Raw genomic sequence first — 54,466 nt, forward strand, 5'->3', positions numbered from 1 at the left:
AACCACGACCCACAACGAGGCACCAAATGCAGCTTGACAAATATAGAACCACGACCCACAACGAGGCACCAAATGCAGCTTGACAAATATAGAAGGGTCCCGCAATAGATGTCGAAAAATCGCGAAATTTCGCGATTTTTCGACATCTATTGCGGGTCAGATGCGCGTGCTAGGGCAGGTAGGCCGGTGATCCCGTTCCGGCGGCCAGGATCCGCTCCAGCACCTGCGGGGTGGTGAGGTTCTCCCCGAGCAGATTCGGCTTGCCGGCCCCGTGGTAGTCGGAGGACCCCGTCACCAGCAGTCCGCGCTTCGCGGCCAAGGCGCGCAGCCATTCGCGGCCTTCGGGAGGATTGTCCCGGTGGTCAACCTCCAAACCGAGCAGGCCGGCGTCGATCATGTCATCAAAGATTCCCGAGGCCACCACCCGGCCGCGGGCCGACGCGACGGGATGGGCGAACACCGGCACGCCGCCGGCGGCACGCACCAGGGCCACGGCCAGCACCGGGTCCGGGGCGTAGTGGCTGACGAAATAGCGTGAATGCGAGGTGAGGATGTTGGCAAACGCCTCACTGCGGTCCGCCACAATCCCGGCCGCCACCATGGCGTCGGCAATGTGCGGGCGGCCCACGGTGGCGCCGGGGGCGACATGGGCGCTCACATCGTCCCAGTTCAGCGGGTAGTCCTCCGCCAGTCGCTCCACCATGCGTTCGGCCCGGCTGAGGCGGGCGTCCTTGGCCTTTGTGATCTCTTCCAGCAGCCCCGGATGGGCGGGGTCGTGCAGGTAGGCCAGCAGGTGCACGCTGATGCCCTCGGCGGTCTTGCAGGAAATCTCCATGCCCGGCACCAGCCCCAGCCCGTGTTCGCGGGCCGCCGCGAGGGCCTCGGCCCAGCCCGCGGTGGAGTCGTGGTCGGTCAGCGCCAGCACGCCGAGCCCGGCAGCGGCCGCGGCGGCCACCAGCCCGGCCGGGGGCTGCGTGCCGTCGGAGATGTTTGAATGCGCATGCAGGTCGATCCTCACGCCTCAAGCCTACGACGCTTCCCCCTCCGCCGCCGCGCGCGGGGCACTTTGTCCCGCCGCGCGGCCGGTGAGAGACTTGAAGGGTGAACCAAACTGAGCAATCCTCCGTGCACCCAGACCCCACCACCTTGCAACCGCTCGAAGAGCGGGTGAACAACCGCTCGCACCGCCCCGATTCGGATGCGTTCCGCGCCTTCATGGCCGCCAACTGGGCCCCCGCCTCCACCGAGCTGCCCGCCCGGGCCGAGGTGGCCGACCACGCCGCACGCCGCCGTCGTGCCATCTCCGAGCAGTTCAAGGGCGAACGGCTGGTGATCCCGGCCGGTGCCCTAAAGGTCCGCTCCAACGATTGCGACTACCGCTTCCGCCCGCACTCCGCCTTCGCCCACCTCACCGGCCTCGGCGTGGATCATGAGCCGGACGCCGTCCTGGTCATGGAGCCCGTCGCCGACGGCGCGGGGGACGACGGCGGCCATCACCACGCGTCGCTGTACTTCCGTCCGCTGGCCGGCCGGGACACCAAGCAGTTCTACGCGGACTCCCGCAGCGGCGAGTTCTGGATCGGCCCGCGGCCCACACTGGCCGAGTTCAGGGCGCTGCTGGGCCTGGACACGGTGGACATCTCGGCGCTGGAAGTGGCGATCACCAAGAACGTCGGAGAGCCGTCCGTGGGCGGCGTCTCCGTCCGCCTGGTCCGCAAGGTCGACGAGAACATCGACGCGTTGGTGGACACGGCCCGGTACAACACGGCCGTCGACCCGGAGTCGGTGGACCTCAGCGCCTTGGATGCGTTGGATGCGAAGCTGGCCGAGGCCCTCTCCGAGCTGCGCCTGGTCAAGGACGCCTGGGAGGTCGAGCAAATGAAGATGGCCGTGGCCGCCACCGCCGCGGGCTTTGCGGACATCATCAAGGCCCTGCCGCGCGCCGTCTCGCACCGGCGCGGCGAGCGGGTGGTGGAGGGTGCGTTCTTTGCCCGCGCCCGCGAGGAGGGCAATGAGCTCGGCTATGACACCATCGCCGCCGCCGGCAACAACGCCACCATTTTGCACTGGACGCGCAACACCGGCACCGTCACGGCCGGCGAGCTGCTGCTGGTCGACGCCGGCGTGGAGGCGGATTCGCTGTACACGGCGGACGTCACCCGCACCATCCCCGTCAACGGCACGTACTCGCCGGTCCAGCGCACCATCTACCAGGCCGTCCTGGATGCCGCGGACGCCGCGTACGCCGTGGCGCAGCCGGGCCGCAAGTTCCGCGACGTACACAACGCCGCCATGGAGGTCCTGGCCGCCCGCCTCGAGGAGTGGGGGTTCCTGCCCGTTCCCGCCGCGGAGGCCCTCAGCGTGGACGGGCAGCAGCACCGCCGCTGGATGCCGCACGGCACCAGCCACCACCTGGGCCTGGACGTGCACGACTGCGCGCAGGCCCGCGCCGAACTGTACCTGGACGGCGTCATCACCGAAGGCATGATCTTCACCATCGAACCGGGTCTCTACTTCAAGGCCGAGGACCTGGCGATCCCGGCGGAGTTCCGCGGCCACGGCGTGCGGATCGAGGACGACATCCTGATCACGGCCGAGGGTCCCGTCAACCTGAGCGCGGCCCTGCCCCGCACCCCCGACGACGTCGAGGCCTGGATGGCCCGGCTCAGCGGCTAGGGTCCGGCCCGATCGCTATAAGGCGAGAGGGGCCCGGCGCCGGACGAAAAGCGTTACTGCTCCGCTTCCGGTTCGGCAGGAGCGGGGGTGTCCACGCGGATGCCGTACTGCGGACGGCCGTCGGGCAGGTCCGGGAACTGGCCGCGGCGCGGACCACTCAGGGGCGCCTGCCCGGGCCGGGTATGGTCGTCCTCGGCCGGCTCGGGCTGGGCCGGCGGCTGGCCGTAGGGATCATGCCACCCGTTGGGGCGCGCCGGCGGCTGGCCGTATCCCTGGGGGCCGGGACGCGGCGCCGTGGAGGTCATGGGCAGCTGGGCCAGCAATCGCCGGGCCTCCATGGCCACATCCGGGGTGACGATGACGTCGTAGCTTGAGGCCAGCACCTGGTTGGTGGAGGTGAAGTCGCGCTTGCCGCGCTGGGCGGCGTAGCCGATGATCGCAAACAACATCCAGAAGGCGGCGCCCATCAGCACCGCGGTGAACACGTTCAGGTACGGCCCGCCGGAGGTGCCGCTGGTGCCGTCGAAAAATGAGAGCAGGACGCCGATGAACAAGCCGAACCAGGCACCGGTCATGGCACCGGTCAACGCCACGCGCGGGTAGCTGAGCTTGCCGGTGACCCGCTCCACCATCTTCAGCTCGTTGCCCACGATCGAAACATGCTGGACGGGGAACTTTTCATCCGCCAGGTAGTCCACGGCCTTTTGCGCATCCAGGTATGAGGTGTAGGAACCGATCGTCTCACCGGTGGGCACAAGGCGTGCCGCATCCATGGGTCGGGTGCGTCCAAAAAGGTTTGCCATGGTCCCCATTCTTCACCATGTTCCTGCACATTGGCTGGAGTATCGCTGGCAGTGAACGGTAGGCCAGCCCGATGGAGCGGGCCGGCGGCACCGGGTGGGGTGCGATGACATGCGTGGCAAGGACGGGGTTCGGGCAATGGGACCCTTTGGAAGTAGCCTTTAGGGGTGAGCACACAACCCACGCGCATCTTTGTTGCGCGCCTCTTAGGTTTGGACGTCTTCGACCCCCTGGGCGACCGGCTGGGCCGTTTGCGCGACGTCGTGGTCCTGGGCGGCGGCCAGCGCACCGCCCCCCACGCCGTGGGCATTGTGGTTGAGGTCCCCGGGAAGAAGCGGGTGTTTGTGCCCATGACCCGGCTGACGTCGATGGACCAGGCCCAGATCATCTGCACCGGGCTGGTCAATTTGCGCCGCTTTGAACAGCGCGGCGCCGAACAACTCGTGGTGGGCAACATGTTTGACCGCCAAGTCACCCTGGTCGATGGCAGCGGCGGGGCCGTCATTGAGGACATCGCCATGGACCAGCAGCGCAACGGCGACTGGCTGGTCACCAAATTGTTCGTCCGCCGCGGCACCTCCACCTCCCGGCTGCGCGGCCTGCGCCGCGGCCACACCATGCTCATCGACTGGTCCGACGCCCAGCCCGCCTCGGAGGCCGAACCGCAGGGCGCCACCCATTTTGTGGCCACCCACGAGGACCTCAAGCCCGCCGACTTTGCCGACGCGCTCCAGGAGATGAGCGACAAACGACGGATCGAGGTGGCCAGCGAACTGCAGGACGAGCGCCTGGCCGACATCATGTCCGAGCTCCCGGAGGAGGACCAGGTGGCGCTGCTCTCGGCACTGGACAGTGAACGGGCCGCCGACGTCCTGGAGGAAATGGACCCGGATGACGCCGCGGACCTGCTGGCCGATCTTCCCACGGCCAAGGCCGAGGAGCTGCTGCTGCTCATGGAACCCGACGACGCCGAGGACGTCCGGCGCCTGCTGCAGTACGAGGAAGGCACAGCCGGCGCCCTCATGACCCCCGTCCCGGTGATCCTGCCGCCGGAGGCGACCGTCGCCGAGGCGCTCGCCCACGTGCGCAGCGAGGACCTCTCCCCCGCCCTGGCCTCGGCGATCTTCATCTGCCGCCCACCGCTGGAGACCCCCACCGGCCGGTTCCTGGGCGTGGTGCACATCCAGCAGCTGCTGCGCAGCGCCCCGCCGGAACAGCTGGGCACCCTGGTGGACAAGAACCTTGAGCCGGTCTCCGACCAGGACACCGTCAGCGTCGTCAGCCACACCATGGCCTCCTACAATCTAAACTCCCTCCCCGTGGTCAACCGGGAGGGCCGCCTGGTGGGTGCCGTGACGGTCGATGACCTGCTGGACCACCTGCTCCCGGACGACTGGCGCTCGCACGACGACGGGGCACCGATCAGGAAAATGGGAGGCCGCATTGGCTGAACGGCACCAGTCCAAGGGCGGCGGCCTTGACACTCCCCTGGAGTTGAAGTCCCGGCTGCTGCCGAACCTGACCAAGGATCCCGACGCGTTCGGCCGGTTCGCCGAGCGCTTTGCCCGCTACATGGGCACCGCCAACTTCCTGCTGTACATGACCATCTTCGTGATCGTGTGGATAGCGTTCAACGTGGTGGGCATCTTCGGCCTGAAATGGGATCCGTACCCGTTCATCCTGCTCAACCTGTTCTTCTCCACGCAGGCCTCCTACGCGGCGCCGCTGATCCTGCTCGCCCAGAACCGTCAGGACGACCGGGACCGGGTGCAGATTGAACAGGACCGCAGCCGCGACGAACGCAACCTGGCCGACACCGAGTACCTGACCCGGGAGGTCGCCGCGCTGCGCATCTCCTTGCGCGAGGTCGCCACCCGCGACTTTGTCCGCTCCGAGCTGCGCAGCCTCCTGGAGGAGCTCATCGCCATCTCCGACGACGACGTCGAACCCGCCCGGGAGCCCCGCGGCACCCAGCGCTCCCCCGCCACCAACGCCCTGAAGACGGTAACCACCAAACGCACCATCAACCCCTAAGGCACACCCCGCCATGTCTGCATTGTCCGAATCCTCCCTGCTCGCCGCGCTCGCCACCGTGATCGACCCCGAGCTGCGCCGGCCCATCACCGAGCTGGACATGGTGGAGTCCGTCGCCGCCGACGACGCCGGCCGGGTGCGCGCCGTCGTCCGGCTCACGATCGCCGGCTGCCCCCTGCGCGGGACCATCAGCAAGGATGCCACCGCGGCGTTGATGCGCCTCGAGGGCGTCACGGACGTGAGCGTGGAGCTCATGGTCATGACGGCCGAGCAGCGGGTGGCGCTGAAGGAGCGGCTCAAGGGCACCAACCCGCAGCGCGGCATCCCGTTCAATGACGAATCCTCGCTGACGCGCGTGTATGCGGTGGCCAGCGGCAAGGGCGGCGTGGGGAAGTCGTCGGTGACGGTGAACCTGGCCTGCGCCCTGGCCGCCAAGGGGTTGCGTGTGGGCATTGTGGACGCCGACGTTTACGGTTTTTCCGTGCCGGCGCTCATGGGCATCACCCAGGCTCCGACCCGGGTGGATGAGATGATCCTGCCGCCGGTGGCCTACGACGTCAAGGTGATCTCGATCGGCATGTTCGTCACGGGCAACCAGCCCGTGGCCTGGCGCGGGCCCATGCTGCACCGCGCGTTGGAACAATTCCTGACGGACGTGTACTTTGGCGATCTGGACGTGTTGTTCCTGGACCTGCCCCCGGGCACGGGCGACGTGGCCATCTCGGTGGCGCAACTGCTGCCCAAGGCGGAGATCCTGGTGATCACCACGCCCCAGGTCGCCGCCGCGGACGTCGCCGAACGGGCCGGGGCCATCGCCGTGCAGACCGGGCAAAAGGTCGCAGGGGTGGTGGAAAACATGTCGTTCTTGACGTTGCCCGACGGCAGCACCATGGAATTGTTCGGCTCCGGCGGCGGCCAGGTGCTGGCATCGCGGCTGAGCCAGACCGTCAACGCGCCGGTGGAACTCCTGGGCCACATCCCCATCGACGTGGCCCTGCGGGAGGGCGGGGACATTGGCGCCCCGATCGTGCTGGCCAACCCGGAGTCCCCGGCCGCCGCGGCGCTGCGGGACATTGCGGACAAGCTGGCCGTCCGCCCCCGCGGCCTGGCCGGCCTGCATCTGGGCGTCACGCCGCGCTAGCCATTGGTGGCCGGGAGCACCGCGAGCTCGGAATCCCCGCGAAATAGACCCCCGCCCGCGAAAACGCTGCTGGCCAGGGTCGCTCTCGCGGGCCAGGGTCTGCCTCGCGGCGGGCGTCAGGTGGCTTCGTGGTCAAACGGGGCGCGCTGGCCCTCCGCGAGGCGCACGAGCGGGGTTTCGGCCACGACCGGGGGTGCCTCGGGTGAGTCCTTGCCCAGCATGGACGCCAGGGCCGCCCCGGGCGCCGTCTTGAGCGAATCGAACGCGGCGACGTCCTCGTCATCGAGGAGGGCCTCGCGGATGATGCGGCGGGGGTCGTACTGGCGTGGATCGAGCTTCTTCCAGTCAATGGTGTCAATGTCCAGGCCCGCCTCTTCCCGGATGGTTTCCCGCGCGCCGGAGGCCATCCTGCGCACCTCGCGGATGAGGTTCTTCAACTTCTCCACATAGCCGGGCAGGCGCGTGGGGCCGATCACCAGAACCGCCACAATGGCGATCACAATCAGCTCGGGCGTATTGATACCAAACACGTTAGGAAGATTACCCTCTCAGGCCGCAAAGCAACGATTCGTCCACCCGCGCCAATTCAGTGCAGGCCGCCAATTCAGTGCAGGCCGGCAATGCGCGGCAGCGACAGGAGCGGCTTCTTGGGCGTCCGCGGCGCCTTGGTGCGGCCCGGGGCCAGGTCCGCCAGGGATTCGCGCAGCATGGCCCGGCCGCGGTGGATGCGCGAGCGCACCGTTCCGAGCTTGATGTCCAGGGCGTGCGCCACCTCGTCGTAGGAGAGGCCTTCCATGTCGCACAGCACGACGGCGGCACGGAAGTCCGGCGGCAGCGCCTCCAGGGCGGCCTGGATGTCCATGTCGAGGTTGTTGAATTCAAAGGTGCGTTCCGGGCCGGGATCGGCGCCCGGCAGCCGGGACTCGGCGTCCTCCGCCAACGCGTCAAAGCGGATCCGCTGCTTGCGCCGGGCCTGGTCAAGGAACAAGTTGGTGGTGATGCGGTGCAGCCAGCCGTCCAGGGTGCCGGGCTTGAAGTTGGCGAGGGAGCGGAAGACCCGGACGAACACTTCCTGGGTGAGGTCCTCGGCGTCGAACTTGTTGCCGGTGAGCCGGTAGGCGAGCCGGAAGACCTTGGCGGAATGGTTGGTGACCACGTCCTCCCATGACGGGGCGACCCAGCCGGCGTCCGGCCCGGGGTCCACAGGCACGGCTGCGAAGCTGGCGGCTGAACTCATGACTGCATCTCTCTTCTTCGGCAAGCGCTGCGGCACTCGGGAATTCCCGCCCGAGTCCCCATAGTGTGCCAAAGAAATCTGGCATTTGRCTGTATGAAGGGAGAAATTCAGCCCACGGCGCAGGCAGTAGGCTAGAGGCACTCACCGCAACAGTTTAGGAAAACACCACCCATGAGCGCCGACAAGTCCACCAGTTGGTCCTACGCGGAGGGCCTGCCCGTCGAAGATGGCGTGCTGCGCCGCGCCCGCGAACGGTCCCACGAGCTGGGGCTCTTTCCGGTCAGCCCCGGGGTGGCCGCGGCCCTGACCGTCCTGGCGGCGTCCTCGAAGGCGCTGACGGCCGTTGAGGTTGGGACCGGGGCCGGCGTTTCCGGGGTCGCACTGTTGCGCGGACTGGGGCCCCGGGCCGTGCTGACCACGATCGACCCGGATGTGGACCACCTTAAGGCCGCGCGCGAGGCGTTCATTGAATCCGGTTCCCCGGCCAACCGGACCCGCACCATTTCCGGGCGGGGCCAGGACGTCCTGCCGCGCCTGACCGACGCCGCCTATGACCTGGTGTTCATCGACGCCGACAAGCCCAGCTTTCCGGACTACGTCCAGCACGGCATCCGATTACTGAAGTCCGGCGGCCTGCTGGTGATCAACGACGCCCTCGACAAGGACAGGGTCTCCGATCCGGCCATTCGCGAGCCCGGCACCGTGGTGTTGCGCCGGGTGGGCAAGATGATCCGCGACCACGATTCCCTGGTCTCGGCCATGCTGCCCACCGGGGACGGGCTGTTGCTGGCGGTCAAGCGCTAAACCCGTCCTTAATCAAGAACCGTACTTAATCAAAAACTGTGGGACGGCCCGGGCCGCCCCACAGTAGTCAACTCTTGCTCACATCCGCCTGCCGCACGGCCCTATTCGGTTGCCCCCAGCAGGCAATCCTTCAGGCTGGTGGCCTCGGCCGCGTTCATTTCCACGACCAGTCGTCCGCCGCCTTCCAGTGGCAGGCGCATGATCAGGCTCCGCCCTTCCTTGGTCACTTCCATTGGACCGTCGCCGGTTCTCGGTTTCATGGCCGCCATCAGGACATCCCCTTTTCGTAGTACAAACGCCGTGCCCGTGGGGCATCCGGCGCAAAGCGTTCGTGTTGGTTCGCTCACATCCATTATTCCGCACATCAGGGGCGGGAGCTAATCGGGCGCCCCTCCCGCGCGTCGGCGGCGGCGCTGCGGGCCGGCGTTGACGGCAACGGTTCGCACTAGGGCGGATAGTCGCCGCCGCCGGGCAGCGGGGTCCACCGCCACAGCCAGACAACCCACACGATCTGCAGGGCCGTGAACATGACCACCACCGTCCACCGGTACGCGCGGGAATTGGAGCCGGCCGCCGCCGCGAGGGCCAGCGGGAACAGCGGCAGCAGCATCCGGAAGGTGCTGGTTTGCGGGTCCAGGACGGCCAGCAGGTACAGCAGGTACAACGCACACCAGACGCGCAGCTCGGTGCCGATCAGCCGCACGGCGTGCGAGTTCAGGGCCAGGGCCGCCAGCGCCGCCAGCAGCACCGGCAGCAACGGCCCCCACAGCGGCCCGACCAGCTGCACGCCCGCGTCAAACCAGGGCTTGAACAACACCAGGGTGCCGCCGCGCCACGACGTCTCCGTGTCCGTGTAGGCGCTCCGTTCCCCCGTGGCCGCCCAGGCAATGAACATCCATGCCAACGCCATCGCGCCGCTGACCAGCAGCAGCACCAGCGAACCGGCAGCCTCGCGCGGCGGAAACGGCGTGCGCCGCCGGCGCCGCCAGCGCAGCAGGATGTGGACGGCCACGACCCCGGCGAAGGGCACCCCCGCCGGCCGGGAGAGGCACAGCAGGATCACCACCGGAATGGCCCAGCCGTACCGGGAGGTGATGAGCAAATACAGTGCCGCCGCCAGCAGGAAGGTGCTCAGGGACTCCGCATAGGGGATCTGCAAAACCGGGGAAATCGGGAAGGTGGCAAAGAACGCCGCACCCCACAGCGCCGTCGCACCCGGGACAAAGCGGGCAAACAGCACGTAGATCATCAAGGTGGCGGCCAGCCCGGCCAGCGTGGCGACGGCGGGGGCCAGCACCACCCAGTCGAGGGTGGTCGCCGCGTGCAGGCCGCGCACCAGGAACGGGAACAGCGGGTAAAACGCCCAGGCGTTGGTTTGGGCGTTGCCGTTTCCGTCGCGGGGAATCGAGTGGGGATAGCCGCCGGAATAGATGCGCTGGTACCACTCCCCGTCCCACCGGTTGATGAAGTCCAGGTAGCCGGCCGGGCCGCTCCCCCACGGGGTCACGCCGTCGTGCCCGGCGGTGGCCAGGAGGATGGCGTAGGAGACCACCCGTGCGGCGAGGTAGACGAGGGTGACCTGCACCCACCACGGCGCCGATTTCAGCGGCGCGGCCGCCCTGCGCAGGAGCCACAGGAAATCGTCGTTGAGGGTGGGCCGGGCGGCCGGGGCCACTACCGCCCCTCCGCGGCGCGCAACGACTCCCCCACCCAGCAGCCGGGCTGGTGGTCGTTCGCCAGGCCGATCGCCTGCATCATCGCGTAGGCCGTGGTGGGGCCGATGAAGGCAAAACCGCGCTTCTTCAACTCCTTGGCCAGGGCGGCGGACTCCGCCGTCTTCGCCGGGACCGGCTCGCCCGCGGGCCGGGGCGCCGGCGCGTGCGCGTGCACCAGTTCGGTGAGCGTCACACCGTCGGGCAGGGCCAGCAGGGCGCGGGCGTTGCCGATGGTGGCCCTGATCTTCACCCGGTTGCGCACGATTGACGCGTCCGCCAGCAGGCGGTCGATGTCGTCGTCGTTGAAGGCCGCCACGGCGGTCGGTTCAAAGTTCGCGAACGCCGCCCGGAAGGCCTCACGCTTGCGCAGGATCGTGATCCAGCTCAGCCCCGACTGGAACGCCTCGAGGCTGAGCCGTTCGAACAAGTCGCGCTCCCCGGAGACCGGCCGGCCCCATTCCTGATCGTGATAGCGCTGGTATTGCTCGTCGGCCGCAAGCCCGGCCCACGCACACCGAGCCTTGCCATCAGAGCCCACGACGACGTCGCTCACGGCTGTTCCCCTCCGTTCGGTTGGGTCTGCGGTCCCGTGGGGGACGGCGGGGCGGTGCGGGCACGACCTTCGAGCTCGGTGATCCGCCGGTCCTTGGCGGCGAGTTCGTCACGCAGCCGGTCCAGCACCTCGTCAACCTGGTCCATGCGGTAGCCGCGCAGGCCCAGGGAGAAGCGCAGCCTGTCCACGTCGCCGGGCTCCGGCGCCGCCGGCAGCAGGACGGGCGGCAAATTGGCGACGGGAGCCGCCAGCCCGTCGCGGTAGATCGCCCCTTCCGGGCGCTTGAGCCCGACCACATACACGGCCACGGCCGCGGCCAGCATGACGGCCAAAAAGATCAGGAAATAGCTCACGCTTCCATGGTGCCAGATCCGCCCGGCAAACAGCGCCGCTGCCGCCGGCTGCGCGCCTACTTCCGGGCGGCAACCTCCAGCCCGGCTTCCCCGGCCATGACCATGGCAACGGCTTCCTCCGGCGTCTCGGCCAGCTGGACGATGCCCAGATCGCCCGGGGAAACCAGTCCTTCGGCCACCATGGTGTCCCGGACCCAGTCCAGCATCGGCCCCCAAAACGCGCCGTCCACCAGCACGATCGGGAATTGCGTGACCTTGCTGGTCTGCACCAGCACCATCGCCTCAAACAGTTCATCGAGGGTGCCCAGGCCCCCGGGCAGCACGATGAACCCCTGGGCGTATTTCACAAACATGGTCTTGCGGGCAAAGAAGTAGCGGAAGTCCACGCCGAGGCCAACCCATTCGTTCATGCCTTGTTCGAAGGGCAGCTCGATGCCCAACCCGATCGAGAGTCCGCCGGCTTCGGCGGCGCCGCGGTTGGCTGCCTCCATGGACCCGGGCCCGCCGCCGGTGATGACGGCAACGCCGGCCTCCACCAGCCGGCGTCCCACTTCAACGCCCATCTCGTAGTGCCGTGTTCCGGGCTTGGTGCGCGCGGAGCCGAACACGCTGATAGCCGGGCCAATTTCGGCCAGCGCATCGAAACCCTGCACGAATTCGCTTTGTATGCGCATGACCCGCCACGGGTCGGTGTGCGTGAAGCCGCTGCCGGCCGGGGTGTCCAGCAGCCTCGCGTCGGCGGTGGTCCCCTCCGGGGCGCCCTTTTCCCAGACACCAAAGCGCTTGGTGATGGAACGGGCGGGCCTGCTGGAACCGGTGGGTGCACTCATGCCACTAAGGGTACGTGACGGCGGAAGGGACGCGGTGCAAGGTATCTTTCCCGTTACGATCCTGATGAAAATGTGATCTGCGTTTACCAAGCAACCCGAAATTCGATACATTCGCTACATGACTAATTCCGCACAGGCGCCTGCCCTTGTCGAACTGAAGGCCGTCAACAAGCACTACGGCGCCCTCCACGTCCTGCAAGATATTAATCTGCAGGTCAAAAGGGGTGAGGTGGTGGTGGTGATCGGCCCGTCCGGTTCCGGGAAGTCCACGCTCTGCCGAACCATTAATCGCCTGGAGACCATTGACAATGGTTCCATCACCATTGAGGGCAAGGAACTTCCCAAGGAAGGCAAGCCGCTGGCCGCCCTCCGGGCCGACGTCGGCATGGTGTTCCAGTCGTTCAACCTGTTTGCCCACAAGACCATTTTGGAAAACGTGACGCTCGGACCCATCAAGGTCAAGGGCATCCCCAAGGAAGAGGCCGACAAGCAGGCCCAGGCGCTCCTGGATCGCGTCGGTGTCGGCCAGCAGGCGGCCAAGCTGCCGGCGCAGCTCTCCGGCGGCCAGCAGCAGCGCGTGGCCATTGCCCGCGCCCTGGCGATGAAGCCCAAGGTCATGCTCTTTGACGAGCCCACGTCCGCCCTTGACCCGGAAATGATCAACGAAGTCCTCGATGTCATGGTCGGACTTGCCAAGGAAGGGATGACCATGGTGGTTGTCACCCATGAGATGGGCTTTGCCCGCAAGGCGGCGGACAGGGTGGTCTTCATGGCCGATGGCCAGATCGTGGAGGAAGCAACGCCGAATGAGTTCTTCACCAACCCGCAAAGCGCACGCGCCAAGGACTTCCTTTCCAAGATCCTGACCAACTAGACCCATCGCGAACCAGCAGGTTCTCGTCTCACACCCACGGTTGGTTGACCAACCGTTTATGAAAGGTAACCCATGAAGAACTTTTTCAGCCGAAAGCGCCTCGGTGGTGCGGCGCTCATCGCTGCGGCCGCAATTGCCCTGACCGGTTGCGGTGGCGGCGCTGCCGCCCCCGGCAACACGGACAACCCCGCCTTTGAGGTGGCCAAGGATGTTGCCCTGACCGGCAGCCCCACCTTTGACAAGATCAAGTCCGCGGACAAGATCCGCATCGGCGTCAAGCAGGACCAGCCCGGCCTGGGCTTCATGGACGCCCAAACGGGGCAGTACAGCGGTTTTGACATCCAGATCGCCACCTGGATGGCGGCGTCCCTGGGCTACCCCCAGGACAAGATCGAGTTCAAGCCGATCCCCTCCGCCAACCGCGAGTCCGCGATCACCAACGGCGACATCGACTACTACGTGGGCACGTACTCCATCACGGACAAGCGCAAGGCCCTGATCGACTTTGCCGGCCCGTACTTCATCACCGGGCAGGGCCTGCTGGTGCAAAAGAGCAACGACACCATCAAGAGCGAAAAGGATTTGACCGGCAAGGACGTTTGCTCCGCCACCGGCTCGACGCCCATCCAGAACATCAAGGAAAACTTCCCCGGCGTCAAGACCACCGAGTTTGACCTGTACTCCAAGTGCGTCGAAGCGCTCAAGAGCGGTTCCGTCGACGCCGTGACCACCGACCAGGCGATCCTGCTCGGCTTCGCCTCCCAGTCCCCGGATGCCTTGAAGGTCGTGGGCGAGCCCTTCACCGTGGAGAAGTACGGAATTGGCGTGCCCAAGGGCGACACCGCCCTGCGCACCTTCTTCAACAAGACGCTGACCGACGGCGGTGCCACGTGGACCAAGATCTACGATGCCACGCTGGGCAAGTCCGGAACAAAGGTCGAGCAGCCCAAGGTTGATCAATACTAAGACGTTCCACGCAAGTGCAGGTGGTGCAGCCTCTTTTGGTCGCTGCACCGCYTGCACTTCCCGTCCCAATTGATTCACTGAAAGCGACAGTGCACTGTGGATACACTCATAAATAACGCAGACTTATTCATCACCGGGTTCAAGAACACGGGAATCCTGTTCATCTTTTCCGCATTTTTTGCCCTCATTCTCGGCACCATCGTTGCCGGCATGCGCGTCTCGCCCGCCCCGGCCATGCGCGCCGTGGGCACGTTTTACGTCAATACGGTGCGCAACTCGCCGCTGACGTTGATCCTGGCATTTTTTGCCTTGGGCTACCCGAAGCTGGGGCTGCCGCCCATCAGTTTCATGGTCGCCGCCACGGTCGGCCTGTCCCTGTACACGGCAACGTATGTTTCGGAGGCGATCCGCTCCGGCATCAACACGGTCGCCGTGGGGCAGTCGGAGGCCGCCCGCGCCATTGGGCTGCCGTTCATGTCGACGCTGACCTTGATCGTGCTGCCCCAGGCCTTCCGCTCCGTGGTTCCGCCGCTTTTTAGCGTGTTCATCGCCCTGCTGAAGAACACCACCGTGGCCGCCGGTTTCTCCGTCCTGGAGGCCGGCGCCATCCGCGCCAACCTCAGCGAGCGCGGGGAACCCATGCTCACCGGCCTGCTGTGGGTGGCCCTGGCCTTCATCATTGCGGTGCTGGCCATCATGACCCCGTTGCAGCGTTACCTCGAGAAGAAGTGGAGGGTGGCCCGATGAGCAGCGTTTTGTTTGACGTCCCCGGCCCCAAGGCCCGGGCCCGCTACGCCTACCTAAACGTGGTGACGCTGGTGGTGGTGCTGGGCATCATCGGCTTCATCCTGTACCGCTTCGCGGAGAGCGGGCAGTTCACGGCCGCCAAGTGGCAGGTGTTTTCCTTCCCCTACGTCCAAAAGCTGCTGGCCAACGCGGTGTCCGCGACGCTGAGCGCGTTTGCCGTGGCCGCCCTCGGCAGCCTGGTCCTGGGCATCCTGCTCGCCTTCGGCCGCCTGGCCGACATCAGGTGGGTGCGGATCCCGTGCTACTGGTTCACGGAGCTGTTCCGTGCCGTGCCGCTGCTGATCCTGATGATGATCATGTACTACGGCCTGCCCTCCGTCGGGGTCAAGGGCATCACGCCCTTCATCGCCGTCGTGGTTGGCCTGATCCTCTACAACGGCTCGGTGCTGGCCGAGGTCTTCCGCGCCGGCATAGAGTCGCTGCCGAAGGGGCAGCGGGAGGCCGGCCTGGCCGTCGGCATGACCAAGAGCCAGGTGCAGGTCATCATTCTGCTGCCGCAGGCGGTCCGCTCCATGCTGCCGGTGATCATCTCCCAGCTTGTGGTGATCCTCAAGGACACCGCGTTGGGCTTCCTGATCACCTACAACGAGATCCTGTACCTGGCCAACTACCTCGGCGGGCAGGGAAGCTACGGCTCCCCCGTCGTTCCGGCGCTCATGGTCGCCGGCGTCATTTACGTGGGCCTGTGCCTGATTTTGTCCGGTGTGGCCAAGTTGGTGGAGAGCAGGATGTCCAGCCGCGTCAAGGTCGTCAAGACCAAGATCGGGCTGATGGACTAGCGGCTCACCCCAGCCAGCGGGTGAGGGCGGCCAGGCACGCCCGGACGTCCTCACCCGAAACATGCTCATCATCGCTGTGCGCCAGCAGGGCGTCTCCCGGCCCGAAGTTCACGGCCGGGATCCCCATCTCACTCAACCGGGCCACATCCGTCCACCCGTACTTGGGCAGCGGCTCCCGCCCCACGGCCGCCACGAAGCTCGCGGCCGCCGGGGCGTGGAGCCCGGGACGCGCCCCGGCGGAGGAATCCGTGCACACCAGCTCAAAGCCGGCCAGCAGCTCCCGCACATGCGCTTCCGCCTGCGCCGGCGTCTTGTCCGGGGCAAAACGGTAGTTGATCTCCACCACGCACGCGTCCGGGATGACGTTGCCGGCCGTGCCGCCGTGAATTCTCACCGCGTTCATCGACTCCCTGTAGGCCAGCCCGTCCACCATGACCGTCGCCGGGTCGTAGGCCGCCAAACGGGCCAGCAGGGGTGCGGCGGCGTGGACGGCGTTCTCGCCCATCCAGGCACGGGCCGAATGCGCCGCCTTCCCGCGAAGGGTCGCCTCGAAGCGGATGGTGCCGTTGCACCCGCCTTCCACCGTGCCGTTCGTAGGCTCGAGCAGGATCCCGAAGTCTGCATCGAGCAGCTCCCGGTTCTCCCGCACCAACCGGCCCAGCCCGCTCTTGGCGGCCGCCACTTCCTCCTGGTCGTAGAAGATGAAGGTGACGTCCTTGGTGGGTGCGGGCAGCGTCGCGGCCAGGGCCAGCTGCACGGCCACCCCACCCTTCATGTCCGTCGTGCCGCGCCCGTACAGCACATCGCCGTCCCAGGTGCCGGGCACGGTGCCGCGCGATCCCGGCACGGTGGGCAGCGGCACCGTATCCAGGTGGCCGGCCAAAATGACGCGCTCCGCGCGGCCGAGCGAGGTGCGGGCGACAATGGCGTCCCCGTTGCGGGTCACCGCCAGGTGGTCCAGCCCCCGCAGCGCCGCTTCGACGGCGTCGGCCAGGGCCGTTTCATGGCCGGAGACGCTTTCAATGTCGATGAGGCAGGCGGTCAGCTGCGCGACGTCCTGCGTGAGGTCCAGTGTTGGGGTGCCGGCGGGGGCGTGGAGGTAGGTCACCCTCGAAGTTTACCGGCGCCGGACGAAACACCGACGGCACCGGCCGGTTTTTCCGGACGATCCCCGCCTCGATAGACTTGGGCCATGACGCAACCTCCGGCAACCCCCGCCACTCCCAGCACCGCCCCCGACCGCACCGCCCACGGATTTGGCCTGGCGACGATCGCGGACGACGGCACCGTGCTGGACGTGTGGTTCCCGGAACCCGCGCTGGGCATGGCGGTGGACTCGCTGGGAGCCGCACCGGAGGCCGGGGACGAACTCGCCGCCCTGGCGCAGGCCGGCACGGACCCGGACCGGGGCGTGCACCAGCGGGTGGTCTTTGCCCAGATCGACCTGGACCGGGCCCCCGCGGACTCCGTGGACGCCTACCTGCGCCTGCATCTGCTCTCCCACCGTCTGGCGGCGCCCAACAGCATCAACCTTGACGGGGTCTTCGCCAAGCTGGCCAACGTGGTGTGGACCAACTTCGGCCCGGCCCCCGTGGAGGGGTTTGAGCTGACCCGCGCCAGGTTGCGCCGCCGCGGCGCCGTCACGGTGTACGCGGTGGACAAGTTCCCGCGCATGGTGGACTACGTGGTCCCCTCCGGCGTGCGGATCGCCGACGCCGACCGGGTCCGGCTGGGCGCGCACCTGGCCGACGGCACCACCGTCATGCATGAGGGTTTCGTGAACTTCAATGCCGGAACACTGGGCGCCTCCATGGTGGAGGGCCGCATTTCCGCCGGCGTGGTGGTGGGCACCGGCACGGACGTGGGCGGCGGCGCCTCCATCATGGGCATGCTCTCCGGCGGCGGCAAGGAGCGCATCACCCTGGGCGAGCGCGTCCTGCTGGGTGCCAACTCCGGGGTCGGCATCAGCATCGGTGACGATTGTGTGGTTGAGGCCGGCCTGTACGTCACCGCCGGCACCCGGGTGCGCGTCCGGGGACCGAAGAACGACGACGGCGAGGACACCACCATCATCGTCAAGGCCAGCGAGCTCTCCGGCACGCCCAACCTGTTGTTCCGCCGCAACTCCGGCACCGGCGAGGTGGAGGTTCTTCCCCGCAAGGGCTCCGCGGTTGCGCTCAATGACACGCTGCACAGCAATTAGGGCCCGGCCCGGGGCGCCGTCCGCCTGTCGCCATGCGCCGTAGGCGCGGGCGCGCCTTCACGGCCTGGCTGGCGGTCACGGCGCTGGTCGCCGCGGCCCTGGTGGGCGGCGGCGTTTGGGTGGCCGCCTACTTCCGCGACGCCCTGGCCCCCGGGCTCAGCGTGGGCTGCCGGGTGGTGGTGGACGGGCGCACCTCGTCCCTGGCTGATGACCAGGCCGAGAATGCCGCGCTGATCGCGGCGATCTCCGTTCGGCGCGGCATGCCGGCCCGGGCGGCGTCGATCGCGCTGGCAACGGCCCTGCAGGAGTCCAAGCTGCGCAATATCGACTATGGGGACCTCGATTCGCTGGGCCTGTTTCAACAGCGCCCGTCCCAGGAATGGGGCACCCCGGCGGAGATCATGGACCCGGTGTATGCCACCAACGCGTTTTACAATGTCCTGGCCGAGGTTTCCGGCTATGCGCAGATGTCCATCAACGACGCCGCCCAGCTGGTCCAGCGCTCCGCCTACCCCTACGCCTACGCCCGGCATGAGTCCGTGGCCAAGGCCTTTGCCTCCGCGTTGACGGGCCAGTCGCCGGAGGCGCTCAGCTGCACCCTGGAAGCCCCAGCCCGCACCGGGGACCCCGGCCAGGTCACGGCCGCCGCCGAAACCGCGTTTGGCGAGCTGGCGGTTTCCGCGGCCCCGGCGGGCGCGGAAGCGGCCGTTGTGCGCATCAAGGTGACGGAGGCGACCGGCTGGGCCGTCGCGCAGTGGGCGGTGGCAAACGCCAAGCAGTTCGCCGTCACGTCCGTCCACTATGCCGGGCGGCAGTGGACGCGAAGCGCGAACGACGCCGGCACGAACGTGGGCTGGCAGGGCTCGCCCACGCCGGGGCCGGCCGGGGAGGTCAGCATTGCGCTGGCCGGCGCTCCCTCCGCCCGCTAGGGGTCCTGGAGGACCCGGAGGATCTAGACGAGCAGTTCCACCACGGGCTGGACGTAGCTGAGGAAGTTTTGCTGGTCGTCGATCAGGTGCTGGCTCATGATCAGCCGGTCCGGTTCGATGAACCAGGCCCGCGGCTCGGCCAGCGGCATCTCCACGATGGACAAGGTGAAGTCCCGGGCGCTGCGCCCCAGTTCCATCTCCCGGTTCTGCACCAGGTCGGCGAGGATCTTGTGGCCGCCGAGCGTCTCCCGTTCAGCGGACAGCAGCGAGTAGGCTTTGCTTTGCTCCCGCGACCACGTCAGGGCGGCGCCGAAATGGGCCTGCACGACCCGTTGCAGGGCCGGCAGGCCGGCGAGTTCGGGAAATTCCGGCGGGGTGAGCGCCGGCTCCGGGCGGGGGTAGCTGGCCACCAGGCGGCTCCACCAGACTTCCCACTGGTCCCGCAGCGCTTCGGTGCCGCCCAGTTGCGCCGTCAACCGGCTGTGGTCCGCGGCCCGCACGTGCGGGTCCACGTGGGAGAGCGCCGGGCTGCCGGCCCCCACCAATCCGGCAACATCACGAATGTACAGTGCTATCAGCATGGGTCCGCACGTGTCCATGGTGATCCGCCAACCGGGGCCGCCCGTGTGATGCATATGTCTCGCCTCCAGCGGCCGCAATCCTGCGCGGCCATCCCTAGATCAAGATTACCCTCCTAGGGGGCTAAGGGCACCGGCGACGCCAGCAGGGAGGCCAGGTGCCGGTGCAGGGTGGCCCGGCCCTGCTCCGGGGCGGCCCAGGCCGGCTGGAGGACCAGACGCAGGCTCAGGCCGTCCAGGAGCGCGATCAGGCGTTCGGCCTCATCGACGGGGGCGGGGCGGCCGGCCGCCAGGGGGCTGTCCAGGAGTTGCAGGACCACCCGGCCCACCAGGGCGCCGGTGGCCCGGTAGTCGTCTCGTGCGGCGTCGGCGAGCCGTGGATCCGTCCTGGCGGCCAGCATGAACTCCATGTGCACCATGGCGTCGGTGCCGCGATCCCCGTCCAGCGGAAGCAATTCCGCCAGGACGCCCGCGCACGCCTCCACCAGCCCGGCCGCGTCGCCGGGCAGCGGGTTTTGTTCCAGGTTCTCGAGCTTGTCCAGCGCGCGCAGGTGGATGCGCTCGGAATTGACGCGGAACGCGAATTCCATCAGCTCAGCCTGGTTGTCAAAATAATGCCGCACCGAGCCCAGCGCCAGGCCGGCCTCCTGCGCCACGTTTCGTAGCGACGCCTGTGTCAGGCCACGCTTGTGGGTTACTCGGAATACGGCCTCGGCAACAAGTTCCCGGCGGTCATCGGCATCAACTATTTTCGGCACATCTCTTTTTAGCACAGATGCTCCACCGGGAGCGCTCCGATGTGGTGTGCTGTGTCGTGCTGTGTTAGTTTCCGGCGTTTTTCCTACCCACGTACAGCACCACCAGCAGCACCACGGTGACGACGGCGGCGGACGCCTGCAGCAACATCTTGTACAACTTTTCTCCTCCAGCGGGTCTGCGGCGGGGACGGGCGACGGCGGCGGGTGAGCCTCACCAGGGAAGTCTCCGGCCGCCGTCGAGGTTGTCTTAGCGCGAGGGGTACATGCGCTCGGGCTCGCCCGTGTACAGCTGGCGCGGGCGGCCGATCTTGGTGTGCGGGTCCTTCATCATCTCGCGCCACTGCGCGATCCAGCCGGGCAGGCGGCCGATGGCGAACAGGACCGTGAACATCTTCTCCGGGAAGCCCATGGCCTTGTAGATCAGGCCGGTGTAGAAGTCCACGTTCGGGTAGAGCCGGCGGGAGACGAAGTATTCATCCGTCAGCGCAACCTCTTCCAGGCGCATGGCGATGGCGAGGAGTTCGTCGTTGCCGCCGAGCTTCTGCAAGATCTCGTGCGCGGTTTCCTTCACGATCTTCGCGCGGGGATCGTAATTCTTGTAGACGCGGTGTCCGAAGCCCATGAGCTTCACGCCGGCTTCCTTGTTCTTCACCCGCTCAACGAACTTTTCCACGGGCTCGCCGCTGGCTTGGATGTCGCGAAGCATGTTCAGCACGGCCTCGTTCGCGCCGCCGTGCAGCGGGCCGAACAGGGCGTTGATGCCGGCGGAGACCGAGGCGAACATGTTGGCGTTGGCGGAGCCGACCAGGCGGACGGTGGAGGTGGAGCAGTTCTGCTCGTGGTCGGCGTGCAGGATCAGCAGCAGGTCCAGTGCCTTGACCACCACCGGGTCCATCTCGTACGGCTCGGCCGGCAGGCCAAAGCTCAGGCGCAGGAAGTTTTCGACCAGTCCCATGGAGTTGTCCGGGTACAGCATGGGCTGGCCGATGGACTTCTTGTGGGCGTAGGCGGCGATGACGGGCATCTTGGCCATCAGGCGGATGGTGGCCATCTCAACCTGTTCGTCGTCGAACGGGTCAAGCGAGTCCTGGTAGAACGTCGAAAGCGCCGAAACAGCCGACGACAGCACGGGCATGGGGTGGGCGTCGCGTGGGAAACCGCCAAAGAAGCCCTTCAGGTCCTCGTGCAGCATGGTATGGCGCCGGATCTTCGAATCGAACTTGTCCAGCTCGGCCGGGGTGGGCAGGTTGCCGTAGATCAGCAGGTAGGACACTTCCAGGAAGCTGGAGTGCTGGGCCAGTTCCTCGATCGGGTAGCCGCGGTAGCGCAGGATGCCCTTGTCGCCGTCGATGTAGGTGATGGCCGAGGACGTTGCGGCAGTGTTGACGAAACCAGGGTCGTAGGTCACCGCGCCGGTGTTCTTCAGGAGCTTGGACACGTCGAGTCCGGCATTGCCTTCTACAGCGTCAATGCGCGGGAGTTCAAGTTCTCCGCCGTCGTAGCGCAGTATCGCGCTCGTGGAATCAGACATGGAGTCCCCTTCATGAGGTCGCCTTCGCAAGGCGTTGGTCAGATCTATGCAACTTTTCCGCCCGCGGGGTTCACCGCGCACCGGGGGGCCAAGCTGTCGGCAGCGGCAACTTAGTCCGGCACGGCACAAGCGCCCGGTGGCATAGACGTCTTGCTAAGAAACTACCGCCTCAGGGCCCCCCAACACTAATCCGGTGCCCTTGTTGGCGCGCAAATGCGGGGAAACGTTACGGTTTTGCGCCCAGTCGCGCCACGGCGGCGGCAACACGTTCATCGGTGCCGGTGAGGGCCACCCGAACAAATCCCTGCCCGGCCTCGCCGTAGAACGTGCCCGGGCCCACCACGATTCCGCGCTCGGCCAGGCGGCCGACCGTGCTCCAGGTGTCCTCGCCCGCCGTGCACCACAGGTACAGCCCGGCCTCGGAGTGGTGGATGGTCAGCCCAAACGCCTCCAGCGCCCCGATGAGCCGTTCGCGGCGGGCCCGGTAGCGGGCTTTTTGCGTGCTGACGTGGGCGTCGTCCCCAAGCGCCACGCGCATCGCCTCCTGCACCGGGTAGGGCACAATCATGCCGGCATGCTTGCGGCTGTTGACGAGGTTGGCGATGATGGCCGAATCGCCGGCCACAAACGCGGCCCGGTAGCCGGCCACATTGGACTGCTTGCTCAGCGAGTAGACGGCCAGCAGGCCGTCCGTGCTTCCGCCGGACACCCGGGGATCGAGCACGCTGGGGACGGGTTCGCCACCGTTTTCCGGATCCCACGGACCCCAGCCCAGCTCGCCGTAGCATTCGTCGGAGGCCACCACGGCGCCGAGCTCGCGCGCCTGGGCCACCAGGTCCCGCAGTTCGGTCACGGAGCGCACCATGCCCGTCGGGTTTCCGGGCGAGTTGACCCAGACGAGCCGGACCCGGGAGCGGGTTTCCTCATCGAGCTCGTCCAGGCGCTCTGCCGGCACGGCCGTCGCTCCGGCCAACACCGCACCCATGTCGTAGGTGGGGTAGGCGACGGTGGGGCGGACGACGACGTCGCCGGCCCCCAGCCCCAGCAGCAGCGGGAGCCAGGCCACCAGTTCCTTGGACCCGACCGTGGGCATGACGTCCGCCGGATCCAGCCCGGGGACATTGCGCCGCCGGGCAAACCAGTCCACGATGGCCTGGCGCAGCGCCAAGGTGCCGTGCGTCGTGGGGTAGCCGTGCGCATCCGCGGCAGCCATCAGGGCATCCTGGATGAGCCCGGGCGTGGGGTCCACCGGGGTTCCGATGGAGAGGTTCACCACGCCGTCCGGGTGCCGGGCGGCCCTGGCCAGGTAGGGTGCCATGGCATCCCAGGGGTAGTCCGGCAGCTGGAGGCCAAACGGGGGTCGATTTGTGGTGTGCGGGGCCGGCGTTGTGGCCATGGGGGCGGGTTCAGTCCTGGTTCTGCGGCGGCAGCGCGGCGATGAGCGGGTGGTCGGTGTGGGTGTTGCCGATCTTGGCCGCGCCGCCCGGGGAGCCAAGGACGTCGAAGAATTCCACGTTGGCCTTGTAGTATTCGGCCCACTCCTCGGGAGTGTCGTCCTCGTAGTAGATGGCCTCCACCGGGCAAACCGGTTCACAGGCGCCGCAGTCAACGCATTCGTCGGGGTGGATGTAAAGGGAGCGTTCACCTTCGTAGATACAGTCGACGGGGCATTCCTCAACACATGCCTTGTCCTTGACATCCACGCACGGCTGCGCGATTACATACGTCACGTCCCGACCTTCCTCACTACGGCTTGTTGACCGGCTGGGAGCCGGATAGCTTCATTATCCCCCACGGGTGCCCGGCCCGCATCCCAGCGGGACCTAGTATGAAGAGATGAGCCGCGCCGTCGAAACCCTCAAGAGTGTTCCGCTGGGCACCCGGATGGTGGTCAGGTACCGGATCGAGGCCGGCAGCACCGACGCCCTCGGGGAACTGACCGCCCGGGATGCCGCAACATGCACCGTGGCAACGCGCAGCGGCCCGGAAATGATTGCCTGGGATGACGTGCAGCTGGCCAAGCCCGTGCCGCCTCCCCCGCCCCGGCGTGCGCGCCGGGTCCCGCACTAGCGAAAATTTCAGCGGGCCGGCAAAGTGACGCTAAATCGTGTCCGCGCGGGTACTGGACACGGATATATCCCTTGGGTAGCCTTCGATGCACCAGTTCCGTTGAAGAACAGCCTAAGCAAATGGCAGGGCATTACGCCCCCTTGTGAAAAGGCAGCGCCTCGCGGCATGAGCAAAATGCCCGCGATGAGTCTCCGTTCACCTTCCGGTCCGCTAAAAGCACGTGATGACCCCACTTTCAGGCCCCTCCCGGCGTGAGGGCGGCTTCGTTTCCTGTGTCTGGTACGAAATCTCCAGAAGAACCAGGCCGCCCTCCCGCCGCCGCCAATCCACAGGAGCAGACCAATGAGACTTCACCAGCTATTTCCCATTGATGGAACGCAGTCGGTCGGTTTCTGCATGATTGATCCGGCGGAAGAGGCCGGCGTCCCTCCGGCCGGGGGCGGGCACACCTCGGCGTGCTCCACTAAGGAGACCGGGCCGGCCGGCGGCGACCGGGGGGACACCCCGCCCGCGGACCCGGCACTCCGGAGCTAGTGCCAGCCATGTCGGCCGATCCCGATTCCCGTGTTCCCCAGGGCAGGCATCACCGCTCAAGCCGGCGCCCGTGGTGCCCAGCCTGCCGCTCGGAAGCCCATCTGATCATCGAGTCGATTCAGTCCCTGACGCCGCCGGTTCCCGGGTTGGTAGGCATCGAGTACTCGTGTGCCGCGTGTAATTCCTGCTTTGCCCACCCCGCGACGGTCCAGCAGATCGCCAAGGTGCTCAACGACGCCGAGCACCATGGCGGCATACTGCGCTTCGGGAACCACTACATCCACTGCGGGGAACCCATGACGGTGACGGGCGTTGAATCGGTGCGCTGGGAAGCCGAGGTCTCCGATCCGCCCGGATCCGCGCCGTTGGCCACCATCGCCCTGTCTACGCGGATCCTGCGGTGCCGGTGTGGTTTCCGGCTCGACGTGCCCACCTAGCTGTACCGCCCAGGGACAATCACATGGCGGTGGGGACCGCGGTGGGGGGTTGAAAATTCCATGTCCGAGCCGCCATCGAGGACCCGCTCACCGCATGCATCATTGAATGGGTACCCTCCAGTGCATCCTGGACCACGGCGAGAAAGCTCTCGGATTCCCTGAGCACCTTCCGTTGCCGGCTGGACCCGGTGCCGCGCGCCAGAATGCGTGCAACCCCCAGCCCCACCCGGTGGCCGTCACCGGACGTCTCCAGGGCCTCCTTGAGGTGTCCCATCAACGCGCCCACCGCCTCAGGGGCTGCGCACGGTCGTCGCAGGACCGGGTGGAGCAGTTCGCCCTCAACCCCAGATTTGCTGGCACGCCAGCTCGCCAGCCGCATTTCGGTGGATGAAATGCTTGCCGGCGGTTCTCCCGACCGCCACTCGTCCACGGCCGTTTGGACCAGTGCCCGCGCCAGGCCGGCCAGGGCTAGCGCATCGTTGGGGTCAAGGCAGACGTCCGCAATGCGCAGCTCGACGGTCGGATATCGCCGGGACAGCCGGGCGTCGAAATAGATCATCCCCTCATCGAGGGGCACGTTCGCCGCGAGCAGTGACCGGACCAGGCGCCTGTAGTTGGCCACTGACCCGAAGACGTCATAGGGTCCCGCGGTCGGCAAGCGATTCCAGACCTGGTAGCGGTAGCTTTCGTAGCCGGTGTCCGTGCCTTGCCAGAAGGGGGAATTTGCGCTCAGGGCAAGGAGCACCGGCAGCCAGGGCCGGATGCGATCCAGCACGGCTATCCCTTCCGCCGCGGAGGCGACCCCGACGTGGATGTGGTATCCACACGTCAACTGCTCCCGAAGGGTCAATCCAAAGCGTTGGTCCATGGCCAGATACCGCGGGACGGGAAAGGTATGTGCGCAGACTCGGTCGATGCACGTGGCCATGGCCACGGCCCGCGCTCCGACGAATTGCGCGGCGGCATCGGCCACTTTCCGGCCCTGGCGGATGGCCGATGCCAGGTCGTCGAGGCCGGTGCAGACCGGCGTGCAGACCTCGAGCTGTTCGAGCTTGACCTCCATGGACAGGGGCGTTGGGCCGGATGCCTTGCCGTCCAGGATCATCAGTGTCTCGGCTACGGCCGCCGGTTTGCCGGTGCTCCCATCGATGAGAAGGAATTCCTCTTCCACCCCGATTGTCCGTTGGCCGCGGTGAAGACGTGATGGATCGGCTGGAACATGGACCATGGGGGACCCCGCTGGTGACGGATCTGTTCTTGGATGTAGCAACTTTAGCGCTTGAGCCGCGACGTCACCAGTGCCCGCCCCTCACACCCCGGGGCGCGGGCGGGGCCAATCTAGGCGTCGAAGTGGGTCTCCACGGGGCGCTGATTGAGGTTCGCCACCAGGTTCTCAGCCACCTGCCGCAGTTTTTGGTTCCTGCCCGCAGATGCCTTGACCAGAAGGGCAAAGGCCTCCTCTTGGGAGCAGCGTTGCTGGCCCATGATGACCCCTACGGCGATGTCGATGGCCGTTCTGGACTTCATGGCCTCCTCAAGGTCGGCGGCGGTCTGCTCGCGCGAACCAATGCGCACAGCCAGCCGCAGGGACTTTTCGGCGCTGGCCGCGTACCGCTGCGCCCGCTCGATGATTTCCGCGCTAAAAGCGGCCACCACCGGGGAGAAAAAGTTCATTGCGGCCGCCGCGCCCCCTTCAAGCAACAACGGGATGGCCAGGACGCTGCGAATGTTCAGGGCATGCAATTCTTGGGAATACTCCGGCCACCGCGTGTCCGACTCGGTGTCGTCCACAACAACGGTGCGGCCGGTTGCGAGAGCCTCCAGGCACGGACCCTCCCCGTGTTTTTGCTGGATCTCATCAAATCTGCGGGCGCTCTCATCGCTGCCTGCACCCGTCAGGGGACGACGGTGGCGATGCAATGTTATGGCGCACCGGATCGGCTCCTGCCCGATGCCGGGTGCACCCTGGGCGGAATACGCGGCCAATTCCTCCAGGAATTCGGCCACGTCGCTGCTGCCCAGGACAATGTCCCGGAGCCGCTCGGCCACGGAATAGCCGGCACCTTCATTCGTTCCCATGGCTTGACTTCACTTTCTCTAGCAGGAAGGAAACGTCTAGCAGTCATCCGATTCGCTGGGCCGGCTATAGGAAACCCGGTTCGGGCGGCCCTGCTCCATGTAATGCTCATTCATGGCGTGGGCCATGAGGTCCCGTTCCAGGGCCGGCATGGCGTGGGCGCCGAATATATAGGCCTCGATCTCAAGTTCCCCCATGTTCCCGCCCAACGCGAAATACTTGAACCAGAGCGTGCGCAGGGCCATGCCGGAGCCGAACAGGGCATCCCGGAGTTCCCTGCGTTGAATATCCTCAACCTCGTCGAGTGGCATTTGGGATCTCGGAGCCTCCTAGAGTGGATCAGGCCCAGTCGCCGGCGTTGGGGGCACGGGCCGGCACGGTCACGAGCTCAGCGGCCAGAGGCAAGTCGGGTGTGGTTGTGTTCATCCCGGCGCCTTCCTTGAATTCATTGACAGGCCTGAGGTCAAAAAATGACTGTAAATCCACTGTGACGTCATAAATAGTCAACATGCTGTACATATTCTACGCCGGTGCGGCAAACAAAGCCTCGCTCCGGCGCGTGTCCGGTTCGCCGTTTCCCTTGCTAATACAGGGGCAACGGATCTACCGTAAGTTCTGAGGCCAGCAGCGCGTCACCGTGAAATATCCCACGCCATTACGGCACCGACAGGCCGCTGCCTCGCGTTCACGTCCGTGGGTATCTCATCTGGCTGCAGGCCCCTGGCCATCTTTGACAAAGACGGAGGCAGAACATGCCCGGCAAGAAAAATTCACCCCTAAAGGACCCCGAACTGTATGAGGAGTTGCGCGATGACGGAGCATCCAAGCAAAAAGCAGCCCGAATCTCCAACGCGGCCGCCAGAGAAGGTCGCGGCGCTATTGGCCGCAAGGGCGGCAAGGCTGGCGATTATGAGGACTGGACGGTCGCGCAGCTCAGGAAGAGGGCCAAGGAGATTGGCCTGAAAGGTTATTCCAGCCAGAAAAAAAGCGAGCTGATCCATTCCTTGCGAAACTCCTGAGCCTGGGCAGTCATGGGCATGGAGGCAAACGGCTCCCGGGCCGGCCACGCCGCGGGCGACGGCCGAAATGAAACACGCGAGGAACAGCTCGATCGCAACTGGAACGAGATGCTTCAGGAACTGCGGGTCATGCAGACCGGAACGCAAATCATCGCCGGCTTCCTGCTTACCCTCCCCTTTCAGCAACGCTTCGCCGAGCTGGACGCCTTTCAGACGGCACTGTTTCTGGTCCTCGTTGTCCTGGCGGCCATTGCCACCGGGTTGATGCTGGTCCCGGTGGCCCTGCACCGGCGCCTGTTTCGGCGCCGAATCAAGGAGAAGCTTGTGGCCGGCGGGGACTTCATCGTCAAGGCCGCACTCGTGTTTGTCGGTCTTTTGGTGGCGGGAACGACGACGTTCATCGTCCACGTTGTTGCCGGCCCCGTCGCCGCGGCAGCCGTTGGGACGTTTCTGGTTCTTGGCCTGCTCGCCGGTCTGGCCGTTTTCCCTCTGCTCGCCAGCCGGCGCCCCCACAGCCCTCCCTGAGAAAGGGCAGAATGACCACCTGCCGTGACCGGCAGGCGGGCGGAGCGGCGCACCATTGGGGGCGGCAGCGTTTCCGGACGGAACCACTGCCGTCGGTGCCGCTGCCTGCCGCACCCCGGATCCGTGCCGCTGTGATGGAGTGCGCCTAGATGAAGGCCGTCACCATGGCCTTCACGAAGGCGGGCAGGTCGTCGGGCTTGCGGCTGGTGACCAGCATCCAGCCACCGTCCGGGCTCGCATGGACCTCTTCGTCGACCCACTTGCCGCCGGCGTTGCGGATGTCTGTGCGCAGGCTGGGCCAACTCGTGAGGACTTTTCCGGGCAGCACGCCGGCCTCGACCAAAATCCACGGGCCATGGCAGATGGCCGCCACGGGCTTGCCGGCCGCCACGATGGCCGCCACGAAGTCCACGGCCTGGGGATTCATCCGCAACTTATCGGGATTGGTGGTCCCGCCCGGCAGCACCAGCCCATCGCATCGCTCCACCGGCATCTCCTGCACCGTCTTGTCGACCGGGAACCTGTCCCCGGGTTCCGTGTCCGAGTGGACGGCCTGAATGGTCCCGGGAGCCGTGGATACCAAGACCGGCTCGCCGCCGGCCCGCTTGACTGCCTCCCACGGGCTGGTCAACTCGATTTGTTCCACCCCCGTCGTGGCGACCAGGAATGCGATGGTCTTGCCATCGAGTTCATGCGACATCGGTTCCTCCTTCGGTGGGCTTCTCTCACGACCAAGGCGGCCGTCCCCAGCGGGAGTTTGGCGATCTGGGCGCTCCAGTCGCGGGTGGATTCGCCGGGTCAACTACCGCTTGACGGCATTCCTGCGGACCCAGCCGATGGCGCCGGTGGCCACGAACAAGATGATGCCAATGATCGCCAGCCACAGCAGACCCTTGACGGCGAAGCCCAGCACGGACAGGATCAGCCAAATGACGAGCAGAGTAATAATGAGTGAAGTCATGATTCCCATCTCAATTCAGTGAATGCTCTCCCTGCGAACCTGAGTTATTACGGTATGCCCGTTCGCCGCGGTCCGCAATAGTTCACCGGACGGCGCTGGGGCAGAAGTGGACCTGCGCAAAAGGCATCAGTGGCAGGCGCCGGTTCAGATGGTTATAGTGTGATCACCGGCAACGATCGCCGCCGAGCCGAAGCAGCCGGCTGCAGGTGCACCGATGTACAAGAATTCCCGCAGCAGTTCCCGGACGATCAAGGATTCCGCGATGACAAGCTTCAACAATTCCCCCGGCAATCGCAAGCGCTCCCCCGTGCCCCGCACCACCGTCGACTACGAGGACCCGGCCTGGGATTATGGGAATCCCTTCGGTGAGGACGCCGCGCCCCGCGAGCAAATCCGCCGCAATGACCACGTCGGAAACGGCGCCGCGTCCAGCCCCGACGCCCGTGAGCCGCTCGGGAGCCGGTGACCGGGGCCACCCCGAGCCTATTTCCTGGGCCGCAGGATGGCCCACGCCCACCAGGCGACCAGCGGGGTCGCGACGGCGATTCCGTACAGCCACACGTTGCCCTGCACATTGCCGGAAATCATCCCAAACGCCCCGAACTGCATGGAAAGCACCCCGGCACACAAGTATGCGGCCCCGCCGGTCAACACCACCACCCACGCGCTCCGGCTCCACAGACCCACAAACAGCTCCACCGCGGCCAGGAGCATGAGCGCGGCCAAGGCCCCGCCCGGAATCACCAGGCCGTCGCCAAACCACGCATGGCCGTGCAGCGACGTGCCCAGCAGGCCGGCGCCGATCCCGGCCCCGATGGCCGCGGCAACAACGGCCCAGCGCCGCGGCGTGGGCAGCTGCCGGCCGTCACGGGAGGGATCACCCACCGACGGAGTCCCGGATGGCACCGGCATGGCCGCCACTTTCCACTTCCACAAATTCCTCAACTCCGGTGATGTCCTTCCAGACGCCGTCGGAGAGGGCATAGCGGTTCCCGTCAACCACGATCTGGGTTCGGTGCGCCCGCATGGCCGCCGTCTTCGCCACGACATCCCCGGCCACGGCCAGGCGCGCCACGCCCGGCTCCAGCGGCCGCTCGGGCCGGTCGCTGACGATCGAAAAGACGTGCGGAACCGTCCAGCCGGGCTCCCCGCCGGCGGCGTCGCCCGCCAGCTCCAACGCCAGCATGGTCAGTTCGTGGGTGCGCACGTGGTCGGGGTGGCCGTACCCGCCGTCGGCGGCATATGTGAGAACGGCGTCCGGGCGCAGCGCACGAATGGCGCCCGCCGCAAGAGTTGCCAGTTCATCCAGCGGCGCCCGGGACAGTGACCCCTCCAGCACCGTATTCGCCTCCATGGCCCGACCGTCCGGGCCCCACTGCATGCCGGAGTCGCGGTAGCGGACGGGTCCGGAGGCCGGCGCCGTCGTGCCCTGGCCCAGCCACAGGTGCTCACGGACGCCCAGGGCGGCCAGCGCCGCGGCCAACTCGCGTTCACGCTCCCACGCGAGCGCGGCGCCGTCGTCTGGTGCACCCGGGGCCTGCGGCGCCCCGGCTCCCCCGACGGCCAGGTGGGCCAGCTCGGGTGGGATGACCTCTCCGAGCTCCCCCCGCGTGCAGCTGAGCAGCACCACCCGCGCGCCGGCGGCGGCATAGGCGGCCATCGTGGCGCCCGTGGTCAGCGTTTCGTCGTCCGGGTGGGCGTGCACAAAGAGCAGCGCCGCATCGGGGCCGACACCGGGAAGCAGGGTCGGGGCGGGGCGTTTATCCATGCCACCAATGTACTCGGGTGAGGTGCCGCGCGGGAAAGCCCGGAATGGCCCGGACAGGCCCAGCAAGCCCGACAAGCCGCAGGAACGCCGAAGGCCGGCGTGCCGCCTGCGTTGGCAGGCGGCACACCGGCCCGGGACGGTCAGGCTAGACCAGGAGCGTGGCTCCCGGAATGGCGTTGAGCAGTTCCTGCGTGTAGATCTCCTTCGGATTGCTGAAGACCTCATCGGTGGTCGAGGCTTCCACGATCCTGCCTTTTTGCATCACGCACACGTGGTCGGCGATCTGGCGCACCACCGCGAGGTCGTGGGTGATGAACAGGTACGTCAGGGTCAGCTCCTCCTGCAGCTCGGTGAGCAGGTTCAGGATTTGCGCCTGCACCAGCACGTCCAGCGCGGACACGGCCTCATCACAAATGACCACGTCCGGGTTCAGTGCCAGGGCGCGGGCAATGGCGATGCGCTGGCGCTGGCCGCCGGAGAGCTCGTTGGGGTACCGGTGCATGGTGGCCGCAGGCATGGAGACCTGGTCCAACAATTCCCGGACCTTTCTTTCCCGGGACTTGGCGTCGCCGATCTTGTGGATCTTCAGCGGCTCCTCAATGGTCCGGTAAATGTTGAGCATCGGATCCAGCGAACCGTATGGGTCCTGGAAGATCGGCTGCACGCGGCGGCGGAAGTCAAAGAGCGACTTGCCCTTGAGCGTGTTCACCTCCACCCCGTCAAAGTGGATGCTGCCTTCCGTCGGCGTCAGCAGGTTCAGCACCATCTGCGCCACCGTGGACTTGCCCGAACCGGACTCGCCCACCAGCGCCATGGTGGTGCCCCGCGGAACGTTGAAGGAGACATCGTCGACGGCCTTGAAGTCCGTCGACTTGCCCAGGGCCCCGCGCAGCTTGAAGACCCGGGTCAGGTTCTTGACCTCGATGATGTCCTCGCCCGTGACCTTCGGCTCGGGGATGACGGACGACGGCGCCGGTTCATTCACCTGCACCGCGTCCCCTTGGGCGTCCAGCATCTTTTGCGACTGCAGCCGGCGGGAGGCCAGCGACGGCGCGGAGTTCACCAGGCGTTGGGTGTACGGGTGTTTCGGGTTTCGCAGGATCTCCAGTGCCGGACCCGACTCAACCACCTGCCCCTTGTACATGACGACCACTTTTTCGGCACGCTCGGCCGCCAGGCCGAGGTCGTGCGTGATAAGCAGCACCGCGGTGCCCAGCTCGGTGGTCATCCGGTCCAGGTGGTCCAGGATCTGCCGCTGCACGGTCACGTCCAGGGCGGAGGTGGGCTCGTCGGCGATGAGCAGGCGCGGCCGGCAGGCCAGGCCAATGGCGATCAGGGCCCGCTGGCGCATGCCGCCGGAGAACTCGTGCGGGAATTGCTTGGCCCGGGCGGCCGCGTCGGGCAGGCCGGCCTCGGCCAGGACCTCCGCGACGCGTTCCTTGGAGTTGCTGCCGGCCAGGCCGTTGGCCTTCAAGGTCTCCTTGACCTGGAAGCCGATCTTCCACACCGGGTTCAGGTTGGACATGGGGTCCTGGGGCACCATGCCGATCGAGTTGCCGCGCAGCTCGATGATGCGCTTTTCGCCGGCGTTGGTGATGTCCTCGCCGTCGAAAATGATCTGCCCGCCGCTGACCCGGCCGTTGGAGGGCAGCAGGCCGATGGCGGCAAGGGCCGCGGTGGTCTTGCCGGACCCCGATTCGCCCACGATGGCCACCGTTTCCCCGGGCATGACGGTCAGGTGCGCGTTGCGGACCGCGTTGACCGGGCCGTTGACCGTGTCAAAGGTGATGGCAAGGTCCCGCAGTTCAAGCAGCGGGGCGTCGTCGGCTCCGGACGCAGCAGAGTTCGAGGCAGGGCCTGTATTTTGATTGGACATGGGTCCTCACCGCTTCCTTGCTTTGGGATCGAGCGCGTCACGCAGGGCGTCACCGAGCATGATGAAGCTCAGGACGGTCACGGACAGCGCGAAGGCCGGCCACAACAGGACTCCCGGGTTGTTGCGCACCTGCGGCTGCGCCGCGGCGATGTCATTGCCCCAGGACATGACGGTGTCGGGCAGGCCCAGTCCCAGGAAGGACAAGGTGGCCTCGGCGACGATGAACGTGCCCAGGGAGATGCTGGCCACGACGATGATCGGCGCCAGGGAATTGGGCATCACGTGCTTGACCAGCGCGCCGAAGCGCGAGAGCCCCAACGCCTTGGAGGCTGTCACAAAGTCGGCGTTGCGGTTTTCAATGACGGCGCCGCGGGTGATGCGCGCAATTTGCGGCCAGCCAAAGATGATCAAGGTGATCACCACTGTCCAGACGCTGCGGTTGTCGCGGAACGCCGGCAGCTGCATGATGATGATGGCGCCGAGGATCAACGGCAGGGCAAAGAAAATGTCGCCCAGTCGCGCCAGGACGGCGTCCAGCCAGCCGCCGTAGTAGCCGGCCAGGGCGCCCATGACGCCGCCGATGATCAGCACGCCAATGGTGGTGAATACGCCCACCATCAGCGACGCCCGGGTGCCGAAGATCATGCGGGCATAGACGTCACAGCCCTGGAGGGTATAGCCCATGGGGTGCCCGGCATCCGGACCATTGCTGGAGAACTGCAGGTCACACTTGGTGGGGCTCGTCGGGGTGAAGATGTTCGGGAAAAATGCCACCACCAGGACAAGAAGGATCAACAGGGCGGAGATGATGAACAACGGTTGCCGGCGCAGGTTGCGCCAGGCATCGGCCCACAGGCTCAGCGGGGCGGCGGTCTCGTCAACGGAGTCGATGGCGGCGAGAGGGGTTTCCTCCAGCGGGGCAACGAAGTGTTCGATCTTGCGCCGGGAGGTTTTGCCCTGTCGGTACGCCGGGATCACCGGCTTGGTCAGGTCGGTTTCAGGTAAGAGGTTCTCAGACATAGCGAATCCTTGGGTCGAGCCACGCGTACAACAAGTCCACCACGAGGTTGGCGGCAACAAACACGATGACCAAAATGCTCACGACGGCGACCACTGTGGCGCTTTCCCCCTTGAGGATCGCCTTGTACAGCAGGTTCCCCACGCCGGGGACGTTGAAGATGCCCTCGGTGACGATGGCCCCGCCCATCAGGGCGCCCAGGTCTGCGCCCAGGAACGTGACAACCGGGATCAGTGAGTTGCGAAGGATGTGCACCACCACGACGCGCCGGCGGCTCAGGCCCTTGGCCGTGGCCGTGCGCACGTAGTCGGCGTTCATGTTCTCCCCGACGGACGCCCGGGTCAGTCGGATGACGTAGGCCAGCGAGACCAGGCCCAGCACGAGGGCCGGGAGGATCAGCTCACCCCAGTAGGCGTTGCCGCTGACGGTGGGCTTCGCCCAGCCCAGCTGGACGCCGACGATCAGCTGCAGCACGAAGCCGAGCACGAAGGTCGGGACGGCGATGACGACCAAGGAGGCCACCAGGACGGTACCGTCAAACAACTTGCCCTTACGCAGGCCGGCGATAACGCCAAAGAGGATGCCAAAGATTCCCTCGATGGCCAGGGCCATGATGGCCAGGCGCGCGGTGACGGGATAGGCCCGTCCAATGACGGCCGACACCTCCTGGCCGGAGAAAGTCTGGCCGAGGTTGAGGGTGACCAGGTTCTTCAGGTAAAGCCCGTACTGCACCCAGAAGGGCTGGTCGAGGTTGTACTGGGCCCGGAGGGCAGCCTCCACGGCGGGAGCCATCGGTTTGCCGCCGGATAGGGCGCTGATGGGATCACCGGGGGTTGCAAAGACGAGGAAATACACCAACAGCGTCGCCCCGAAAAACACGGGAATCAGCTGCAGGAAACGGCGGAGGGTGAACATGACCATTACGGCACCACCACTCCCCGGGTTCCTAATCGCAAAGCGTTCATGGAATTACCTGTTCAATAGAGGTCGATACTAGATAACTTACGGGATCGCCGCAGCTTCTGTACGGAAAATTACACAGAGATGTGTGTCAAGGGCAGAAAAAGGGGGACCCGGCCCCAGGCCGGGTCCCCCTCGTCAATCCGCGGCAGTAGAGGTTCTACTTACCAGTGATTTCGTAGTACAGCGGAACGCCGTTCCAACCGAACTGGACGTTGGCAACGTTGTTGCTCCACACGCCCTGAACGGCCTGGTACCACAGCGGCACGACCGGGAGGTCCTTGAGCAGGATCTCCTGAGACTCGTTGAAGAGCTTGTTGCCCTCTTCAACGCTGGTGGCGGCCAGTCCTTCCTTCAGCTTGGCGTCGAAGGCCGCGCTGGAGTAGTCGCCGTCGTTGGAACCTGCACCGGTGCCGTACAGCGGGCCGAGGAAGTTGAACAGCGACGGGTAGTCGGCCTGCCAGCCGGCGCGGGAAGCACCGGTGAGGGACTTCTTGCCGACGATTTCACGCATCTGCTTGAAGGTGGGGACCGGGTTCAGCGCGGCCTTGATTCCCAGGGTGTTGGAAATCTGGTTGGCCATGGCCGTGATGTATTCCTTGTTGCCGGCACCATCGATGTTGGAGGTGATGGTGAAGACCTTGTCGGCCGGCCACGGGCTGATCTTGTCGGCCTGTGCCCAGAGTTCCTTGGCCTTGGTCGGGTTGAACGTCAGGACCTCGTTGCCGGCGAGCTTGTCGCTGTAGCCGTCAAGCACGGGGGACGTGAAGTCCTTGGCGACCTTCTTGTTGCCGTAGAAGATCTTGTCGATGATCTGCTGGCGGTCGATCGCCATGGAGATCGCCTGGCGGCGCAGCATGCCGGCCTCGCCGGAGTACTCCTTCAGGTAGCTCGGGATCGTCAGCGTGGCGTTTCCTGCATACGCCTGGTTGATGAAGCGGTCCTTGAAGTCCGTCTTGAAGTTCTGCAGCTGGCTCGGCGGGACCTGGTCAAGCACGTCCAGGTTGTCCGACTGGACATCGGTGTAGGCGGCGTCGAAGGTGTTGTAGATCTTGAAGGTCACGCCGGCGTTCTTGGCCTTGCGCGGGCCCTCATACTTGGCGTTCGGAACCAGGTCGATGGAAACATCGTGCTTCCAGCCGTCCTTGGCGATCACGTAGGGGCCGTTGCCGATCGGGGCCTGGCCGAAGGCCTTGGGGTCGTCGAAGGCGGCCTTGGGCAGCGGGTAGAACGCGGTGTAGCCCAGGCGCAGCGGGAAGTCGGACTCCGGCTGGGAGAGCTCCACGGTGAAGGTGGTGTCGTCGACGACCTTCAGGCCGTCCATCTTATCCAGCGTGGACTTCTCGGCACTGACCTTGTCGTAGCCCTTGATGGACTCGAAGAAGTACGAGTTCAACTGGGCGTTCTTGGCCGCGGCACCGAAGTTCCAGGCGTCCACGAACGATGCAGCGGTGACGGGGGTTCCGTCGCTGAACGTCTGGCCGGACTTGATCTTGATGGTGTAGTTCTTCGAATCCTTGGTTTCAATGGACTGCGCCAGCTCATTCACGGACTTGCCGTGAACGTCATAGCTCACCAGGCCGGTGAAAATAAGGTCCATAACGCGCCCGCCACCAACCTCGTTGGTGTTCGCCGGCAGCAAACCGTTTTGCGGTTCAGTGCTGTTGGCGGTGATAACCGCCGCCGTGTTGCCCGCGGTGGCGTTGTTGCCGCCTCCGGTAGAACCACCACATGCGGTGAGGGACATGGCCAGCACAGCTGCCACGCCCAATGCTTTGGAAGTGCGCGAGAAACGCATTCCGCCTCCTTGATTAATTAATGGATGCGAGTGGAAACAACACAAAACCTTGGGGTTGTCCGGTTCAACGTTGAACCCGACAGTGTCTCAACTCATACGGGACTAGGCTACCCGCAATCGGTTACCAGCAAGTAATTTAGACCACATCCGGGCAAGATCTTTACCAACATGAAACCTTAAGCGACGCCAGCCCGCCCCGGAGAATTTCCGGGACGGGCTGGCAGAGGGAGTGTTTGGCTTAGACCTTGGCGCGGGCGCGGTAGGCCTTGGCGCGGTCGCCGGCGCCCAGGATGAGCTTGCGGATGCGCACCGACTCGGGTGTGACCTCCACGCATTCGTCCTCGCGGGCGAATTCCAGGGACTCCTCCAGGGTCAGGTTGCGCGGCGGGGTCAGGTTTTCAAAGGTGTCCGAGGACGCGGCGCGCATGTTGGTGAGCTTCTTTTCCTTGGTGATGTTCACATCCATGTCGTCGGCGCGCGAGTTCTCGCCCACGATCATGCCCTCGTACACCTCGGAGGTGGGCTGGACAAAGAAGGAGCCGCGCTCTTGGAGGTTGATCATCGCAAACGGCGTCACGACGCCGGCGCGGTCGGCCACCATGGAGCCGTTGGTGCGGTACTCGATGGGTCCGGCCCAGGGCTCGTAGCCCTCACCGATGGAGGCGGCGATGCCGGCGCCGCGGGTGTCCGTGAGGAAGCGGGTGCGGAAACCGATCAGGCCGCGGGCCGGAACGATGAATTCCAGGCGGCACCAGCCGGTGCCGTGATTGGCCATGTTCACCATGCGGCCCTTGCGGGCGGCCATCAGCTGGGTGACGCCGCCGAGGTATTCCTCGGGGACGTCGATGGTCATGTGTTCCATCGGCTCATGGGTCTTGCCGTCAACCTGGCGGGTGACAACCTGCGGCTTGCCGACGGTCAGCTCGAAGCCCTCGCGGCGCATCTGCTCCACCAGGATGGCCAGGGCCAGCTCGCCGCGCCCCTGGACTTCCCAGGCATCCGGGCGCTCGGTCGGGAGAACCTTGAGCGAGACGTTGCCGACCAGTTCCTTGTCGAGGCGGTCCTTCACCTGGCGTGCGGTGACCTTGTGGCCCTTGACGCGGCCGGCCAGGGGGGAGGTGTTGATGCCGATCGTCATCGAGATCGCGGGATCGTCGACCTTGATCAGCGGCAGCGGCTGCGGGTTCTCCAGGTCGGTCAGGGTCTCGCCGATGGTGATGTCCTCGATGCCGGCGACGGCAACGATTTCGCCGGGGCCGGCGGATTCGGCGGGGACGCGTTCGAGCGCCTTGGTGGCCAGCAGTTCGGTGATCTTGACCGGCTTGATGGTGCCGTCGTGGCGGAACCAGGCCACGGTCTGGCCCTTGCGCAGCGTGCCGTTGAAGATGCGCAGCAGCGCCAGGCGGCCCAGGAACGGGGAGGCGTCCAGGTTGGTGACGTGGGCCTGCAGGACGCCGTCCGGGTTGTACATGGGGGCCGGGATGTGCTTGAGGATGGTTTCAAACAACGGCTCAAGGTCGTCGTGGTCCGGGGCGGAGCCGTTGGCCGGCTGGGTCAGCGAGGCGCGGCCGAGCTTGCCGGAGGCGTACACGACGGGGACGTTCAAAACGGCGTCGAGGTCCAGGTCCGGCACTTCGTCGGCGAGGTCGGAGGCCAGGCCCAGCAGCAGGTCCATGGACTCGGCCACAACCTCCTCGATGCGCGCATCCGGGCGGTCGGTCTTGTTCACCAGCAAAATGACGGGGAGCTTGGCGGCCAGCGCCTTGCGCAGCACAAAGCGGGTCTGCGGCAGGGGGCCCTCGGAGGCGTCCACCAGCAGGACCACCCCGTCGACCATGGACAGCCCGCGCTCCACCTCGCCGCCGAAGTCGGCGTGGCCGGGGGTGTCAATGACGTTGATGGTCATTTCCGTGCCGTTGGCCGCGGGCCCGTTGTAGGCAACCGTGGTGTTCTTGGCCAGAATCGTGATGCCTTTTTCGCGCTCCAGGTCCCCGGAGTCCATGACGCGCTCCGCAACCGTGCCGTGCTCGGCAAATGAGTGCGTCTGCTTGAGCATGGCGTCCACCAGGGTGGTCTTGCCATGGTCAACGTGCGCCACGATGGCGACGTTGCGCAGGTCATTGCGCGCGGCAGTGTTGAGGGAAGTATCGCTCATGCGTAAAGACTCGTTTCAGTTGGGCCCGGCTGCAGGCCCGAGGAGGGCGGCAGAAAGTCACGATAGTTGTTAAGTACCTAATGGTTGGCCGTGATTATCGGCAGATAACACCATTCTAGACGTACTGCCAAATACGGCCTAGTCACCTTATCGCATGACGGGCGTGTTTGGCACCACTCCCCCGACCCGTCCGGGCGCGGGGTGCCCGCCGTGGCGCGGGTTTCCGCCTGGGAAGTACGACGGCGGCGCGCCTCTTTGGTGACGAAGCTCACCCACCGCCGTCGTCGGGGGACGTGGGGCTACTTGGTGCGCTGCCAGTCCCACAGGTTCCACCAGGGGCCGACCCCAACCGGGGAGTACCGCACGCCGGAGACGTCGGGGCCGGCGGCCACCAGGCCCACGCGCTGGAACAGCGGCAGGCCGTAGCCGGCCTCCCACACAAGTTTGTCGATCTGCATTTTCAGCGCGTTCTGCTTGGCCGAATCCGCGGTGCCGCTGAGTTGGTCGACCAGCTGGTCCACCACGGCGTTGGAGAAGTTGTTGAGGTTGGACGGTGCGCCGGTCTTGAAGATTTGCGGCACCTGGGCGGAGCCGGTGGGCATGCTGGTCCAGCCGAACAGGGCCACGTCAAAGGCGCCCTGGTGCAGTGCGGCCTGCCAGTCCGCGGCGCTCTTGCCGGCGTCGGAGATGCGGAAGCCGGCCAGGGTCGCGGAGGCGACGATGAGGTTGTATTCCTGGACCCGGATAGGGTCGTCCTTGTTGTACAGGATGCGCACCGTGGGGGTGGCGCCGTTGAGCAGGGTCCTGGCGGCGTCGGGGTCGGGGGCGGCGAACGCGGCGCTGCCGTTGTTGCCGGTGGACTCCTTGTAGGGTGTCTGGCCGGGCAGGAATGCGAACGAGTTCAGCGGGACGGCCGTGTCCATCAACGGCTTGAGGGCCGTGTCCAGGATGTCCGTGCGCGGGATGGTCGCCAGGAACGCCTTGCGCAAGTCCTGTTTGGCCAGCACCCCCTGGAAGTTCAGCACCACCTGGTCGAAGCCCAGACCCTGGCCCAGCTGGATTTGCACGCCGGCGGGTTTCAACTCCTGGAGGGCGGTCACGGTTTCCGCGGTGGCCGGCGGGGAGATGATGTCCGCCGTCTTGTCCTTGAGGGCGGCCAGTTGGGCGCCGGCGCCGGGGACGTACTTGACGGTGATGGTTTCCAGGTGCGGCGCGGTGCCCCAGGTGTAATCGGGGTTGCGGGTCAGCACGAGCACCTCGCCCGGGGTGATGCTTTGCACCAGGTACGGGCCGTTGGACAGGGCCAGGGAGGGGTCCGGCATGGACTTGGTGTCAAAGCCGGTGTTCCAGAAGTCGGCGATCTTCCGCAGGGTGGGATTGGGCGGTTTCGGATGGTCCGGATCCCCCTTGGGCAGGCCCTGCAGGAGCGCGCTCAGGGTGGCCGCATCCTTCAGTCCCGCCCGGACGGCCACGATGTGGGCGGGGATGCTGACCTGGGAGCCCAGCGCGGTTTCCCAGTCGGGGAAATTCTTCGAGTACGTCAGCGTCAGCGATTTTCCGTCGTCGCTGATTGACGGCATGGCCGTGTGGGAGAGCCCGGAGGTGTCCCCCGCATAGTGAAAATAGGCCGTGCCCTTGATCACCTTGAACTGGCGTCCGAGGGTGGCGTCATTGAAGTAGCCGGAGGCGGCGGCCCACTGGAGCAGGAGGTCGGCGGTGGTGACGGGTTCGCCGTCGGACCATTGAACGCCGTCGTTGATGGTGTACTTGACGGTGAGCGGGTCGTCCGAGATCTTTTCGTACTTGCCGAATTTCTCATTCTTGACAATTTTCAAGGTGCTGTCGACGTAGTTGAACCCGGAGTGGGTGGCGTAGTCGATTCTGGCGTTGATGCTCGTGGCGCCGCTGACGCCGTTGGCGTTGAARGAGCTGAACGGGCGGGGTTCAAGGACAGTGGCGTTGCCACCGGGCGCCGCGGAGGTGGGTGCAACGGTGCCGTCCGGAGGAGACGGGGTGCTGGTGCAGGCGCCCAGCGCCAGCATGGCGGCCAGGGCAAGGACACTGCCGATTGTTTTGGAAATGCGTCCGGCGCGCATTCCACCTCCAGTTTCATTCTCATCGTGGGGGCCCGCGATGCCGCGCGGACCTGTGGTCGTCCCGGGCGTGGAGCCTGCTTGACAGACTACCTCAGGGCTCGGGCCCAAGGCTCGCGCTCAGGGCTCGGGCGCGGACCGGGCGGCCGGCGTCGAACCCTCAATACCCGGTGGCGCCGTCAAGGCATTCGCGCAGCAGGTCCACGTGACCGAGGTGTCGGGCATACTCCTCAATCATGTGGGTGTAGACCCAGCGCAGGTTCAACTCCTGGCCGTGGCGCCGTCCGGGCAGCGCGGCGTCCAGGTCGGAAATTTGCGCGGCAAGGGCCCGGACCCTGATCACCTCATCGTCGAAATTCCGGACATCGGCCAGGGCGGTGGACGGGCTGTAGCCGGTGAAATCGGCGTCGGGGTCCTTGGCCCTGTAGCGGGCGGGTTCGGTGGTCCCTGCCCCGATGTTGGAGAACCAGTAGCGTTCGACGTCGGTGAGGTGGCGCACGATCCCGGCGAGCGTCATCGTGGACGGCGGGACCGCCCGCCGGCACAGCTGCCCGGCCGTCAATCCACCCACCTTGAAGGCAAGGGTCTGCCGGTAGAACTCCAGCCACGCCTCCAAGGATTCCCGCTCCCCTGCCATGAACGGAGGGCCGGACCGGGCGTCGGGCAGGCTCGGTGTGCGCTGTTCGGATGTGTCCATGTCACGACTCTTCCACACGGCCGGCCGCCGCGCCGCCCGAGGACCCGAGAATTTCCTGTGGATCCGGTACTTCCCTGCCGGGGCGGTTGCCGGGAGAATCGTGGCATGACGCTGAGAATCGAATCCGTGGCCTTCGACACAACCGACCCTGCACGGCTGGCGAAGTTTTGGTCCGCCGCCCTGGGCTGGCGAATCACCTATGACTCCGCAGACGAGGTGGCCCTGCAGCCCGCCGCCGGTACCCGGGAGGAGGGTGTGGTGGCGGACCTGCTGTTCCTGCGCGTGCCGGAGGAAAAGTCGGGCAAGAACCGCCTCCACCTGGACCTGCGCCCGGACGACCAGGCCGCCGAGGTGGCACGGCTGGAGGCCCTGGGTGCCCGGCGCGTTGACGTGGGGCAGGGCCCCGACGTCACCTGGGTGGTCATGGGTGACCCCGAGGGGAATGAGTTTTGCGTGCTGCGGGCGCTGACCGCGGACGAGCTGAACGCACCGTAGCAACAGGGGTCTTGCGGGGTGTGGATAACCTTCGGCGGGAATCCCGGAACGCTGCGAAAATTAGGTGGCATGGGAATCAAATATGTCGCGCTGGCGGTGCCGTCGAACCTGGTGAATCACGCCCGCCTGAACCCGCGCGCGTTCATCTCCGACCGGCATGCCTGGGAGTCGCGGTCGGATCCTCCGGCCATGCTGCAACTCGACCAGGCCTGGCAGGACTTCCAGGCCCTCTTCGGCGGGACACCGGACGGGGCTGCCAGGGCGGCATTCGAGTTGGTTAGGGGCGGTGTGACCGAATACGGCTACGGCTGGATTCCGTTCCTGCGTGTCCTTGACGCGCGCCAGGTGGGCTTGGTGGCCGAGGACCTGGCCCTGGTGCGACTGTCCGGACTTTGTCCGCTTGCACGGCTGTCGCCGCAGTATGCGCCGGCCAGTGCCGGCAGGCTGGGCTCCGTGGCCCGGCACCTGCACGCGGCTCAGGCCTTTACGGCCGCACTGGCCCGGGACGGCCTGGGGCTGATCTACCAGATTGGCTGACGGGCGGCTGCCCGGCGCAGCCGTCTAAATGTTGAACCGGAACTGTGCCGAGTTCCATCGGGAAGAAGCAGTACACCTAGGCGACGCGCAGTGGCGTGATCGCGTCGATCTGATCCGCCGCGCGATCTTCGGCGAGGTCGAGTTCGTAGTGCGACTGCAGATTGAGCCAAAACTGCGCCGAGGTCCCGAAGTACCTAGCCAGGCGCAGAGCCGTATCTGCGGAAATGCCGCGCTTGCAGTGCACGATCTCGTTGATGCGCCGCGGCGGCACGCCGATCGATACCGCGAGCTTATTCTGCGTGATGCCAAAGCCCTCGATGAAGTCCTCCATGAGTACCTCGCCCGGGTGGATCGGGGCAATCTTGTCAGTGGTAGTCAACGATCTCAACCTCCTCGGGGCCAGCGTCGGTCCATCGGAAGCAGATCCGCCACTGGTCGTTGATTCTGATGCTGTGTTGACCGGCACGCCTCCCTTTCAAAAGTTCGAGCCGGTTGCCGGGTGGCGTCCGACGATCATCAAGCGACTCCGCCGATCCCACCTGACGAAGCTTCCTGAGTGCAACTCGCTGAATCCGAGGATCCAGCGACGGCACACGTTCACGACGCCATAATCGTTCGGTGTCCTTGTCCGCGAACGATCTAATCACGAGGCCAGTCTATAACGCATCGCGTCAATAACGCTAGACGTTAACCTAAGTTCCACCAGCGCGAGCGGTCGACCCGGGATAGGTGCTGGGCATAGGCGGCGCGGCGGGCGGGGACGAGTAGATCGGTGAAGCGGGCGAACGCTCAATGGCCTGAAGCGCTCACTTGAAGCGGCGGGATTCGTGGCGTGGCAAGTTTCCAGGCGATTCTAGACATTGAACCTAAACTCCACCACGTTCCGTCACAGAACAACCTCTCGTCGATAGGCTGCGAGGTCGCGCATGTCGTCCCGCACGCAGGCCATCAGCGTCTTCATCCCAAGACGCGCTTTCACGTCTTGACGGGATCCGCTGGCCTCCCGGGCGGGAGCGCGCCATTCGGCTTGAATCAAGGACCGACTTGATGTGAAACAGGGCGTTTTACGGCCGCGCCAGCCGGCATCCCAGTGCCCCCTTTTTCGGTAGCTCGTCTATACTCCGGTCAGGGTCTGTGCAGCGTCGGGTCGGCCGTGATGACCGTGTTTTTCCCCCAAGGGTCGCGCAGATCGCAGGTGATGATGACGACGCGGCCCGGTACCGCATTCCAGATCGGCGCCGTGTTCAACGTCGCCTTGTCAAAGGTTGTTACCGTGCTGACGGCGAGGTCGAGGACTCCGTTTTGGGTGCTCAGCGTGAACCGATCCCCGGCCTTGGCGACGTTGCCGATCCGGTTGAAGGGTGCGTCCTGCCCGACCCAGCGGTGGCTAATCAGGAATGTTGTGTCGGTCGACCCGGCGCCGGGTCTTCCGTAGTTCGTCAGCCAGTAGGCGTCCTGGGTTTGGGGCGGATCCACCTCACCGGCAGTGAGTTCGGCCGCCGTGGGGGTCAGCGGGTGAATGGCGATGTCGGCGCCCGCGCCGGGGTAGACCAGGCGCAGCGGCGCCCCCGCGCGGGATATTTCCCCGGCCGCGGCGGACTTCGCCGCCACGGGCGCCGCCGGCCCATGCGTCGTCGGAGTTGCCTGCGCGTGCTGCGCCGAGCCGGGAGGCACTGTAGGAAAACACGCGACGGCAATGGCACCCGCCAGCAGGACCGCTGCGGCGCCGGCCCACACGACGGTACCCCGGCGAACCTTTCGGCGGCAAGGGCGGCCCGTGGACGCGCCGTGGCACGAAACGTCCGCCGGGGCACCTCCCTCGGTCAAGTCATCGCTGACGCCAGGAGAATGTCCTCCGACCCCGCTCACATAATCCCGAGCTACGCCAGCGCCCTCGGCTGACGGTTCGTTTTCAGGCACGGCGCTTTCGACGGACCGCTACAACTACCGCCAGACCAAGGACCCCGAGGAGCCCCGCAGTCGCTACCCAGCCGGTCGTTGGGGCAGAGGCGGTTCCCTGGACCGCAGTCTGAATCTTCAGCCCGCGCGCGGGGCCTTGTGCAGGGACGTCGGCCGAGACGACCACTGATCGCAGCGTTGGGGAAGATCCGGTGGTGACCGGGGTGGCAGGCTTCGTGGTTGCCAGCACCGTGAACGGCGTTGACAGTCCGCTGGTGCCCGGGGCGGTGACAATGATGTTCTGGGTGCCGGCATTGGCGGCCGGTACCGTGGCGTTGATTCTGAAGGTCCCGTTCGAACCGACGGTCGTGGATCCGAGCCGAGGCCCTCCTGCACCGAGGGTCGCGGTCACTGTAGTTCCCGGGGTGTAGCCGGTCCCGGCGATCAGGAAGCTCCTCCCTGCAGCGCCGTTGGGCGCCGAAAGTGTGACGGCCGGGTTCCCAGGGGCCACGACAGTGTACTGCGCGCTCTGAGGCGTCGTGGTCCGCGATCCGACCACGGTCACGGTGTTCGGTCCCGCGACGGCCCCGTTGGGGACATTGGCCAGAACATAGGTTGCGGTGTCCGTACCAACGGTGAACTGTTGTAGGAGATCCTTGGTGGGTCCGAAGAGGACCTGCACGGTTTCACCCGGAATGTAGCCTGCGATGTTCACCTTCAACTCAGCCCCGGGTACGCCCGAAGCTGGCGTGAGCGAGAGCGCAAGGGACGGGGCAAGGACCTCAAACGGGAACTGCTTTGATAGGCCGTGGTCCGATGACACGACGAGATTCTGGTGGCCCGCCGGGATCATGTACGGCACATTGACCGGAAGGGAGAACATTCCGTTCCCGGCCCCTGGCACGTGCCCCGAACCAAGTTCCATGCCCCCCAGAGATACCGTGAAGGCTTCCCCCGTGGTGTAGCCAATACCAGAGACCGTGAACCCCGACCCGCGGGTCCCCGATGTGGCGGAGACGGACATCGCCGGTGGGAGGACGTTGAACGGAAGGCTCTGTATCGGTCGGGCTGCTATGTCTCGTATGGTGATGTCCTGTTGTCCCGGGGCAGTGCCGGCGGGAATGCTCACGAGCACGGAGAAGGTTCCATCCGTCGCTACCTGGGCTGTGGCCAGAAAGTTTCCCAGGGCGGAACCGGAGTTCGGGCCCATGAATACGTTCAACAGTTCGCCGCTGAGATAGCCGGAGCCCGATACGGTGAAGGACGATGTCTGGTACCCGGAGGCGGCGCTGAGGTGCATCGCGGGTTGACCCGTGACGGCCGGTTGCGATACCGGGGGCGGAGCGGCGGCGGGTGCCGAAGCATTGGCTGCGGTGATGCCCGCGGTCGAGCTCGCGACCAGCAGCAACCCGCCAACCGCTACAGAGGCCCAAGGTCGTGCGCGTGATTTGATCTTCAAGATGTCCCCAGTGTCTGGAATGGAAGTTGACGTTCTTCAGCCCTCGGCAACCGAAACAAGATGCGAACCACTGCACGGGCGACTTCCAACGTTGCTAACCTTCGGCACGAAGCGACTATGCGCACGTGCGGGCATGCGCACGTGCGGGCTCGCCCGAGCGTAACACGAGCGCAGCTGTCCGCGGGGATGGCCGCCTCATGTCGGGCGGACCGCAGTCCCACGGCAGGTTTGGCCGCGGACCGGGAGCACTTACAGTTGCAGGGTCAGCAGCGCGGTTGTCCAGTTGGCGGCGATCGCTGCGCGGCGACCAGGGTCACGCGGTGGGAGCACGGCGCCCGGTGCAACGCGTTCGCCACGGTGTCTTTCGGGTTGTATGTTGCCGGAGCACCCGCCCGGTTGGGTTCCACTCCGTGGCCGCCAACTAGCAGTAGCGGATTCTTCGATTGCACGTCGAATGCTCTTAGCGGCTATCGCGTAAGGTCCCAGGGAGGTCAGCAACTATACATTGAATCTAAACTCGACCACGTCGCCGTCGTGCATGACGTAGTCCTTGCCTTCGATCCGGACCTTGCCCTTGGCCTTGGCCTCGTGCATGGAGCCGGCCTCGATCAGGTCGTCAAAGTGGACCACCTCGGCCTTGATGAAGCCGCGCTGGAAGTCGGAATGGATGACCCCGGCGGCCTGCGGTGCCGTGTCGCCCTGGCGGATGGTCCAGGCCCGCGTCTCCTTGGGCCCGGCCGTCAGGTAGGTTTGCAGGCCCAGCGTGTGGAAACCAACCCGGGCCAGCTGGTCCAGGCCGGATTCCTCCTGGCCGTTGAGCTCCAGCATTTCCTTGGCCTCGGCCTCGTCAAGTTCGACGAGGTCGGCCTCCAGCTTGGCATCGAGGAAGATCGCATCCGCCGGGGCCACGAGTTCACGCAGCTCCGCCTGGCGTTCCGGGTTGCCGATGACGGCATCGTCAACGTTGAACACGTAAATGAATGGTTTCGCGGTCAGCAGGCCCAATTCCTTGAGGTGCTCCGGCTCGAGCTTGTCGCTCCTGACCGAGGAGAAGATGGTGTCGCCTCGTTCCAGGACGGCCTGGGCGGCCTTGACGGCGTCGAGCTCGGCGGCCGTGCGCTGCTTGAGCTTGACGGCCTTCTCGATGCGCGGGATCGCCTTTTCGATGGTTTGGAGATCGGCCAGGATCAGCTCGGTGTTGATGGTTTCCATGTCCGAGCGCGGATCGACCTTGCCGTCCACATGGACGACGTCCGGATCATCGAAGACGCGAATGACCTGGGCGATCGCCTCGGCCTCACGAATATTGGCCAGGAACTTGTTGCCCAGCCCCTCGCCCACGGACGCGCCCTTCACAATTCCGGCGATGTCCACAAATGACACGGTGGCCGGCAGCAGGCGGGCCGAGCCGAATACTTCGGCCAGCTTGGCCAGGCGCGGATCGGGCAGGCTGACGACGCCCACATTGGGTTCGATCGTGGCGAACGGGTAGTTCGCCGCGAGCACGTTGTTGCGCGTCAGTGCGTTGAAAAGAGTTGATTTGCCGACGTTGGGCAGTCCGACGATGCCAATAGTGAGAGCCACGGGTCAAGCTTACCGGCAGGGTCTGAATTCTGCCGCCTGCGGCAAGGTTGGGAAGCGTGAGCAATCTTTTGGAAGCCGGCGTGCTTCCGCCATGCGCTGAACCCGGCCCAAGTCTTGCGCCGGTGGCCAACATGCCCCAAACCCACCACGAGTCGCCCGCATGACGAAAGTCCACGGTCTTCATCTGGACGGAGTGCTTCCACCATGCGCAGAACCCGGCCCGGGTATCGCGCCGGTGGACAACATGCCCCAAACCCACCACGAGTCGCCCGCATGACGAAAGTCCACGCCCGGGCCGCCAACAGGCCAAATGGCGTGCGGTCAAGCACACAAGAACGGCGGGCTGCACGCCCGCCGTTCTCGGATTTGAATCCCGCCGGGTGCTAGTGCACCGAGAAGAGATTCTGCCACGCATTCGCATGAGCCACGGATCCAATGGTCGCCGCGTTGAGAGCGAATGCCAGATTGACACCGATCACGGGCGCGACATTGAAATTGAAGTCCAGGAACAGGGTTTCGCGGCTGGGAAGCAGCTCCGCGGTCTCGGCTTGGAGATCGAGGGAGCACAGTGCAGATGATGCCGTCATGGCGGTTCACCTTTCTCTGTGGCCGGGCATCCGCCAGAAACGGACACCCGGCGTCGGATCTGTCAGCGCTGGTGGACGCTAATGGATTGCCACGCTCCGCTGGTGGCGGAGGAGTGCAGTGTCGCGGCGTTGACTGCGTAGGACGCATTCGAAGCCATGACGCTGGCCCAGTTGATGTGGAAGTTCAGGAGCAGGGTCTCCCGCGAGGGAAGCAGCTCTACGCTCTGTCCCTCCAATTCCGTGGTGGTCAGTTTCTCCATGTCATTCACCTCCCTTCGAGTGTCGTTGCCAATGGCTGAATTGACTAAGTCTTTGATGCCCGGTGGCCCGCTCCCGCCGCCAGGATCCCCCTGCGACGCGGCTTCAGGTGACGCACCGGGCCCACAAGCTCGGGGTTCCGAGGCGGATGGCGACGCAGGTGGGCGCCGGCACCCGAAGCCTCCGCGCGCCGCCTGACTGCCGTTTGCCGGGAGGTGCGCAGGCGCCGCACCAGCTTGAGCCCGTCGACGACAAGCAGCTGAACCATCACGATGATCCCGGCGATGGGGAGCACTAGCAGGAAAATGGAAAGCGAGGACAGGATGACTTCCACCGGCCGGCCGCCGACCCATGCGGCGCTCAGCGCGTGCGCATGGGCGGCGACGGCGTCGGAGGCCTGGGCAACGATCAGCGGCATGTTCCACAGCAGCCAGGCAAAGAGAAATACGAGGGCGGGCATGACCGTGAGCACCCACACCTTGACGATCCGGCGGGCCGCCGGGCGCAACTCCGTGACCCGCGGGTCCGTCGGACGGCCCGGGATCAGGCTGCGCAAGACCGGTCCGACTCGGGAAAACAAGTCCGGCACGCCGGCCAGGTCCGCCAAGACGAAGTAGCCATCCAGCCGGATGGTTGGCGGAAGCTGCTGGAGCATCATGATCTGCGTGGTGAGGACGAACAGCAGCAATATCCCGTTGCCGGTCACCAGGTAGCCCAAGCCGGCCAGCAGCACGCACCAGACGTTGAAGTAGAGTCCGCCCAGGTCGGTCCGCAGCCGGCCGGCACGGTTGAGCCGGTAGGAATCGGTCACATTGGTAAAGAACGCGGGAAAGACCAGGTAGACGCCGAAACCGATGACGCCCGGTTCCGCGCCGCCGTATTTGCAGGCGGTGGCATGGCCCAGTTCATGGATCACCGCGCCGACGACCATCATGACGAAAAGTCCCAGCAGCAGGGTTGGGGTGACCCAGATTTGGGCCAAAGCCGCCATGATGCTGCTTGAGACGAACAAGTAGATGTCGAGTGCGACAAGGGCGGCGAGACTGACAATGACGACGGGCGGAAAGTAGAGGGGGCGCAGGAGCCCGGCAAGCCGGTTGACGGCGCGGGCCGGGAGGATGGCGCCCTTCAGGCGCAGGGCCAACAGCGGCCTGGCAGTGGGAGCGGGTTCCTCCATGGCCACGGTCCCGGAGGCATCCTCCATCAATCCCAAGGGCCGCAGCTTCGTCTCGATCAGCATGGTCAGCCCGGATTCGTCCAACTCCCGGCCGTAAATCTTGCTTACGGTGCCGGCCAGCACGGCCGTCGACGGCTGGGCGGCGGCCGACTGGAGAATAAGGTTCAGCAGCGCCGAAATCTGGATGACCTGCCCGTCGGGGCGCTGGACGAGAAACGTCGATTGCACGAGCCCGGACCCCGTCACCGGGCCCAGCAGCTCAACCCCGGGCACCAGTTGCCACTGAACTTCATCCTGTTTGCTGGCTTCAATCGTCATGGATCATGCCTTTGGTCGGCCGAGACGAGCGTTCCAACGGCGGGTTCACCGCTGATGAGTGGTGAACCCGCCGCCGGGGTGGAGCTGAAATGAAGCCGGGGCCGGCGCCTGTCACACCGGACCCCGGTGACTGGTGTCACTAGCGCTGGCTGACGCTAATGTGCTGCCATGCTCCGCTGGTTGCGCTGGAGTGCAGGGTCGCGGCGTTGACTGCGTAGGACGCATTCGAGGCCATGACACTTGCCCAGTTGATGTGGAAGTTCAAGAGCAGAGTCTCCCGTGACGGGAGCAGCTCTACGCTCTGTCCCTCCAATTCCATGACGGTCAGTTTCTCCATCTCATTCACCCCCTCTCGTGGAATGTAGCTCCGTTATCAAGGCCCGTTGAGCCAGTACGTACAGTAAAGGGCGGACGCCGTTACTGCCGCGTTACCGTTGGCGGCAGGCCCCGAGGCCGCCGTCTGCGGGCACCAAAAAGGTTCCGGGGAAGCGGCGCACCGCGTCCCCGGAACCTTCCTGGCTGCTACTGGTAGTGCCGGTTCCCCCGGAGGGCTACTGCCCGGACTGAACGTCGATGTTCCGTTGCACCGTGGCGGCCCCTACGTCCTTGAGGATGATCTGGGCCAACCTCGACGCAGTGTCATCCGTGAGGCTTTTCGCCTGGGGGGCGGATCGCTGCAGACCCTGGCGCTGCGGGGTGGCCTGGAGCCGTTGGGCCAGCTCGCCCTGAATCTGGGTGATCATGTCCTTCGCCTGCGCCGACAGGTCACGCCGCGTGCCCCCGGAAATGACGAACTGGATGGCCGCCGAGGTGGTGGCACAACCCGTGCAGTCCGCGTTGAGTGCAAGGGCCCTATTGTTCATGGTCAGCTGGGTGGCCCGGCGGGCGACCACCAACTGCACGGAAACGGCGGACGAGGCGCAGCCGGCGCAACTTGACCAGGCCGCGGCCGAATTGTCGGCGCTGGCCGCCCGCCCATCAAAATAAACCACCTGAAACGTGGTTGACACGCCGGAGCAGCCATCACAATTGCTCGTCGCGACGGCCACGGCGGTCGCCTTGCTCGTCGCTGAGGCGGTGCGCACGGTGCTTTGCGCGCTGTCCGTGACGGTCGGCTGCCCAGCGGTGGGAATGGCCGAGGACGCCGTGTCCAAACTCGTGGACCGGTGGATCTGTTGATGGGCGCCCAGTGCGGCCGCGTCTGCGGGGTTCAAGCCGCCGGTGGCCGGGCCGATCAGGAGCATCCCGGAAACCAGAACGAGCACGCCCAAGGCGCTTTTTACCAATTTTGTACGCATTGCTTTTCCTCATATCTCCTGTGAACATTCCGATTGGTGCGACGCTGCGCCCGGAGCCCACGAGGGGGCGGGGGAGATCCTAGAAGGTGCTGCGGCTGCGGGGCGGCGGTTGGGCAGACGGCGCCTGGGCGGGGCGCAGCGCTTCCATCACCTCGGCAAAAAGGGAGGACGGGCGCACTCCCAGTTCGCGGTTCAGCCGGCCGCGGAATTCATGGAATGACTGCATGGCGGAGACGTTGTTGCCGGCCTGCAGATGGCATTGGAGCAGAATCAGCTGTGCGCTTTCGCGCAGGGGTTCGATCGCCGTGGCCGCAAGGGCCGCCTCCAAGGCCCGTCCCGTGGACCCCACCTGCAGGAAGTAGCCGGCCAGTGCCTCCAGCCCGTCCAGGCGCAGCTGCTGCAGGCGTTCCTGTTCGAAGATGACCCAGTCGTCATACCAGCCCGGCAGCAGGTCCGCGTGGTGGAGGACATAAGCCGAATCCGGGGCCGCCAGGTTGCCGGTGTCCTGGATATCGGCGATGAGCCAGCGAATCCTGTGAAAGTCGACCTCGACGCTGGGTTCCAGAAGCAGGCAATCCGAGGACAGACAGATCAGGGCGGGAAGTTTGTGCGTAATGTGAAACAGGCTCGCACGGAGATTTCCGGCGGCCTGTGTCTCGGAGCTGTCCGGCCATAAGAGGTTCGCGAGGGCATGCCGTGACCGGGCGCCGAGGAGAGCCAGCGCCGCAATGACGCGTTGCTGGCGGAGACCAACGGCGAGGGGGCGGCCATCGAGTTTGAGTTGCCAAGAACCCAAGAGGCAGAGTTCCCAATGTTGACTGACCACGTCGTCCATATTTCCCCAAACCCCGACGTATCCACACTCAAGTGGCTCCAACGGCTGCCTATTGCCGGAGCGTGTGAACCGTCTGCAAGATTCCGCGCCCAACAGTTAGAGCATGGCCGCATGGCCATTCGTTGTCAATGGAATGCCGGCGAAAAAATGGGCGAAGCGCATCGGGTTGCGACCGCTCCCCAACGCATGCTCAGCCGGGCGCTTCTGCCAGCCACTGGCGGACGGTCTCAAGCAGCTGCTCAGGGCTGGTCACGACGGACACCTGCGGCTGGTCCGCCGAGGTCCGGCTAAAGGTTAGGCGGGCGCGGAAAGGCCCGTCCCCGGCCGGCTCCGACCACACGCGGATCACCATCGTCCCGCGTCCGTCGGTCTCCTCCACTGCGTCGTCATCATCCATGGTGACTATCGCCAAATCCCTGTCTTTCAATTCAGACCCCCATCTGACTTGGTGCATGCTTACCCATCGGTAATTGGCCCAGTGTATGCCCGAATATGCGTTCTAGCCATCCGGCCGCCTGCCCTGTGGATAATCTCATGCGACCCGAGGGCGGCCAGGGTGCGCGGCGGCCACATTGTCGCAGCCTCGTGGCATGGTGGCCATATGACTGGAATCAGCTGGCTTGTGGCCCTATTGATGTTGTTGCTTGGAGTGCTGGCGGGAGCCGCCGCGACGGCCTGGTATTTCCGCGGACGGTTGCGCGGAGCCGGGGCGGAGGCGCAGGCGGCCCGGCTGCGCGCCGGTGAACTGGGCGCCGATTTCGCCGCGGCGGACGCCGAGCGCCGACTGTTGCACAACCAGAACCGTTCGCTGTCCCTGCAGCAGTCCTCGGATTCGGCGGTCCTGCAGGCATTGGGGCCGGTCTCCGAAAAACTCAACGCCGTGCAGCGCCAGGTGGCCCTGCTCGAGCGCGACCGGGTGGAGCAATACGGCCAGCTGGCCCAGCAGCTCCGTGACGCCCGGGACGCGGATGCCAGGCTACTGTCCACCACCTCGTCCCTGGCGTCGGCCCTGCGCTCGAACAACGTGCGCGGCAAGTGGGGCGAGGTACAACTGCGCCGCGTGGTGGAGGCGGCCGGGATGCTGGCCAATGTTGACTTCCTGGAACAGGTCCACACCGCCACCGCCGACGGCGCCCACCGCCCGGACATGGTGGTGCGCCTGCCCGGGGGCAAGGAGCTGGTGCTCGATGCAAAGGTGCCGCTGTCCTCCTACCTGCTGGTGCACGACGCCGACTCCCCGGACAGTGCCGAGGCGCACGAACACCTGGCCCGCCATGCGAAGGCCGTCAAGGCGCACGTTGATGCGCTGGCCGCCAAGAAGTACTGGACGTCGGCGCACAACTCTCCGGAGCTGGTGATTTGCTTCGTGCCCGTGGAGTCCATCCTCTCCGCGGCGCTGGTGGCCGATCCCGCCCTGCTGGACTATGCCATGGCCAGGAACGTGGTGCTGGCCTCCCCCATCTCCCTGCTGGCCATCCTGAAGTCCATCGCTTTCAGCTGGCGCCAGGACGTGCTCACCGAGAGCGCCAAGGAACTCTTCGACCTGTCCGCGCAGCTCTACAACCGGCTGGGCACCATGGGGGAAGCGGTGGCCAATGTCGGCGCGTCGCTGAAGTCCGCCGTGGACCGCTACAACAAATTGGTGGGCACCCTGGAGGCCCGGGTGCTGCCCACGGCCCGCAAGCTCAATGCCTTCGACCCGGGCAGCCTTGTGTCCCCGCCGATGCTGGAGGTGTCCCCCCGGGCCCTGACGGCGCCGGAATTCGACGACGCTCCTCTTCCTACGTGACGTGCAATTCGTAGCTTTCCACGTCCCCCAAGGGGACGGCGTCGGGCGCCGGCATCCCGGCCTGGGCCACCAACTCGGCAAAGTCCCTCCCCCGGCTGAAGCGGTCAAAGGTGGCGCGGTCGGGGCAGGTGTCATAGATGGAGATCCCCGTCGGAGTGGTCAGGCACAGGTGGATCTGCAGGACGCCCGGAGGCATCAAGGCAAGCATGCGCCGGTGCCCCTCAAGCAGCTCCGACGTGTCCCCGGCAAAGTGGTAGACGCCCATGAACATCGGCGTTCTCCTTTCCATTTCGGCGACCGCGCCCGGGCCGGTTCGTGCCTCACGACCTGGATTCCAGCTCTCGGGCCAGGGCCGCGGGCCGCCGATCCGTCCACGGCCGGGCCCGCTCCAGCTGGCCGGCCAGGCGGAAGAGCAGCGCCTCGCCGCCAAAACGGCCCAGGAAATGCATGCCCACAGGCAGTCCGTCGGCGTCCACGCCCAGGGGGACGGACATGGCCGGGTTGCCGGTGATGTTCGCGTATTCGCCGTCAAACATGAGAAAACGGCCGGCCTCGCGTTCGCCCCGCAGGGGTTCTTCCTCGGTCCCGCCCAGGACGCCCAGGGGCAGCGGCGGCCAACCCACCGTGGGCGTCAGCCAGACATCAAAGTCCTCGAAGAATCCGGCCGTGCGCC

The 54,466-nt window shown here is 66.0% G+C and carries 63 protein-coding genes (1 of these 63 cut by a window edge); 19 read left to right on the forward strand and 44 right to left on the reverse strand.

From position 1 onward, the window contains the following. Positions 1–169: 169 nt before the first annotated feature. Positions 170–1,018, reverse strand: coding sequence for a PHP domain-containing protein (locus AB4Y80_RS08070; RefSeq protein ID WP_442213517.1), 849 nt, complete (start codon positions 1,016–1,018; stop codon positions 170–172). A gap of 83 nt (positions 1,019–1,101) precedes the next feature. Here AB4Y80_RS08070 and AB4Y80_RS08075 point away from each other — a divergent pair, with 83 nt between their 5' ends. Then, positions 1,102–2,676, forward strand: a complete 1,575-nt coding sequence (locus AB4Y80_RS08075) for an aminopeptidase P family protein (protein ID WP_442213519.1) — start codon at positions 1,102–1,104, stop codon at positions 2,674–2,676. A 53-nt stretch (positions 2,677–2,729) separates the two neighbouring features. On the opposite strand, the gene AB4Y80_RS08080 is transcribed toward AB4Y80_RS08075, so the two are convergent. Continuing rightward, a complete protein-coding gene (locus tag AB4Y80_RS08080; protein WP_442213522.1) occupies positions 2,730–3,479 on the reverse strand; it encodes a general stress protein in 750 nt (249 codons plus the stop codon). A gap of 165 nt (positions 3,480–3,644) precedes the next feature. Here AB4Y80_RS08080 and AB4Y80_RS08085 point away from each other — a divergent pair, with 165 nt between their 5' ends. The 3 genes from AB4Y80_RS08085 to AB4Y80_RS08095 are packed head-to-tail and all read left to right on the forward strand — an operon-like array spanning position 3,645 to position 6,652. After that, positions 3,645–4,928 carry a magnesium transporter MgtE N-terminal domain-containing protein gene (locus AB4Y80_RS08085; protein WP_442213524.1) on the forward strand — a complete coding sequence of 428 codons (1,284 nt, stop codon included), beginning with the start codon at positions 3,645–3,647 and terminating at the stop codon, positions 4,926–4,928. Further along, the gene (locus tag AB4Y80_RS08090) at positions 4,921–5,511 is read left to right on the forward strand and encodes a DUF1003 domain-containing protein (RefSeq protein ID WP_442213526.1); all 591 of its coding nucleotides are present in this window, start codon (positions 4,921–4,923) and stop codon (positions 5,509–5,511) included. Before AB4Y80_RS08085 ends, AB4Y80_RS08090 begins: the two co-directional genes overlap by 8 nt. Positions 5,512–5,524: 13 nt before the next feature. Next, the gene (locus tag AB4Y80_RS08095; RefSeq protein ID WP_442213529.1) at positions 5,525–6,652 is read left to right on the forward strand and encodes an Mrp/NBP35 family ATP-binding protein; all 1,128 of its coding nucleotides are present in this window, start codon (positions 5,525–5,527) and stop codon (positions 6,650–6,652) included. 116 nt (positions 6,653–6,768) lie between these two features. On the opposite strand, the gene AB4Y80_RS08100 is transcribed toward AB4Y80_RS08095, so the two are convergent. Both AB4Y80_RS08100 and sigE read right to left on the reverse strand, forming a co-directional pair. After that, positions 6,769–7,182, reverse strand: coding sequence for a Sec-independent protein translocase TatB (locus AB4Y80_RS08100; protein ID WP_442213530.1), 414 nt, complete (start codon positions 7,180–7,182; stop codon positions 6,769–6,771). 74 nt (positions 7,183–7,256) lie between these two features. Then, positions 7,257–7,889: an RNA polymerase sigma factor SigE gene (gene sigE / locus AB4Y80_RS08105; RefSeq protein ID WP_442213532.1), complete on the reverse strand. Its 633-nt coding sequence runs from the start codon at positions 7,887–7,889 to the stop codon at positions 7,257–7,259. Positions 7,890–8,060: 171 nt separating this feature from the next. Between sigE and AB4Y80_RS08110 the strand changes: the two genes are divergently transcribed. After that, entirely contained in the window at positions 8,061–8,693 is a 633-nt protein-coding gene (locus AB4Y80_RS08110) for an O-methyltransferase (protein WP_442213534.1), read from the forward strand. A gap of 101 nt (positions 8,694–8,794) precedes the next feature. Here AB4Y80_RS08110 and AB4Y80_RS08115 read toward each other — a convergent pair whose 3' ends face one another. The 5 genes from AB4Y80_RS08115 to AB4Y80_RS08135 form a co-directional block, all read right to left on the reverse strand. Further along, positions 8,795–8,962, reverse strand: a complete 168-nt coding sequence (locus tag AB4Y80_RS08115) for a DUF3117 domain-containing protein (protein WP_442213535.1) — start codon at positions 8,960–8,962, stop codon at positions 8,795–8,797. Between the two features lie 176 nt (positions 8,963–9,138). Next, the gene (locus tag AB4Y80_RS08120) at positions 9,139–10,368 is read right to left on the reverse strand and encodes a hypothetical protein (RefSeq protein ID WP_442213536.1); all 1,230 of its coding nucleotides are present in this window, start codon (positions 10,366–10,368) and stop codon (positions 9,139–9,141) included. Beyond that, positions 10,368–10,961: a DNA-3-methyladenine glycosylase I gene (locus AB4Y80_RS08125; RefSeq protein WP_442213537.1), complete on the reverse strand. Its 594-nt coding sequence runs from the start codon at positions 10,959–10,961 to the stop codon at positions 10,368–10,370. The genes AB4Y80_RS08120 and AB4Y80_RS08125 overlap by 1 nt, the downstream gene beginning before the upstream one ends. Beyond that, positions 10,958–11,314: a DivIVA domain-containing protein gene (locus AB4Y80_RS08130; RefSeq protein WP_442213538.1), complete on the reverse strand. Its 357-nt coding sequence runs from the start codon at positions 11,312–11,314 to the stop codon at positions 10,958–10,960. The genes AB4Y80_RS08125 and AB4Y80_RS08130 overlap by 4 nt, the downstream gene beginning before the upstream one ends. A gap of 56 nt (positions 11,315–11,370) precedes the next feature. Next, entirely contained in the window at positions 11,371–12,144 is a 774-nt protein-coding gene (locus AB4Y80_RS08135; RefSeq protein ID WP_442213539.1) for a TIGR00730 family Rossman fold protein, read from the reverse strand. A gap of 118 nt (positions 12,145–12,262) precedes the next feature. On the opposite strand from AB4Y80_RS08135, the gene AB4Y80_RS08140 reads away from it, so the two are divergent. From AB4Y80_RS08140 to AB4Y80_RS08155, 4 genes are all read left to right on the forward strand, one after another. Next, a complete protein-coding gene (locus tag AB4Y80_RS08140) occupies positions 12,263–13,018 on the forward strand; it encodes an amino acid ABC transporter ATP-binding protein (protein WP_442213540.1) in 756 nt (251 codons plus the stop codon). 72 nt (positions 13,019–13,090) lie between these two features. After that, positions 13,091–13,984, forward strand: a complete 894-nt coding sequence (locus AB4Y80_RS08145) for a glutamate ABC transporter substrate-binding protein (RefSeq protein ID WP_442213541.1) — start codon at positions 13,091–13,093, stop codon at positions 13,982–13,984. A gap of 96 nt (positions 13,985–14,080) precedes the next feature. Further along, the gene (locus AB4Y80_RS08150; RefSeq protein WP_442213542.1) at positions 14,081–14,731 is read left to right on the forward strand and encodes an amino acid ABC transporter permease; all 651 of its coding nucleotides are present in this window, start codon (positions 14,081–14,083) and stop codon (positions 14,729–14,731) included. Then, positions 14,728–15,570 carry an amino acid ABC transporter permease gene (locus AB4Y80_RS08155; protein ID WP_442213543.1) on the forward strand — a complete coding sequence of 281 codons (843 nt, stop codon included), beginning with the start codon at positions 14,728–14,730 and terminating at the stop codon, positions 15,568–15,570. Before AB4Y80_RS08150 ends, AB4Y80_RS08155 begins: the two co-directional genes overlap by 4 nt. A 4-nt stretch (positions 15,571–15,574) precedes the next feature. Here the strand turns inward: AB4Y80_RS08155 and dapE are convergent, their stop codons facing one another. After that, entirely contained in the window at positions 15,575–16,678 is a 1,104-nt protein-coding gene (dapE, locus tag AB4Y80_RS08160) for a succinyl-diaminopimelate desuccinylase (RefSeq protein ID WP_442213544.1), read from the reverse strand. Between the two features lie 84 nt (positions 16,679–16,762). Here dapE and dapD point away from each other — a divergent pair, with 84 nt between their 5' ends. Together dapD and AB4Y80_RS08170 are read left to right on the forward strand one after the other, a co-directional pair. Continuing rightward, positions 16,763–17,773, forward strand: a complete 1,011-nt coding sequence (gene dapD / locus AB4Y80_RS08165) for a 2,3,4,5-tetrahydropyridine-2,6-dicarboxylate N-succinyltransferase (protein WP_442213545.1) — start codon at positions 16,763–16,765, stop codon at positions 17,771–17,773. Positions 17,774–17,805: 32 nt separating this feature from the next. Next, positions 17,806–18,702 carry a hypothetical protein gene (locus tag AB4Y80_RS08170; protein WP_442213546.1) on the forward strand — a complete coding sequence of 299 codons (897 nt, stop codon included), beginning with the start codon at positions 17,806–17,808 and terminating at the stop codon, positions 18,700–18,702. 23 nt (positions 18,703–18,725) lie between these two features. Here the strand turns inward: AB4Y80_RS08170 and AB4Y80_RS08175 are convergent, their stop codons facing one another. From AB4Y80_RS08175 to fdxA, 5 genes are all read right to left on the reverse strand, one after another. Further along, positions 18,726–19,337 carry a hypothetical protein gene (locus tag AB4Y80_RS08175; RefSeq protein ID WP_442213547.1) on the reverse strand — a complete coding sequence of 204 codons (612 nt, stop codon included), beginning with the start codon at positions 19,335–19,337 and terminating at the stop codon, positions 18,726–18,728. 59 nt (positions 19,338–19,396) lie between these two features. Next, positions 19,397–20,038, reverse strand: a complete 642-nt coding sequence (locus tag AB4Y80_RS08180) for a TetR/AcrR family transcriptional regulator (RefSeq protein ID WP_442213548.1) — start codon at positions 20,036–20,038, stop codon at positions 19,397–19,399. Positions 20,039–20,285: 247 nt separating this feature from the next. Further along, positions 20,286–21,569 (reverse strand): citrate synthase, encoded by a 1,284-nt coding sequence (locus AB4Y80_RS08185; RefSeq protein WP_442213549.1) that lies wholly within the window; start codon positions 21,567–21,569, stop codon positions 20,286–20,288. Positions 21,570–21,795: 226 nt separating this feature from the next. Next, complete coding sequence (dapC, locus tag AB4Y80_RS08190) at positions 21,796–22,965, reverse strand: succinyldiaminopimelate transaminase (RefSeq protein WP_442213550.1); 1,170 nt, start codon at positions 22,963–22,965, stop codon at positions 21,796–21,798. A 10-nt stretch (positions 22,966–22,975) separates the two neighbouring features. After that, positions 22,976–23,299 carry a ferredoxin gene (fdxA, locus tag AB4Y80_RS08195; RefSeq protein ID WP_176617642.1) on the reverse strand — a complete coding sequence of 108 codons (324 nt, stop codon included), beginning with the start codon at positions 23,297–23,299 and terminating at the stop codon, positions 22,976–22,978. Between the two features lie 106 nt (positions 23,300–23,405). Between fdxA and AB4Y80_RS08200 the strand changes: the two genes are divergently transcribed. Both AB4Y80_RS08200 and AB4Y80_RS08205 read left to right on the forward strand, forming a co-directional pair. Then, a complete protein-coding gene (locus tag AB4Y80_RS08200) occupies positions 23,406–23,639 on the forward strand; it encodes a putative acetyltransferase (RefSeq protein WP_442213551.1) in 234 nt (77 codons plus the stop codon). 542 nt (positions 23,640–24,181) lie between these two features. Further along, entirely contained in the window at positions 24,182–24,610 is a 429-nt protein-coding gene (locus tag AB4Y80_RS08205; RefSeq protein WP_442213552.1) for a hypothetical protein, read from the forward strand. A gap of 19 nt (positions 24,611–24,629) precedes the next feature. Here AB4Y80_RS08205 and AB4Y80_RS08210 read toward each other — a convergent pair whose 3' ends face one another. From AB4Y80_RS08210 to AB4Y80_RS08225, 4 genes are all read right to left on the reverse strand, one after another. Then, entirely contained in the window at positions 24,630–25,838 is a 1,209-nt protein-coding gene (locus tag AB4Y80_RS08210; RefSeq protein WP_442213553.1) for a glutamate--cysteine ligase, read from the reverse strand. Between the two features lie 110 nt (positions 25,839–25,948). Further along, the gene (locus AB4Y80_RS08215; RefSeq protein WP_442213554.1) at positions 25,949–26,689 is read right to left on the reverse strand and encodes a GAF and ANTAR domain-containing protein; all 741 of its coding nucleotides are present in this window, start codon (positions 26,687–26,689) and stop codon (positions 25,949–25,951) included. Between the two features lie 36 nt (positions 26,690–26,725). Further along, on the reverse strand, positions 26,726–26,998 hold the full coding sequence (locus tag AB4Y80_RS08220; protein ID WP_442213555.1) for a hypothetical protein: 273 nt from the start codon (positions 26,996–26,998) through the stop codon (positions 26,726–26,728). A gap of 28 nt (positions 26,999–27,026) precedes the next feature. Continuing rightward, complete coding sequence (locus AB4Y80_RS08225) at positions 27,027–27,197, reverse strand: hypothetical protein (protein WP_442213556.1); 171 nt, start codon at positions 27,195–27,197, stop codon at positions 27,027–27,029. Positions 27,198–27,439: 242 nt separating this feature from the next. On the opposite strand from AB4Y80_RS08225, the gene AB4Y80_RS08230 reads away from it, so the two are divergent. Together AB4Y80_RS08230 and AB4Y80_RS08235 are read left to right on the forward strand one after the other, a co-directional pair. Further along, the gene (locus AB4Y80_RS08230; RefSeq protein ID WP_442213557.1) at positions 27,440–27,706 is read left to right on the forward strand and encodes a DUF7218 family protein; all 267 of its coding nucleotides are present in this window, start codon (positions 27,440–27,442) and stop codon (positions 27,704–27,706) included. Between the two features lie 12 nt (positions 27,707–27,718). After that, complete coding sequence (locus tag AB4Y80_RS08235; protein WP_442213558.1) at positions 27,719–28,231, forward strand: DUF6328 family protein; 513 nt, start codon at positions 27,719–27,721, stop codon at positions 28,229–28,231. Positions 28,232–28,376: 145 nt separating this feature from the next. On the opposite strand, the gene AB4Y80_RS08240 is transcribed toward AB4Y80_RS08235, so the two are convergent. Both AB4Y80_RS08240 and AB4Y80_RS08245 read right to left on the reverse strand, forming a co-directional pair. Further along, positions 28,377–28,931: a type 1 glutamine amidotransferase domain-containing protein gene (locus AB4Y80_RS08240; RefSeq protein ID WP_442213559.1), complete on the reverse strand. Its 555-nt coding sequence runs from the start codon at positions 28,929–28,931 to the stop codon at positions 28,377–28,379. A gap of 102 nt (positions 28,932–29,033) precedes the next feature. Further along, entirely contained in the window at positions 29,034–29,192 is a 159-nt protein-coding gene (locus tag AB4Y80_RS08245; RefSeq protein ID WP_442213561.1) for a hypothetical protein, read from the reverse strand. A 262-nt stretch (positions 29,193–29,454) separates the two neighbouring features. Here AB4Y80_RS08245 and AB4Y80_RS08250 point away from each other — a divergent pair, with 262 nt between their 5' ends. Next, the gene (locus AB4Y80_RS08250) at positions 29,455–29,658 is read left to right on the forward strand and encodes a hypothetical protein (protein ID WP_442213562.1); all 204 of its coding nucleotides are present in this window, start codon (positions 29,455–29,457) and stop codon (positions 29,656–29,658) included. A 17-nt stretch (positions 29,659–29,675) separates the two neighbouring features. Here AB4Y80_RS08250 and AB4Y80_RS08255 read toward each other — a convergent pair whose 3' ends face one another. From AB4Y80_RS08255 to AB4Y80_RS08295, 9 genes are all read right to left on the reverse strand, one after another. Continuing rightward, positions 29,676–30,077 carry a hypothetical protein gene (locus tag AB4Y80_RS08255; protein ID WP_442213563.1) on the reverse strand — a complete coding sequence of 134 codons (402 nt, stop codon included), beginning with the start codon at positions 30,075–30,077 and terminating at the stop codon, positions 29,676–29,678. Beyond that, positions 30,070–30,960, reverse strand: a complete 891-nt coding sequence (locus AB4Y80_RS08260) for a PIG-L family deacetylase (RefSeq protein WP_442213564.1) — start codon at positions 30,958–30,960, stop codon at positions 30,070–30,072. The genes AB4Y80_RS08255 and AB4Y80_RS08260 overlap by 8 nt, the downstream gene beginning before the upstream one ends. A gap of 145 nt (positions 30,961–31,105) precedes the next feature. Next, a complete protein-coding gene (locus AB4Y80_RS08265; protein ID WP_442213565.1) occupies positions 31,106–32,836 on the reverse strand; it encodes an ABC transporter ATP-binding protein in 1,731 nt (576 codons plus the stop codon). Positions 32,837–32,842: 6 nt separating this feature from the next. Next, positions 32,843–33,856 carry an ABC transporter permease gene (locus AB4Y80_RS08270; protein ID WP_442213567.1) on the reverse strand — a complete coding sequence of 338 codons (1,014 nt, stop codon included), beginning with the start codon at positions 33,854–33,856 and terminating at the stop codon, positions 32,843–32,845. Continuing rightward, complete coding sequence (locus AB4Y80_RS08275; protein ID WP_442213568.1) at positions 33,849–34,775, reverse strand: ABC transporter permease; 927 nt, start codon at positions 34,773–34,775, stop codon at positions 33,849–33,851. Before AB4Y80_RS08275 ends, AB4Y80_RS08270 begins: the two co-directional genes overlap by 8 nt. A 199-nt stretch (positions 34,776–34,974) precedes the next feature. Further along, positions 34,975–36,612, reverse strand: coding sequence for a peptide ABC transporter substrate-binding protein (locus AB4Y80_RS08280; RefSeq protein WP_442213569.1), 1,638 nt, complete (start codon positions 36,610–36,612; stop codon positions 34,975–34,977). A 238-nt stretch (positions 36,613–36,850) separates the two neighbouring features. Beyond that, a complete protein-coding gene (gene typA, locus AB4Y80_RS08285) occupies positions 36,851–38,767 on the reverse strand; it encodes a translational GTPase TypA (protein WP_442213570.1) in 1,917 nt (638 codons plus the stop codon). Positions 38,768–39,066: 299 nt separating this feature from the next. Further along, positions 39,067–40,863 carry an ABC transporter family substrate-binding protein gene (locus tag AB4Y80_RS08290; RefSeq protein ID WP_442213571.1) on the reverse strand — a complete coding sequence of 599 codons (1,797 nt, stop codon included), beginning with the start codon at positions 40,861–40,863 and terminating at the stop codon, positions 39,067–39,069. A 157-nt stretch (positions 40,864–41,020) separates the two neighbouring features. Beyond that, positions 41,021–41,557 carry a DinB family protein gene (locus AB4Y80_RS08295; protein WP_442213572.1) on the reverse strand — a complete coding sequence of 179 codons (537 nt, stop codon included), beginning with the start codon at positions 41,555–41,557 and terminating at the stop codon, positions 41,021–41,023. 105 nt (positions 41,558–41,662) lie between these two features. On the opposite strand from AB4Y80_RS08295, the gene AB4Y80_RS08300 reads away from it, so the two are divergent. Both AB4Y80_RS08300 and AB4Y80_RS08305 read left to right on the forward strand, forming a co-directional pair. Then, positions 41,663–42,052, forward strand: a complete 390-nt coding sequence (locus AB4Y80_RS08300) for a VOC family protein (protein WP_442213573.1) — start codon at positions 41,663–41,665, stop codon at positions 42,050–42,052. 69 nt (positions 42,053–42,121) lie between these two features. Continuing rightward, complete coding sequence (locus AB4Y80_RS08305; protein WP_442213574.1) at positions 42,122–42,589, forward strand: hypothetical protein; 468 nt, start codon at positions 42,122–42,124, stop codon at positions 42,587–42,589. A 76-nt stretch (positions 42,590–42,665) separates the two neighbouring features. Here the strand turns inward: AB4Y80_RS08305 and AB4Y80_RS08310 are convergent, their stop codons facing one another. From AB4Y80_RS08310 to AB4Y80_RS08365, 12 genes are all read right to left on the reverse strand, one after another. Beyond that, complete coding sequence (locus tag AB4Y80_RS08310; RefSeq protein WP_442213575.1) at positions 42,666–42,968, reverse strand: HigA family addiction module antitoxin; 303 nt, start codon at positions 42,966–42,968, stop codon at positions 42,666–42,668. Continuing rightward, on the reverse strand, positions 42,955–43,236 hold the full coding sequence (locus tag AB4Y80_RS08315; RefSeq protein ID WP_442213576.1) for a type II toxin-antitoxin system RelE/ParE family toxin: 282 nt from the start codon (positions 43,234–43,236) through the stop codon (positions 42,955–42,957). The genes AB4Y80_RS08310 and AB4Y80_RS08315 overlap by 14 nt, the downstream gene beginning before the upstream one ends. A 478-nt stretch (positions 43,237–43,714) precedes the next feature. Further along, entirely contained in the window at positions 43,715–44,326 is a 612-nt protein-coding gene (locus AB4Y80_RS08320; RefSeq protein WP_442213577.1) for a class F sortase, read from the reverse strand. 175 nt (positions 44,327–44,501) lie between these two features. Next, complete coding sequence (locus tag AB4Y80_RS08325; RefSeq protein ID WP_442213578.1) at positions 44,502–45,788, reverse strand: hypothetical protein; 1,287 nt, start codon at positions 45,786–45,788, stop codon at positions 44,502–44,504. A 657-nt stretch (positions 45,789–46,445) separates the two neighbouring features. Beyond that, positions 46,446–47,531: a redox-regulated ATPase YchF gene (gene ychF, locus AB4Y80_RS08330; RefSeq protein ID WP_442213579.1), complete on the reverse strand. Its 1,086-nt coding sequence runs from the start codon at positions 47,529–47,531 to the stop codon at positions 46,446–46,448. A gap of 383 nt (positions 47,532–47,914) precedes the next feature. After that, a complete protein-coding gene (locus AB4Y80_RS08335; RefSeq protein ID WP_442213580.1) occupies positions 47,915–48,118 on the reverse strand; it encodes a hypothetical protein in 204 nt (67 codons plus the stop codon). 62 nt (positions 48,119–48,180) lie between these two features. Then, complete coding sequence (locus tag AB4Y80_RS08340) at positions 48,181–48,378, reverse strand: hypothetical protein (protein WP_442213581.1); 198 nt, start codon at positions 48,376–48,378, stop codon at positions 48,181–48,183. A 44-nt stretch (positions 48,379–48,422) separates the two neighbouring features. After that, a complete protein-coding gene (locus tag AB4Y80_RS08345; protein WP_442213582.1) occupies positions 48,423–49,871 on the reverse strand; it encodes a hypothetical protein in 1,449 nt (482 codons plus the stop codon). Positions 49,872–50,010: 139 nt separating this feature from the next. Continuing rightward, a complete protein-coding gene (locus AB4Y80_RS08350; RefSeq protein ID WP_442213583.1) occupies positions 50,011–50,208 on the reverse strand; it encodes a hypothetical protein in 198 nt (65 codons plus the stop codon). A gap of 214 nt (positions 50,209–50,422) precedes the next feature. Continuing rightward, complete coding sequence (locus AB4Y80_RS08355; RefSeq protein ID WP_442213584.1) at positions 50,423–51,169, reverse strand: hypothetical protein; 747 nt, start codon at positions 51,167–51,169, stop codon at positions 50,423–50,425. A gap of 79 nt (positions 51,170–51,248) precedes the next feature. Beyond that, positions 51,249–51,965 carry an AfsR/SARP family transcriptional regulator gene (locus AB4Y80_RS08360; RefSeq protein ID WP_442213586.1) on the reverse strand — a complete coding sequence of 239 codons (717 nt, stop codon included), beginning with the start codon at positions 51,963–51,965 and terminating at the stop codon, positions 51,249–51,251. Between the two features lie 229 nt (positions 51,966–52,194). Further along, the gene (locus tag AB4Y80_RS08365; protein WP_442213587.1) at positions 52,195–52,416 is read right to left on the reverse strand and encodes a hypothetical protein; all 222 of its coding nucleotides are present in this window, start codon (positions 52,414–52,416) and stop codon (positions 52,195–52,197) included. Positions 52,417–52,605: 189 nt separating this feature from the next. On the opposite strand from AB4Y80_RS08365, the gene AB4Y80_RS08370 reads away from it, so the two are divergent. Then, a complete protein-coding gene (locus tag AB4Y80_RS08370) occupies positions 52,606–53,793 on the forward strand; it encodes a DNA recombination protein RmuC (RefSeq protein ID WP_442213588.1) in 1,188 nt (395 codons plus the stop codon). Here AB4Y80_RS08370 and AB4Y80_RS08375 read toward each other — a convergent pair. Beyond that, positions 53,786–54,064, reverse strand: coding sequence for a hypothetical protein (locus tag AB4Y80_RS08375; RefSeq protein WP_442213589.1), 279 nt, complete (start codon positions 54,062–54,064; stop codon positions 53,786–53,788). The genes AB4Y80_RS08370 and AB4Y80_RS08375 overlap by 8 nt on opposite strands. Before the next feature lie 49 nt (positions 54,065–54,113). After that, positions 54,114–54,466, reverse strand: partial view of an amidase gene (locus AB4Y80_RS08380; RefSeq protein WP_442213590.1) — the 3' end only. 1,087 nt of this gene lie beyond the right edge of the window; the window shows 353 of its 1,440 coding nt (coding positions 1,088–1,440); its start codon lies off the right edge, out of view — the gene reads right to left on this strand; the stop codon is at positions 54,114–54,116.

Origin of the sequence: Specibacter sp. RAF43 (assembly GCF_052114065.1) — a bacterium.
Classification (GTDB): Bacteria; Actinomycetota; Actinomycetes; order Actinomycetales; family Micrococcaceae; genus Specibacter.

Excerpts from the sequence above, each read along its gene's own strand:
- AB4Y80_RS08140 (WP_442213540.1), top strand. The coding sequence starts at position 12,263 with ATGACTAATTCCGCACAGGCGCCTGCCCTTGTCGAACTGAAGGCCGTC.
- AB4Y80_RS08155 (WP_442213543.1), top strand. The coding sequence starts at position 14,728 with ATGAGCAGCGTTTTGTTTGACGTCCCCGGCCCCAAGGCCCGGGCCCGC.
- AB4Y80_RS08245 (WP_442213561.1), bottom strand. The coding sequence starts at position 29,192 with ATGACTTCACTCATTATTACTCTGCTCGTCATTTGGCTGATCCTGTCC.
- AB4Y80_RS08280 (WP_442213569.1), bottom strand. The coding sequence starts at position 36,612 with ATGCGTTTCTCGCGCACTTCCAAAGCATTGGGCGTGGCAGCTGTGCTG.
- AB4Y80_RS08215 (WP_442213554.1), bottom strand. The coding sequence starts at position 26,689 with ATGGGAACGAATGAAGGTGCCGGCTATTCCGTGGCCGAGCGGCTCCGG.
- AB4Y80_RS08295 (WP_442213572.1), bottom strand. The coding sequence starts at position 41,557 with ATGGACACATCCGAACAGCGCACACCGAGCCTGCCCGACGCCCGGTCC.
- AB4Y80_RS08210 (WP_442213553.1), bottom strand. The coding sequence starts at position 25,838 with ATGGTCCATGTTCCAGCCGATCCATCACGTCTTCACCGCGGCCAACGG.
- AB4Y80_RS08325 (WP_442213578.1), bottom strand. The coding sequence starts at position 45,788 with ATGCACCTCAGCGCCGCCTCCGGGTACCAGACATCGTCCTTCACCGTA.
- AB4Y80_RS08205 (WP_442213552.1), top strand. The coding sequence starts at position 24,182 with ATGTCGGCCGATCCCGATTCCCGTGTTCCCCAGGGCAGGCATCACCGC.
- AB4Y80_RS08230 (WP_442213557.1), top strand. The coding sequence starts at position 27,440 with ATGCCCGGCAAGAAAAATTCACCCCTAAAGGACCCCGAACTGTATGAG.
- AB4Y80_RS08275 (WP_442213568.1), bottom strand. The coding sequence starts at position 34,775 with ATGGTCATGTTCACCCTCCGCCGTTTCCTGCAGCTGATTCCCGTGTTT.
- AB4Y80_RS08185 (WP_442213549.1), bottom strand. The coding sequence starts at position 21,569 with ATGTCTGATTCCACGAGCGCGATACTGCGCTACGACGGCGGAGAACTT.
- AB4Y80_RS08225 (WP_442213556.1), bottom strand. The coding sequence starts at position 27,197 with ATGTTGACTATTTATGACGTCACAGTGGATTTACAGTCATTTTTTGAC.
- AB4Y80_RS08355 (WP_442213584.1), bottom strand. The coding sequence starts at position 51,169 with ATGCGTACAAAATTGGTAAAAAGCGCCTTGGGCGTGCTCGTTCTGGTT.
- dapD (WP_442213545.1), top strand. The coding sequence starts at position 16,763 with ATGACGCAACCTCCGGCAACCCCCGCCACTCCCAGCACCGCCCCCGAC.
- AB4Y80_RS08270 (WP_442213567.1), bottom strand. The coding sequence starts at position 33,856 with ATGTCTGAGAACCTCTTACCTGAAACCGACCTGACCAAGCCGGTGATC.
- AB4Y80_RS08240 (WP_442213559.1), bottom strand. The coding sequence starts at position 28,931 with ATGTCGCATGAACTCGATGGCAAGACCATCGCATTCCTGGTCGCCACG.
- typA (WP_442213570.1), bottom strand. The coding sequence starts at position 38,767 with ATGAGCGATACTTCCCTCAACACTGCCGCGCGCAATGACCTGCGCAAC.
- dapC (WP_442213550.1), bottom strand. The coding sequence starts at position 22,965 with ATGGCCACAACGCCGGCCCCGCACACCACAAATCGACCCCCGTTTGGC.
- AB4Y80_RS08335 (WP_442213580.1), bottom strand. The coding sequence starts at position 48,118 with ATGACGGCATCATCTGCACTGTGCTCCCTCGATCTCCAAGCCGAGACC.
- AB4Y80_RS08350 (WP_442213583.1), bottom strand. The coding sequence starts at position 50,208 with ATGGAGAAACTGACCGTCATGGAATTGGAGGGACAGAGCGTAGAGCTG.
- AB4Y80_RS08300 (WP_442213573.1), top strand. The coding sequence starts at position 41,663 with ATGACGCTGAGAATCGAATCCGTGGCCTTCGACACAACCGACCCTGCA.
- AB4Y80_RS08200 (WP_442213551.1), top strand. The coding sequence starts at position 23,406 with ATGAGCCGCGCCGTCGAAACCCTCAAGAGTGTTCCGCTGGGCACCCGG.
- sigE (WP_442213532.1), bottom strand. The coding sequence starts at position 7,889 with ATGAGTTCAGCCGCCAGCTTCGCAGCCGTGCCTGTGGACCCCGGGCCG.
- AB4Y80_RS08095 (WP_442213529.1), top strand. The coding sequence starts at position 5,525 with ATGTCTGCATTGTCCGAATCCTCCCTGCTCGCCGCGCTCGCCACCGTG.
- AB4Y80_RS08175 (WP_442213547.1), bottom strand. The coding sequence starts at position 19,337 with ATGCATCACACGGGCGGCCCCGGTTGGCGGATCACCATGGACACGTGC.
- AB4Y80_RS08340 (WP_442213581.1), bottom strand. The coding sequence starts at position 48,378 with ATGGAGAAACTGACCACCACGGAATTGGAGGGACAGAGCGTAGAGCTG.
- AB4Y80_RS08265 (WP_442213565.1), bottom strand. The coding sequence starts at position 32,836 with ATGTCCAATCAAAATACAGGCCCTGCCTCGAACTCTGCTGCGTCCGGA.
- AB4Y80_RS08345 (WP_442213582.1), bottom strand. The coding sequence starts at position 49,871 with ATGACGATTGAAGCCAGCAAACAGGATGAAGTTCAGTGGCAACTGGTG.
- AB4Y80_RS08305 (WP_442213574.1), top strand. The coding sequence starts at position 42,122 with ATGGGAATCAAATATGTCGCGCTGGCGGTGCCGTCGAACCTGGTGAAT.
- AB4Y80_RS08220 (WP_442213555.1), bottom strand. The coding sequence starts at position 26,998 with ATGCCACTCGACGAGGTTGAGGATATTCAACGCAGGGAACTCCGGGAT.
- AB4Y80_RS08135 (WP_442213539.1), bottom strand. The coding sequence starts at position 12,144 with ATGAGTGCACCCACCGGTTCCAGCAGGCCCGCCCGTTCCATCACCAAG.
- AB4Y80_RS08260 (WP_442213564.1), bottom strand. The coding sequence starts at position 30,960 with ATGGATAAACGCCCCGCCCCGACCCTGCTTCCCGGTGTCGGCCCCGAT.
- AB4Y80_RS08250 (WP_442213562.1), top strand. The coding sequence starts at position 29,455 with ATGACAAGCTTCAACAATTCCCCCGGCAATCGCAAGCGCTCCCCCGTG.
- AB4Y80_RS08110 (WP_442213534.1), top strand. The coding sequence starts at position 8,061 with ATGAGCGCCGACAAGTCCACCAGTTGGTCCTACGCGGAGGGCCTGCCC.
- AB4Y80_RS08170 (WP_442213546.1), top strand. The coding sequence starts at position 17,806 with ATGCGCCGTAGGCGCGGGCGCGCCTTCACGGCCTGGCTGGCGGTCACG.
- AB4Y80_RS08370 (WP_442213588.1), top strand. The coding sequence starts at position 52,606 with ATGACTGGAATCAGCTGGCTTGTGGCCCTATTGATGTTGTTGCTTGGA.
- AB4Y80_RS08235 (WP_442213558.1), top strand. The coding sequence starts at position 27,719 with ATGGGCATGGAGGCAAACGGCTCCCGGGCCGGCCACGCCGCGGGCGAC.
- AB4Y80_RS08080 (WP_442213522.1), bottom strand. The coding sequence starts at position 3,479 with ATGGCAAACCTTTTTGGACGCACCCGACCCATGGATGCGGCACGCCTT.
- AB4Y80_RS08145 (WP_442213541.1), top strand. The coding sequence starts at position 13,091 with ATGAAGAACTTTTTCAGCCGAAAGCGCCTCGGTGGTGCGGCGCTCATC.
- AB4Y80_RS08115 (WP_442213535.1), bottom strand. The coding sequence starts at position 8,962 with ATGGCGGCCATGAAACCGAGAACCGGCGACGGTCCAATGGAAGTGACC.
- AB4Y80_RS08375 (WP_442213589.1), bottom strand. The coding sequence starts at position 54,064 with ATGTTCATGGGCGTCTACCACTTTGCCGGGGACACGTCGGAGCTGCTT.